This window comes from Acinetobacter defluvii (assembly GCF_001704615.3).
Taxonomy (GTDB): domain Bacteria; phylum Pseudomonadota; class Gammaproteobacteria; order Pseudomonadales; family Moraxellaceae; genus Acinetobacter; species Acinetobacter defluvii.
Genome location: NZ_CP029397.2, coordinates 2,710,560 through 2,768,230, shown reverse-complemented (window position 1 = coordinate 2,768,230; position 57,671 = coordinate 2,710,560). Strand labels below are relative to the sequence as shown.

At 39.2% G+C, this 57,671-nt stretch carries 60 protein-coding genes (2 of these 60 cut by a window edge); 50 read left to right on the top strand and 10 right to left on the bottom strand.

Going from position 1 to position 57,671, the window contains the following annotated elements; all coding sequences use genetic code 11:
• A protein-coding gene (gene infC / locus DJ533_RS15690) for a translation initiation factor IF-3 (protein ID WP_081406112.1) crosses the window boundary here: on the top strand, positions 1-388 show its 3' portion. The gene continues 164 nt to the left of window position 1, outside the view; only the last 388 of its 552 coding nucleotides appear in the window; its start codon lies off the left edge, out of view; the stop codon is at positions 386-388.
• Positions 389-488: 100 nt separating this feature from the next.
• On the opposite strand, the gene DJ533_RS15685 is transcribed toward infC, so the two are convergent.
• Positions 489-887 carry a hypothetical protein gene (locus DJ533_RS15685; RefSeq protein ID WP_065994392.1) on the bottom strand — a complete coding sequence of 133 codons (399 nt, stop codon included), beginning with the start codon at positions 885-887 and terminating at the stop codon, positions 489-491.
• A gap of 327 nt (positions 888-1,214) precedes the next feature.
• Between DJ533_RS15685 and DJ533_RS15680 the strand changes: the two genes are divergently transcribed.
• From DJ533_RS15680 to DJ533_RS15645, 8 genes are all read left to right on the top strand, one after another.
• Positions 1,215-1,832 (top strand): glutathione S-transferase N-terminal domain-containing protein, encoded by a 618-nt coding sequence (locus tag DJ533_RS15680; RefSeq protein ID WP_065994393.1) that lies wholly within the window; start codon positions 1,215-1,217, stop codon positions 1,830-1,832.
• A gap of 81 nt (positions 1,833-1,913) precedes the next feature.
• On the top strand, positions 1,914-2,198 hold the full coding sequence (locus DJ533_RS15675) for a hypothetical protein (RefSeq protein WP_065994394.1): 285 nt from the start codon (positions 1,914-1,916) through the stop codon (positions 2,196-2,198).
• A gap of 36 nt (positions 2,199-2,234) precedes the next feature.
• Complete coding sequence (locus DJ533_RS15670) at positions 2,235-2,648, top strand: hypothetical protein (RefSeq protein WP_065994395.1); 414 nt, start codon at positions 2,235-2,237, stop codon at positions 2,646-2,648.
• A gap of 9 nt (positions 2,649-2,657) precedes the next feature.
• Positions 2,658-3,083: a YqaA family protein gene (locus DJ533_RS15665; RefSeq protein ID WP_065994396.1), complete on the top strand. Its 426-nt coding sequence runs from the start codon at positions 2,658-2,660 to the stop codon at positions 3,081-3,083.
• A 249-nt stretch (positions 3,084-3,332) separates the two neighbouring features.
• A complete protein-coding gene (gene rpmI, locus DJ533_RS15660; RefSeq protein ID WP_065994397.1) occupies positions 3,333-3,527 on the top strand; it encodes a 50S ribosomal protein L35 in 195 nt (64 codons plus the stop codon).
• Positions 3,528-3,538: 11 nt separating this feature from the next.
• Positions 3,539-3,898 (top strand): 50S ribosomal protein L20, encoded by a 360-nt coding sequence (rplT, locus tag DJ533_RS15655; RefSeq protein ID WP_065994398.1) that lies wholly within the window; start codon positions 3,539-3,541, stop codon positions 3,896-3,898.
• A 735-nt stretch (positions 3,899-4,633) separates the two neighbouring features.
• Positions 4,634-5,368 (top strand): Bax inhibitor-1/YccA family protein, encoded by a 735-nt coding sequence (locus DJ533_RS15650; protein WP_065994399.1) that lies wholly within the window; start codon positions 4,634-4,636, stop codon positions 5,366-5,368.
• Positions 5,369-5,519: 151 nt separating this feature from the next.
• Positions 5,520-6,323 (top strand): enoyl-ACP reductase FabI, encoded by an 804-nt coding sequence (locus tag DJ533_RS15645; protein ID WP_065994400.1) that lies wholly within the window; start codon positions 5,520-5,522, stop codon positions 6,321-6,323.
• A 77-nt stretch (positions 6,324-6,400) separates the two neighbouring features.
• Here the strand turns inward: DJ533_RS15645 and DJ533_RS15640 are convergent, their stop codons facing one another.
• The 3 genes from DJ533_RS15640 to DJ533_RS15630 are packed head-to-tail and all read right to left on the bottom strand — an operon-like array spanning position 6,401 to position 11,153.
• Positions 6,401-7,819: an efflux transporter outer membrane subunit gene (locus DJ533_RS15640; RefSeq protein ID WP_065994401.1), complete on the bottom strand. Its 1,419-nt coding sequence runs from the start codon at positions 7,817-7,819 to the stop codon at positions 6,401-6,403.
• Between the two features lie 23 nt (positions 7,820-7,842).
• A complete protein-coding gene (locus tag DJ533_RS15635) occupies positions 7,843-9,822 on the bottom strand; it encodes a MacB family efflux pump subunit (RefSeq protein ID WP_065994402.1) in 1,980 nt (659 codons plus the stop codon).
• Positions 9,823-9,824: 2 nt separating this feature from the next.
• The gene (locus DJ533_RS15630) at positions 9,825-11,153 is read right to left on the bottom strand and encodes a MacA family efflux pump subunit (protein WP_065994403.1); all 1,329 of its coding nucleotides are present in this window, start codon (positions 11,151-11,153) and stop codon (positions 9,825-9,827) included.
• 340 nt (positions 11,154-11,493) lie between these two features.
• Here DJ533_RS15630 and DJ533_RS15625 point away from each other — a divergent pair, with 340 nt between their 5' ends.
• The 3 genes from DJ533_RS15625 (at position 11,494) to DJ533_RS15615 (ending at position 14,112) form a co-directional block, all read left to right on the top strand.
• Entirely contained in the window at positions 11,494-13,104 is a 1,611-nt protein-coding gene (locus tag DJ533_RS15625; RefSeq protein WP_065994404.1) for an Ig-like domain-containing protein, read from the top strand.
• A gap of 72 nt (positions 13,105-13,176) precedes the next feature.
• Positions 13,177-13,605 carry a hypothetical protein gene (locus DJ533_RS15620; RefSeq protein WP_065994405.1) on the top strand — a complete coding sequence of 143 codons (429 nt, stop codon included), beginning with the start codon at positions 13,177-13,179 and terminating at the stop codon, positions 13,603-13,605.
• Positions 13,606-13,620: 15 nt separating this feature from the next.
• Positions 13,621-14,112, top strand: a complete 492-nt coding sequence (locus DJ533_RS15615) for a hypothetical protein (RefSeq protein WP_089024792.1) — start codon at positions 13,621-13,623, stop codon at positions 14,110-14,112.
• 7 nt (positions 14,113-14,119) lie between these two features.
• Here DJ533_RS15615 and holA read toward each other — a convergent pair whose 3' ends face one another.
• From holA to DJ533_RS15595, 4 genes are all read right to left on the bottom strand, one after another.
• The gene (gene holA / locus DJ533_RS15610; RefSeq protein WP_065994406.1) at positions 14,120-15,115 is read right to left on the bottom strand and encodes a DNA polymerase III subunit delta; all 996 of its coding nucleotides are present in this window, start codon (positions 15,113-15,115) and stop codon (positions 14,120-14,122) included.
• 12 nt (positions 15,116-15,127) lie between these two features.
• Positions 15,128-15,658: an LPS-assembly lipoprotein LptE gene (locus tag DJ533_RS15605; protein WP_065994407.1), complete on the bottom strand. Its 531-nt coding sequence runs from the start codon at positions 15,656-15,658 to the stop codon at positions 15,128-15,130.
• A gap of 213 nt (positions 15,659-15,871) precedes the next feature.
• Positions 15,872-18,511, bottom strand: coding sequence for a leucine--tRNA ligase (gene leuS, locus DJ533_RS15600; RefSeq protein WP_065994408.1), 2,640 nt, complete (start codon positions 18,509-18,511; stop codon positions 15,872-15,874).
• 264 nt (positions 18,512-18,775) lie between these two features.
• Positions 18,776-19,129 carry a DUF4124 domain-containing protein gene (locus DJ533_RS15595; protein WP_065994409.1) on the bottom strand — a complete coding sequence of 118 codons (354 nt, stop codon included), beginning with the start codon at positions 19,127-19,129 and terminating at the stop codon, positions 18,776-18,778.
• A gap of 564 nt (positions 19,130-19,693) precedes the next feature.
• Here DJ533_RS15595 and DJ533_RS15590 point away from each other — a divergent pair.
• The 36 genes from DJ533_RS15590 to DJ533_RS15415 all read left to right on the top strand — a co-directional run bounded on the left by DJ533_RS15590 (position 19,694) and on the right by DJ533_RS15415 (position 53,809).
• Positions 19,694-21,421: an acetolactate synthase 3 large subunit gene (locus DJ533_RS15590; protein ID WP_065994410.1), complete on the top strand. Its 1,728-nt coding sequence runs from the start codon at positions 19,694-19,696 to the stop codon at positions 21,419-21,421.
• Positions 21,418-21,909, top strand: a complete 492-nt coding sequence (ilvN, locus tag DJ533_RS15585) for an acetolactate synthase small subunit (protein ID WP_065994411.1) — start codon at positions 21,418-21,420, stop codon at positions 21,907-21,909. Before DJ533_RS15590 ends, ilvN begins: the two co-directional genes overlap by 4 nt.
• A gap of 114 nt (positions 21,910-22,023) precedes the next feature.
• A complete protein-coding gene (gene ilvC / locus DJ533_RS15580; RefSeq protein ID WP_065994412.1) occupies positions 22,024-23,040 on the top strand; it encodes a ketol-acid reductoisomerase in 1,017 nt (338 codons plus the stop codon).
• Positions 23,041-23,290: 250 nt separating this feature from the next.
• On the top strand, positions 23,291-24,097 hold the full coding sequence (locus tag DJ533_RS15575; RefSeq protein WP_065994413.1) for an XAC2610-related protein: 807 nt from the start codon (positions 23,291-23,293) through the stop codon (positions 24,095-24,097).
• A gap of 341 nt (positions 24,098-24,438) precedes the next feature.
• Positions 24,439-25,728 (top strand): glycosyltransferase family 4 protein, encoded by a 1,290-nt coding sequence (locus DJ533_RS15570; protein ID WP_065994414.1) that lies wholly within the window; start codon positions 24,439-24,441, stop codon positions 25,726-25,728.
• Between the two features lie 29 nt (positions 25,729-25,757).
• Positions 25,758-26,309, top strand: a complete 552-nt coding sequence (locus tag DJ533_RS15565; protein WP_065994415.1) for a phosphatase PAP2 family protein — start codon at positions 25,758-25,760, stop codon at positions 26,307-26,309.
• A gap of 96 nt (positions 26,310-26,405) precedes the next feature.
• Positions 26,406-26,606 carry a Fe-S cluster assembly protein IscX gene (gene iscX / locus DJ533_RS15560; RefSeq protein ID WP_065994416.1) on the top strand — a complete coding sequence of 67 codons (201 nt, stop codon included), beginning with the start codon at positions 26,406-26,408 and terminating at the stop codon, positions 26,604-26,606.
• Positions 26,607-26,724: 118 nt separating this feature from the next.
• Positions 26,725-27,156, top strand: coding sequence for a nucleoside-diphosphate kinase (gene ndk / locus DJ533_RS15555; RefSeq protein WP_016166212.1), 432 nt, complete (start codon positions 26,725-26,727; stop codon positions 27,154-27,156).
• 168 nt (positions 27,157-27,324) lie between these two features.
• On the top strand, positions 27,325-28,560 hold the full coding sequence (gene rlmN / locus DJ533_RS15550) for a 23S rRNA (adenine(2503)-C(2))-methyltransferase RlmN (RefSeq protein WP_065994417.1): 1,236 nt from the start codon (positions 27,325-27,327) through the stop codon (positions 28,558-28,560).
• A gap of 44 nt (positions 28,561-28,604) precedes the next feature.
• On the top strand, positions 28,605-29,408 hold the full coding sequence (gene pilW / locus DJ533_RS15545; RefSeq protein ID WP_065994418.1) for a type IV pilus biogenesis/stability protein PilW: 804 nt from the start codon (positions 28,605-28,607) through the stop codon (positions 29,406-29,408).
• Positions 29,399-30,190 (top strand): helix-turn-helix domain-containing protein, encoded by a 792-nt coding sequence (locus DJ533_RS15540; RefSeq protein ID WP_065994419.1) that lies wholly within the window; start codon positions 29,399-29,401, stop codon positions 30,188-30,190. The genes pilW and DJ533_RS15540 overlap by 10 nt, the downstream gene beginning before the upstream one ends.
• Positions 30,191-30,213: 23 nt before the next feature.
• Entirely contained in the window at positions 30,214-31,335 is a 1,122-nt protein-coding gene (gene ispG, locus DJ533_RS15535; protein WP_065994420.1) for a flavodoxin-dependent (E)-4-hydroxy-3-methylbut-2-enyl-diphosphate synthase, read from the top strand.
• Between the two features lie 3 nt (positions 31,336-31,338).
• On the top strand, positions 31,339-32,634 hold the full coding sequence (gene hisS, locus DJ533_RS15530) for a histidine--tRNA ligase (protein ID WP_065994421.1): 1,296 nt from the start codon (positions 31,339-31,341) through the stop codon (positions 32,632-32,634).
• 28 nt (positions 32,635-32,662) lie between these two features.
• The gene (locus DJ533_RS15525) at positions 32,663-33,364 is read left to right on the top strand and encodes a YfgM family protein (RefSeq protein WP_065994422.1); all 702 of its coding nucleotides are present in this window, start codon (positions 32,663-32,665) and stop codon (positions 33,362-33,364) included.
• Positions 33,364-34,512 carry an outer membrane protein assembly factor BamB gene (bamB, locus tag DJ533_RS15520; protein ID WP_065994423.1) on the top strand — a complete coding sequence of 383 codons (1,149 nt, stop codon included), beginning with the start codon at positions 33,364-33,366 and terminating at the stop codon, positions 34,510-34,512. The genes DJ533_RS15525 and bamB overlap by 1 nt, the downstream gene beginning before the upstream one ends.
• A 188-nt stretch (positions 34,513-34,700) precedes the next feature.
• Positions 34,701-36,110, top strand: a complete 1,410-nt coding sequence (gene der, locus DJ533_RS15515) for a ribosome biogenesis GTPase Der (protein ID WP_065994424.1) — start codon at positions 34,701-34,703, stop codon at positions 36,108-36,110.
• A gap of 202 nt (positions 36,111-36,312) precedes the next feature.
• Positions 36,313-36,939: a beta-ketoacyl synthase chain length factor gene (locus DJ533_RS15510; RefSeq protein WP_065994425.1), complete on the top strand. Its 627-nt coding sequence runs from the start codon at positions 36,313-36,315 to the stop codon at positions 36,937-36,939.
• The gene (locus DJ533_RS15505) at positions 36,921-37,742 is read left to right on the top strand and encodes a lysophospholipid acyltransferase family protein (protein WP_407647706.1); all 822 of its coding nucleotides are present in this window, start codon (positions 36,921-36,923) and stop codon (positions 37,740-37,742) included. Before DJ533_RS15510 ends, DJ533_RS15505 begins: the two co-directional genes overlap by 19 nt.
• Positions 37,726-37,986 carry a phosphopantetheine-binding protein gene (locus tag DJ533_RS15500; protein ID WP_065994426.1) on the top strand — a complete coding sequence of 87 codons (261 nt, stop codon included), beginning with the start codon at positions 37,726-37,728 and terminating at the stop codon, positions 37,984-37,986. The genes DJ533_RS15505 and DJ533_RS15500 overlap by 17 nt, the downstream gene beginning before the upstream one ends.
• A gap of 9 nt (positions 37,987-37,995) precedes the next feature.
• Positions 37,996-38,244: an acyl carrier protein gene (locus DJ533_RS15495; protein ID WP_065994427.1), complete on the top strand. Its 249-nt coding sequence runs from the start codon at positions 37,996-37,998 to the stop codon at positions 38,242-38,244.
• A complete protein-coding gene (locus tag DJ533_RS15490; RefSeq protein ID WP_065994428.1) occupies positions 38,241-38,822 on the top strand; it encodes a COG4648 family protein in 582 nt (193 codons plus the stop codon). The genes DJ533_RS15495 and DJ533_RS15490 overlap by 4 nt, the downstream gene beginning before the upstream one ends.
• A gap of 6 nt (positions 38,823-38,828) precedes the next feature.
• Positions 38,829-40,553 (top strand): AMP-binding protein, encoded by a 1,725-nt coding sequence (locus DJ533_RS15485; RefSeq protein ID WP_065994429.1) that lies wholly within the window; start codon positions 38,829-38,831, stop codon positions 40,551-40,553.
• Positions 40,546-41,295: a glycosyltransferase family 2 protein gene (locus DJ533_RS15480; RefSeq protein ID WP_065994430.1), complete on the top strand. Its 750-nt coding sequence runs from the start codon at positions 40,546-40,548 to the stop codon at positions 41,293-41,295. The genes DJ533_RS15485 and DJ533_RS15480 overlap by 8 nt, the downstream gene beginning before the upstream one ends.
• Positions 41,288-42,214 (top strand): LpxL/LpxP family acyltransferase, encoded by a 927-nt coding sequence (locus DJ533_RS15475; protein ID WP_065994431.1) that lies wholly within the window; start codon positions 41,288-41,290, stop codon positions 42,212-42,214. Before DJ533_RS15480 ends, DJ533_RS15475 begins: the two co-directional genes overlap by 8 nt.
• 15 nt (positions 42,215-42,229) lie before the next feature.
• A complete protein-coding gene (locus DJ533_RS15470) occupies positions 42,230-43,780 on the top strand; it encodes an HAL/PAL/TAL family ammonia-lyase (protein WP_065994432.1) in 1,551 nt (516 codons plus the stop codon).
• Between the two features lie 3 nt (positions 43,781-43,783).
• Positions 43,784-44,203, top strand: a complete 420-nt coding sequence (locus DJ533_RS15465; protein WP_065994433.1) for an acyl-CoA thioesterase — start codon at positions 43,784-43,786, stop codon at positions 44,201-44,203.
• Between the two features lie 94 nt (positions 44,204-44,297).
• On the top strand, positions 44,298-44,891 hold the full coding sequence (locus tag DJ533_RS15460) for a LolA family protein (protein ID WP_407647749.1): 594 nt from the start codon (positions 44,298-44,300) through the stop codon (positions 44,889-44,891).
• Entirely contained in the window at positions 44,866-47,190 is a 2,325-nt protein-coding gene (locus DJ533_RS15455; RefSeq protein WP_065994434.1) for an MMPL family transporter, read from the top strand. The genes DJ533_RS15460 and DJ533_RS15455 overlap by 26 nt, the downstream gene beginning before the upstream one ends.
• 15 nt (positions 47,191-47,205) lie before the next feature.
• Entirely contained in the window at positions 47,206-48,504 is a 1,299-nt protein-coding gene (locus tag DJ533_RS15450; RefSeq protein ID WP_065994435.1) for an NAD(P)/FAD-dependent oxidoreductase, read from the top strand.
• The gene (locus tag DJ533_RS15445; RefSeq protein WP_065994436.1) at positions 48,504-49,058 is read left to right on the top strand and encodes a DUF3261 domain-containing protein; all 555 of its coding nucleotides are present in this window, start codon (positions 48,504-48,506) and stop codon (positions 49,056-49,058) included. Before DJ533_RS15450 ends, DJ533_RS15445 begins: the two co-directional genes overlap by 1 nt.
• Before the next feature lie 7 nt (positions 49,059-49,065).
• Positions 49,066-50,265, top strand: a complete 1,200-nt coding sequence (locus DJ533_RS15440; protein WP_065994437.1) for a beta-ketoacyl-[acyl-carrier-protein] synthase family protein — start codon at positions 49,066-49,068, stop codon at positions 50,263-50,265.
• Positions 50,262-50,684 carry an ApeP family dehydratase gene (locus tag DJ533_RS15435; protein WP_065994438.1) on the top strand — a complete coding sequence of 141 codons (423 nt, stop codon included), beginning with the start codon at positions 50,262-50,264 and terminating at the stop codon, positions 50,682-50,684. Before DJ533_RS15440 ends, DJ533_RS15435 begins: the two co-directional genes overlap by 4 nt.
• 33 nt (positions 50,685-50,717) lie before the next feature.
• Positions 50,718-51,443 carry a 3-ketoacyl-ACP reductase FabG2 gene (locus tag DJ533_RS15430; protein ID WP_065994439.1) on the top strand — a complete coding sequence of 242 codons (726 nt, stop codon included), beginning with the start codon at positions 50,718-50,720 and terminating at the stop codon, positions 51,441-51,443.
• Positions 51,443-52,678, top strand: a complete 1,236-nt coding sequence (locus tag DJ533_RS15425; protein WP_065994440.1) for a beta-ketoacyl-ACP synthase — start codon at positions 51,443-51,445, stop codon at positions 52,676-52,678. Before DJ533_RS15430 ends, DJ533_RS15425 begins: the two co-directional genes overlap by 1 nt.
• 4 nt (positions 52,679-52,682) lie before the next feature.
• Entirely contained in the window at positions 52,683-53,117 is a 435-nt protein-coding gene (locus DJ533_RS15420; protein WP_065994441.1) for an excinuclease, read from the top strand.
• A 38-nt stretch (positions 53,118-53,155) separates the two neighbouring features.
• On the top strand, positions 53,156-53,809 hold the full coding sequence (locus tag DJ533_RS15415; protein ID WP_171488572.1) for a 4'-phosphopantetheinyl transferase family protein: 654 nt from the start codon (positions 53,156-53,158) through the stop codon (positions 53,807-53,809).
• A gap of 126 nt (positions 53,810-53,935) precedes the next feature.
• On the opposite strand, the gene DJ533_RS15410 is transcribed toward DJ533_RS15415, so the two are convergent.
• On the bottom strand, positions 53,936-55,111 hold the full coding sequence (locus DJ533_RS15410) for a thiolase family protein (protein WP_065994443.1): 1,176 nt from the start codon (positions 55,109-55,111) through the stop codon (positions 53,936-53,938).
• Between the two features lie 129 nt (positions 55,112-55,240).
• The gene (locus tag DJ533_RS15405; protein WP_065994444.1) at positions 55,241-55,771 is read right to left on the bottom strand and encodes a GspH/FimT family pseudopilin; all 531 of its coding nucleotides are present in this window, start codon (positions 55,769-55,771) and stop codon (positions 55,241-55,243) included.
• A gap of 377 nt (positions 55,772-56,148) precedes the next feature.
• On the opposite strand from DJ533_RS15405, the gene omp38 reads away from it, so the two are divergent.
• Together omp38 and DJ533_RS15395 are read left to right on the top strand one after the other, a co-directional pair.
• The gene (gene omp38 / locus DJ533_RS15400) at positions 56,149-57,174 is read left to right on the top strand and encodes an outer membrane protein Omp38 (protein WP_065994445.1); all 1,026 of its coding nucleotides are present in this window, start codon (positions 56,149-56,151) and stop codon (positions 57,172-57,174) included.
• 104 nt (positions 57,175-57,278) lie between these two features.
• Positions 57,279-57,671, top strand: the 5' portion of a protein-coding gene (locus DJ533_RS15395; RefSeq protein WP_065994446.1) for a cysteine peptidase family C39 domain-containing protein. Its footprint extends 135 nt past the window's final position; only the first 393 of its 528 coding nucleotides appear in the window; it begins with the start codon at positions 57,279-57,281; its stop codon lies beyond the right edge, outside the window.

Genomic DNA, 57,671 nt, shown 5'->3' with positions numbered 1-57,671 from the left:
TGACCTTGTTGAGATTGTGGCAAATGCAGAACCGCCTGTTTGTAAAATCATGGACTTTAACAAACATTTATTTGACTTAAAGCAAAAGCAAAAAGATGCGAAAAAGAAACAGCATCAAGTGCAAGTTAAAGAAATTAAGTTACGCCCGGGTACAGATGTTGGTGATTACAACGTTAAGTTGCGTGCTATTTTGAAGTTCCTTGAAGAAGGTAACAAAGTCAAAATTACTCTACGTTTCCGTGGTCGTGAAATGGCACACCAACAGTTAGGTCTTGCCCAATTACAAAAAATTGAGGCAGATGTAGCTGAAAGCGGTGTTGTTGAACAAGCACCAAAAATGGAAGGTCGTCAAATGGGTATGTTACTTGGTCCTAAAAAGAAAAAGTAATTGTCTATTGATCTTGGAAAAGCACTGCTCTCAGCGGTGCTTTTTTATTTCTATGAAAATAATAAGTCCAAATTGAATTCTACCCATGAAAAATGAATATTTATTGATGAGTGATCGGCTTATTTCCAGCTTCTACAATTGGAATATTCGCCTCAGTGGGTACATAAATAATTTGTTGAATTTTACCATCACGTAAAGCCTCACCAAATGCACCAATAAATTCTTGTTTACGATATTCAGGATAGTCTTTAGCAGCTTGACCGACTAATTTAATGGCTTCAGAGCGCAGTTTTGCACTCTCCAGCTCGGCTTTTGCAACTTGTACCTGAATCATTTTTGATTGTTCTGCTTCAGCTAAAGCGGCTTGCCCATCCATTCCTTGTTTCCAAACTTTGTAGTGTGGCCATCCGAACATGAATAATAGGATGAGCACAATAAAGAACAAGCCACCAAATAGTAAAACGAATATATCTAAGTTTTTTTGTCTAATGTAGTTCATATCTGACCTTTAAAATTTGTTGAATTGGCTAGTGAATAAGAAGTTACTTTTAAGTTTTAGACATGTTTTAGTTTTAATATATGTGAAATATTTTTAGGATTAAAGAAAAGAATGCGTTACTTTTAGATGTGATATAGGGGGTGGAACTTAGGCGAAGCATCAGTTTTGCAAAATGTGAAATTTTTGATAAAAGATAGTCTTTATATTTAAGTTTTTTAATCGGGGATTGTATAAACTTGTACGATGATTTTCTTAAACTATGTTATAAAAGTAAAATATTCATGGCATAAAATTTAGAAAATACGCGAGAAAGCGGAAGGATATAACATGATCGATCTTTATTATTGGGGGACACCCAATGGTCATAAAATTACGATAGCGCTTGAAGAAATGGGTTTGGATTATCAAATTCTCCCGATCAATATTTCAGAAAATGATCAATTTCAGCCAGACTTTTTACGCATTTCGCCAAATAATAAAATTCCTGCCATTATTGACCAAGATGGACCGAATGGCGAAGCTATCTCTATCTTTGAGTCTGGTGCAATTTTACAGTATTTAGGTCGTAAAACAGGCTTGTACTATCCGTGTAATGAACAAGATCGTGTTGAAGTTGAGCAATGGTTGATGTGGCAAATGGGTGGTTTCGGTCCAATGCTTGGACAAAATCATCATTTTAGTCAATTTGCTAAAGAACAAGTCCCTTATGCAATAGAACGTTATGTAACTGAAACAAAAAGATTATATTCAGTGTTAAATAAGCAGTTAATGGGTCAAAAATTTGTTGCGGGAGAATACTCAATCGCAGATATGGCAATCTTACCTTGGATTTTGCGCCACGAGTGGCAACAAATTCAGCTTGAAGATTATCCTTATGTAAAGGAGTATGTTGAGCGAATGACAGCTCGACCTGCCGTACAGCGAGCGTTATCTATCAAAGTTTAATATGTATTTTATGATAATATGAAAGCCACTTTTAAGTGGTTTTTTTATTTTAGTTTTTGGAATGGCGTATAGGGATTAGAAATGAAACATTTCTTTTTAAATTTCACGAAAATTTTAGAAACCAATCCAAAAATTTATTGGAGTGTCATTGTTGCAATTGCAGGCTGCTTAACTTTATATTTTGCAGAAATCATTCATGTGCAGAATCTTTATCCCACGATTCAGTCAAATGATCCTCGTGTTGTTAAAGGGATAATTGATCCGATTGTGCAGCGTTATCATTGGGCACGTATTGTGGTGGTCATTGCTGCGCTTATTTTGGCAAATCTACAATATATAAAAACTAAAAAATCACTTAATCTATAAAACAAAATTTTTGGTTAGGCTAGCTGACTAACTCACATGAAAAATATATTTGTGCAGCATTTTATCTATAGTTTTTTATGTACGCTGATTACAGCAACGATTTGTGCTTATTTACAAAATGCGTTATCGATTGATCGTGTTGGTATATTGGTCTTTTTTGTGATTGGTGTAGCAGGCTTGATATTTTCACTTACTTTTGCACTATTTCAAAAATGGCTGAAACAAAGTGTGAAATCTACAGTAATTTTAGTGCTTAGCCTTTCCATTTATCTTATGGTATTCACTTATCTATTTCATGTAATTGATATTGATTGGTATGCAGTGTCGGAAGGACAAATACAACTGACTTTATTTCAAAAGTTTTTACATTCTGAATGGTCATATTGGCTTGCTTTTTTGTTTCCCTTTGCTGCTTCATGGCTATATCAAAAGACATTGAAACAAATCTAATGATTTGATATGGCATACTTTTTATTATTTATATCTGCTTTTGGCGCCGCAACTTTACTGCCGTTACAGTCTGAGGCAGTACTCGTTGGATTGCTTACACAAGAAAAATATTCAGTTTTTAGGCTGATTCTAATTGCATCTTTAGGGAATGTTTTAGGTTCATGCATTAACTGGTATTTAGGTTTGCGTATTGAACAGTTTAAAAATCGGCAATGGTTTCCTGTTTCTGAAGTAAACATGTTAAAAGCTGAAAAAACTTATCAAAAATATGGATTTTGGTCGTTATTTTTAAGTTGGATGCCGATTATTGGTGATCCCATTACCTTGATTGCGGGGTTGCTTAAGGAAAAATTTTGGCGATTTTTATTGATCGTGACTTTAGCAAAAACAGGGAGATATATCTTTATCTACCTGCTGTATATAGGGTTATTTTAATACGTTAAGGCTTTTCACAATCATGGGCATTGAGTTGGATTTAATCGAGCTGAATAGGAAGTCTGTTTTTTAGAGTGTACAGTTGCGACCTAAATTATAAAAACACATTTAAAAAAATACCTTCAGTAAAATTTAAAAGTTATTGCTTTCGTTTTATACACAGATGAATTAGAATATTGCCTCCCTTACCTGCAGGTTGTTTTTGCAATGGTGCAAAACATGCCGAACAGGTGTTCAAAAGAGGTTGTTATGCCTAAGATGAAAACTCGCCGTGGTGCAGCTAAACGCTTCAAGCCAACTGCAAACGGTTTTAAGCGTCACCAAGCGTTCAAACGTCACATTTTAACCAAAAAATCTGCTAAACGTATCCGTCAATTGCGCGGCTGTGTAATGGTTCACGTAAGTGATGTTGCTTCAGTTCGTCGTATGTGCCCATACATCTAAGGAGATTATAAATGGCTCGTGTAAAACGTGGTGTACAGGCGCATCGTCGTCATAAAAAAATTCTTGCTCGTGCTAAAGGTTACTATGGCGCGCGTTCACGTGTTTATCGTGTAGCGTTCCAAGCAGTAATCAAAGCAGGTCAATACGCTTACCGTGACCGCCGTCAAAAGAAACGTCAATTCCGCGCTTTGTGGATTGCACGTATCAATGCTGGTGCGCGTTTAAATGGTTTATCGTACAGCCGTATGATTTCTGGCTTGAAAAAAGCGCAAGTGATCATCGACCGTCGTGTACTTGCTGACATCGCGATGCATGACGCAGTTGCATTTGCTGCTTTAGCTGAAAAAGCAAAAGGCGCATTGGCTGCATAAGCATCCTTGATGTGCTAGTCTTAAAATAGGTTGATACTATTTTAACAAAACGTCCAATGAGGCTCATTGGGCGTTTTGTGTTTTTAAGACTGATATAGGTTATTGGTTATAGAATTCCCTTAAAATTTTTCAAGAGTTTTCTTAGTACATGTAAGTTCTTCGATTGATAAGATAGATACGGATGCTTTAGAGTGTATTTACTCGTTTCATACATGCATTTTGCTATAAGAGAAATTACTTTTCCTTATTCATCATCGAACAAACTATGGTGCTCTACATGAAGATGAACCTCGGTGCCAGAGGATGACATCGGTTGTGTTTCTCTTGCTAAAGCTATGCCTTTACGTCAATCCAATAACATGCTTTCATCATTACACTAAAACAGCTCAGCATCCTTGGATAGGATTGCAGTTCTATACTTGTTTATAAGTTATTTTAACTTTTGAGCGCTAAATAACTGATAATTTAAAAACAAGGTAATGATATTGTTAAGTTTTTAGAGAGGGGATTTATTAAACTGTCTAAATCTGATTGAGCAAGTGTTAGTTTTATTCAAAGTAAAACCTCGGTCAAATCCTTATTTTTTATATCCATTTTGCATTTTTGAAAATTAAGTTATACTGCAATAGGCAATAACTTTCAGTTTTGTTACAAAAAGAAGTAAGCTATACATCAATTTGAAAATTTTTCGTTTTACAATCCCTTTATATTTTAAATATTACAATGAGTTGAAATATGCAAAGTAATAACCCTATTTTAACCCGTGTGGAAACACATGCGGACTACAGTCAGCCGATGACAGTACAGGGTGCAATTCAAAAGTCAGTAATTATGACTGTAATTGCGGCTGTGCTTGGTTTAGGCGTTTTCTTATATAGTTTTGCCACAGCAAATTTTGGCATGGCATATGCTGCTGCAATGGTGGGAGCAATCGGTGGTTTGATCATTGCTTTGGTTGCAACATTTAAACCCAATACGGCACGTGTTCTTGCGATTCCGTATGCATTATTTGAGGGTGCATTTTTAGGTGGTGTATCGGTTATTTTTCAGTTGAAATTTCCTGGTGTGCCTTTACAAGCATTGTTGGCAACGTTTGTCACTACTTTTGTAATGTTTGGTCTGTACCGTTTCCAAATTATTCGTGCGACTGAGAAATTTAAGTCGATCGTCATGTCAGCAACGATTGCGATTGCCTTGGTTTTTGTGGTGCAGATCATCATGAATTTTGCATTTGGCTCAAGCATCCCGGGGCTTTTTGAAAGTTCTTGGTTAGGTATTGGCTTTGCTGCATTTGTTGCTGTGATTGCGTCACTGAACTTGATCTTAGATTTTGATTTAATTGAAAATGCTGCAGCACAACGTGCGCCTAAAGCGTTTGAGTGGTTGTGTGGTATTGCGTTATTGGCAACATTGGTATGGATGTATTATTCATTCATGCGTTTGTTTAGTATGTTACAAGGCGATGACTAAGCTTTAAAGTAAAATATAAATTCAAAAATCGCCCTTTTAAGGGCGATTTTTTTATGATTTAAGTAAAGATCTGAAAAAAGGTGGATTATGCAATTTTGTTCTGATTAAACTCTTGGCATTATGCATACAAAATTATTCAAGTGAGAATTTCATGGCACAAGGACTTTTGGCAGGTAAACGCTTCCTTATCGCAGGTATTGCAAGTAAATTATCCATCGCTTTTGGTATTGCGCAAGCTTTACATCGCGAAGGTGCAGAACTTGCATTTACTTATCCAAACGAAAAGCTGAAAAAACGTGTAGATGAGTTTGCTGAGCAGTTCGGCTCTCGCTTGGTTTTTCCTTGTGATGTGGCTGTAGATGCAGACATTGATAATGCATTTGCTGAACTGGCAAAGCATTGGGATGGTTTGGATGGAGTGGTGCATTCGATTGGTTTTGCTCCAGCGCATACATTAGATGGCGATTTCACTGATGTAACGGATCGTGAAGGTTTTAAAGTAGCGCATGACATTAGTGCTTATAGCTTTATCGCGATGGCACGTGCTGCAAAACCACTCTTGCTTGCACGCCAAGGATGTTTGTTGACATTGACCTATCAAGGTTCAGAGTCAGTTATGCCAAACTATAACGTGATGGGTATGGCAAAGGCATCTTTGGAAGCAGGGGTGCGTTATTTGGCATCAAGCTTGGGTGCTGAGGGGATTCGTGTGAATGCGATTTCAGCAGGTCCAATTCGTACTTTGGCTGCATCAGGGATTAAATCTTTCCGTAAAATGTTGGATGCTAATGAAAAAATTGCACCACTCAAACGTAATGTCACGATTGAAGATGTAGGTAATGCTGCGTTATTCCTGTGTTCTCCTTGGGCGAATGGCATCACAGGCGAGATTCTGTATGTGGATGCAGGCTTTAATACCGTAGGCATGAGCACTTCAATGATGGATGCAGAATAATTTAATCTGGCATTGATGTAAAAGAGGCACTGAATTTAGTGCCTCTTTTGTTTGAAAGAGTTAAACAAGATGAAAGATTAGTTGATCGAACTATTCGGTAATTGCTGAATCGGACTACCACCTAAAGCCTGCATCAAAGTCACATAAGCATTGTATTGATTTTGCTTGGTTTGCACCAAGGCTAAACGTGCATTGCGTGTAGTTTCTTGCACATCTAATAAATTTTTCAATGCGACAGCACCGTTGCGATAACGAACCTCAGTTAAGCGTTCCGTCTTTTCAGCAAGTTCTAAGTTGCGTTGTTGCAAAGCAACTTGTTTGTCGATCTCAATACGATTAGACAGTGCATTTTCAGTATCTGCAAATGCTTGATACAAGGTTTGACGATATTGAATAATGGCTTTTTCATAATCCAATTCGCTGATTTTTAAATCTTTTTTCATGTCGTTATATTGTAAAAACGGCAGACTCAAACTTGCACCTAAAGTCAGTGCAGGATTTTTAAGCAAATTAGTGAGCGAGGTACTGCTTGAACCTAAATTCCCCGTCAAGCTGATCGAAGGATAATAACTGGCTTTAGTTGCATCTTTGGATGCTAAGGCTTCACGTAAGCGTAATTCCGCTGCACGCAAATCAGGACGACGTGACAAAAGATGGGCAGGTAAGCCTGCTGCGATATTCGGTAAGTTTATCCGTGGTAGTTTTTTGGGTTCTTGGATATTTAACTGTTGAACGGGGATTTGTAACAACACAGCCAGTGCAGTTCGTGTTTCAACCAATTGTTGTTCGATCTGACTTAGACTGGCTTTTTGGCTTTGTACTGACTGTTCAGCTTGGGTTAAATCTAGTCCAGACACAGCACCTGCACGATATTGGGTACGAACCAATTCATATAGCTTTTGCGTGGTGGCTAAACTTTGCTGTGCTACGCTATAGCGTTCATTGAGATAGCCCAGTTGCCAGTATAAATTTGCCGTTGTACCAATCAGCGTTTGACCAGTGGCTTGTAAATCTTGCTCGGTGGCTAAAGATTCCCATTTTGCAGCTTCAGTTTGACGGGATAATTTTCCAAAAAGATCAACTTCATAACTCACACCTGCGCTCAGAGATAAACCTTTTGCACTGTCATCGCCTGAATTTAAATCAAATGAATGACCTGTTGATACCCCAGAGTTGACACGTGGACCTTGTTGATCACGGGCTAATCCTGCTCTTAAGCGAGCTGTTTGTAAATTAATTCCTGCAACGGCTAAGTCAGCATTTTTCTCAATCACTTGTGCAACCAAAGCATTCAGCTGAGTATCTCCAAACAATGTCCACCATTGGTCAGCATGCAGATCAGCTTGGATCTGCTGTTGATTCACTTTGCTATAGGCAAACTGACTTGGAATATCAACCGCAGGCGCTTGATAGGGAGTTTTCACCACAGCCGCACAGCCCACTAAAGAACTTCCGAGAATCAGGGCAGTTGCCAGTTTGCTTAAATTCATTTGCATGATATTTTCCTTATTCTCTTAAATTATTCACGGGAGAGAGCATCGACAGGGTCAAGCTGAGCTGCATTTCGAGCAGGAATAAATCCAAACACGATCCCGATTAAAGTTGAGCAAACAAAAGCGGCAATAATAGAGGTGGTTGAATACGCCATCTGGAATGTACCTTTTGCAAAATGACTGATCACTTGTCCGATACCTAGTGATAACAACACACCTAAAATTCCCCCTAAAATACACACTAAAATTGCTTCAATGAGAAATTGCTGCAAAATGTCACTTTGACGCGCACCTACCGCCATGCGTACCCCGATTTCCTGAGTACGTTCTGTCACAGAAACCAGCATGATATTCATTACCCCAATCCCACCGACCACCAAAGAAATGACTGCAATTGCAGACACCAATAAAGTCATCGTCTGTGTGGTTTGTTCAATGGTTTCACGGATACTGTCTGAGTTTTGGGTAAATACATCTTGTGCGCCATGACGTTGTTCAAGCAAGCTTAAAATGGCATTTTCAGCTGCAGCAGTGGGGTACTCATCCTTAATACGCACCACAATACTACGCACGTTAGACTGTCCTAACATACGACTCATAACAGTGGAATAAGGTAAATACACATTTAAACTGTCTGAACCCATCATGCCTTTTTGAGCATCAATGACACCAATAATACGGCTCGGTACAGTCCCCAATAAAATTACTTGCCCAACAGGATTGCTGCCATCAGCAAAGAAAGTGTTTTGAGTGTTGGAATCGATGACCACATCTTGAGCCCGCTGCGTTACGCTATGTTTATCAAAAGCTTGCCCAGATGCAAAAGTCATTCCCTTGACATCAAAAAAGTCACTACTGACACCATTGATGGTTGCGGATGCTTCGGTGTCTTTAAAGCGAACAGTGAGATTGCTATTTACCGTTGGGCTGACTGCTTCAACATAGGGTTGTTCTGCTAAGGCTTCCGCATCTGCAGGAATTAAGGTTTTGACTTGGGCAGTTTTGGAGTTATCACCAAAGCCTCGCCCTTGAAATACCGTAATGGTATTGGTGCCTAAACTGCTAATATTTTCCAAAATTTGTTTTTGTGAACCATTTCCGAGCGCAACCACAGACACCACAGACGCAATCCCGATGATGATCCCTAGCATCGTTAGAAATGTGCGCATACGATGTGCATTCATTGCCAATAAAGCCATACGAAATGCTTCACTGAAACGATCTAACGTAGAGCGCCAAGCAGAAGATTTTTTCTGCTTTTCAATGCCATCCAGTGTCCCTTCGGCAGGTGAGATAGTTTCAGCTTCAGGCGTATTCGGCGTATCTGAGATGATATTACCATCACTGATTTCGATGATACGAGTCGCATTTTTTGCCACATTCATATCATGTGTAACAAGGATAATGGTATGACCTTTGGCATTCAGTTCACGTAAAATACGCATGACCTCAATACCGCTGTTTTTATCTAATGCACCTGTCGGTTCGTCAGCAAGGATTACATCACCGCCATTCATCAATGCACGGGCAATCGACACACGTTGTTGTTGTCCACCTGACAGTTGATTGGGACGGTTTTGAACTTTCTCACCCAGTCCCAGCTCTGTTAATAATTCTTTAGAACGTTCTTGGCGAGCTGTAGGGTTCATGCCAGCATAAATGGCTGGAACTTCGACATTGCCTGCGGCATTAATATCGCCCAACAAATGATAACGTTGGAAAATAAAACCAAAATATTCACGCCGTAACTGTGCCAATGCATCAGGCTCAAGTGTACGGGTTTCTCGCCCTTTCACTTTATAGCTGCCTGAAGTGGGTTTATCTAAACATCCCAAAATGTTCATCAAAGTTGATTTACCAGAACCTGACTGCCCAACAATGGCAACCAATTCACCTGCATAAATCTTTAAGTCGATGCCTTTTAAAATCTGAACGGTGGAATCACCAGCGGGAAATTCACGGATCAGATTATTCACCTCAAGTAGAGGTTGCTGCTGCTGATTCATGCTTAAAATCTCATTCCACCGCGATTACTTCTTTTTGCAGCATCGTTACTGGTATCTGAACCATCTGCAATGACCACTTGATCGCCTTGTTTTAGACCCCGCTTAATTTCTGCGCTCACACGGTTGTTTAAGCCGACTAAAACTTGTTGACGTTTGGCACTACCATCGGCTTGTACCACACGTACGCTAGCAAGCGATGCTTTGCCTTGCTCAATCAATGCTTTTTCATCCGCAGTTAGCTCTAAACGTTGTGGACGATCTGCATTGGCTTGGTCTTTGGCATTCCTTTCGGCTGCATCTGGTTTTTTGTCTGCATTGTTGCGATTGGCACGTGGTGGACGATTAGAGGTTTGTAATGCTGATGCGGGTACAGTTAAGACATTTTTTGCCTCAGCGAGAATGATATACACCTGTGCAGTCATATCAATGCGTAATTTACCATCTTCATTCGGCACATCAAACAAAGCATTATAATAAACAGCCGTACTTGAAGAGGATGACGAGTTATTTGAGGTTTCTGTATTGATTGACTCAGGTGCAGGCTCTACTTGGCGTAAAGTGGCATAACGTTTTTTTTCACTGTCGCCGAGTGTGGTGAAATACACTTTTTGACCTTCTTCAACTTTCATTACATCGGCTTCTGAAATTTGTGATTTGATGGTCATGGTGTCAAGTTGCGCTAATTTCACAATGGTTGGCGCACTTTGATTGGCATTTACCGTTTGACCTTCTTCTGTCACGATTGCCACGACTGTACCGTTCATTGGGGCAACAATACGGGTATAACCTAAGTCTTCTTTTGCTGTTGCCAGTGTTAAACGAGATTGCTCAATTTGCGCATTCATGGCAGTAATATCTGCTTGCGCTGTTTTAAATGCAGCAAGTGCGCTTTCATATTCTGCTTTAGAGGTTGCATCTTGTGCATACATATTTTTTTGACGTTGATACTCTGCTTCAACTTTAGCTAAATTTGCTTGTTTGATTGCCAGTTGTGCTTGCTGATTTTTAATATTGGCTTCTGCGGTTTTTAAATCATTTTCCTGACGCACAGAGTCGATTTGAGCAATAAGTTGACCTTGTTTAACCTGATCACCCAGTTGCACATACATTTTTCTTACCTGACCTGAAACCTGGGCACCAACACTGACCATTTTGGTTGCTTCAAGATCCCCTGTTGCAAGCACAGAATCTTCGATATCACCTCGTGTAACTTCTGTGGTAATAAATTGGGGTTGGACTGATTTTGGTTTTAAAAAATACCAAGCAAGCGCAGCAACGGCTGCAAGGCAAAGTACGAGAAATATGGCTTTGGCAGGTTTTATTTTTGGCATAATAAGCAAAGGTCAAGTTAAATTGGGAAAGTGATCAAATTATAATAAGAAAATAAGGATAAAACGTGAATTTATAAAGATAAATAAGAATTAATTTCATTTGTACGGATTTTATTAATGTTGTGACCACAATCTAAATTTAAGGTATTACTGTGGTTGAATATGCATATTTTATGCGGTCTTCTGAGCAAAATTGGCGCTTATAACACATATTGTATTTTGAATACTTGGTAAATAAAAAATTAATTTAAACGCATGATTTTAAAATTTTTAATTGACATTAAAAAATAAATATTTAGCATTTGAGCGATAAAAAATCAATGTAAAAATAGAGGGGAATATGGGGAAGAATTTAATTAAAACGACTGGGGTATCTATATTGCTTGCCGCACTGAGTGCCTGTGGTGGTGGAGGTGCTTCAGATACGGTTCAACAAACCATGCCTACAAAAGTTGTATTAAGCCTTACAGACTTTGAAGATACTGGGCAGGATAAAACGGATTTTGTTACACAAGATCAGAGTTTTGATTTGTCAGTGAAAGCCGACTTTGCATATAGTCAAGTGATTTATCAAGTTTCTAAAGACTTAGGTAAAACATGGACAAGCACTACTGAGAAACAGCAACAGTTAGCAGATGGAACGTATCAGTTTAAAGTGACATTAAAAGATGCTGCTGGACAAAGCATGAGCAGCAATATGATTCAAGTTACAGTGGATCGTACAGCGCCAATTTTAGAAAAAGTTAATCTCATAAATGTAGATACACAGCGTGTTGGGACATCTGATCAAAGCTTAATTTCAGGTCAAACTGAAAAAGGAATGTTGATCAAAATCAAGGCTGATCAACAACAGGTGAATGGTGCACCATTAATTTCTAATAATTTAGGACAATTTCAGTTAGAAATTCCTGCACGTATTCAAGGTGAAAGCATTGAAGTTCAGGTAGAAGATTTGGCAGGGAATCTAAGTCAGCTCAAAAAACTGACTGCGCCAATTGAAAAATCAATTTATAGTGATATTGATGTATCAGAACTGAGCGGTGTATATCAACTGTCTTATCAAATTACCAAGTTGGAAAAAATTCAACAATATTTATGGATTGATCAAGACGGTGTCATGACTATTTTAAATGATAAAAATAGCAGTTTTTATACCCAGAATTTGAAAAATCCCCAAAATTGTTATGGTTTACCTGAGGTTGGGACACCGAACTGGACTTTGCAAGGTAAGCAAATTTATAAAAAACAGGCAGAATCAAAAACATATTTTATCAATGTAAATGGTGTGGAATATAAGTTTGATCAAAACTTAGATTATTTACATGATGATGGTGTTTTGGCGCGTTATATGAGCAATATGCCTGCTGATATCAATTATGGCGCAAAAAACTGGGTGTTATTTCCATTTGCGAAATCGAATTTGACGGTTGAAGCACTCCAACAAAAAGTGTGTAGCACTGATCAGAGTCGTTTAAAGAAAATGATACATCCTGCTTTAGTAGATGCGCGTCGTGTTGCAGGGATATTTAAGACGGATGATGAAAATCAAATGGCTTATACACAAATCACTGAACATGGGAAATTTAATGTATATCATTATGATCAAAACAATAAGTGCTATACGCATCCGAGTAATTTGGATGTGAACTTCTCATTGGATCAGCAGTATTTGCAACAAGATCAATCAAAATTATTTATCTATCAGCCTTATGGAACAACAGGTTTTGGGGCAACAGCATTTGTAAAAATTATGTTGAATAACTTAACTCAACAGGCTGTGAAAGCTGAAGGAAACTATGGCGAAATATTCTTGCCTGATGCGACAGGTAAATTTAAGGTCGGCATTTCATCGCCAAATATTTATAAACCTGAACATCGTGGTTTGATGTTAGGTGGACAGTTTGAGCAGCAGATGACACAGCAGCAACTTGAACAACAACAATGTAAATAATTGGGATTGATTTTAAGACGTGTTGAAACAGGATAGATTTCAACACGTTCTATTTTCTTTGGGGAAATAAAGATGAAGCTAAAAAAATGGGTTATTGCAGGCTTATTGGTACAGAGCGTGATGGCAAATGCCAGTGATCAATTGGCACTGCACACAGTCAAAAAAATCTATGATATGGGTAAAAACTTGGAAAAGGGCAATGAGCTTATAGCCTTATATGCTGATCAAAATTTAAACCGTGCGATAGAGGTCTGGAATGCTGCTGAATATTGTATCGGCTATGATGTGATGTGGCAGTCTAATGATCCACCTTATCATCGTAAAGTGACCTATACTTCTTTGGGAAATAACCAAGTGAAAGTGAGCTTGGCAAAAGTACCTTATTATGATGCTGCTTCACTCACCTATAAAATGTCGTGTGTAGGGAATACATGCAAAATTGCAGACATTGTGGATCAGTTTGGTTCACTAAAAAAGAACATTGCAAAAGAATGTCGATAAGTTTGGGAAATTAGTATGGCATTAAGACCATGTGAAGACTGTAAGAAAGATTATAGTGATCGTGCAGCGCAATGTATTCATTGTGGAGCACCTAATCCATTGATGGTGCAACCAACACAAGATGACTCAAATACATTGACGGAGTTTGTGATTGGTTGTTTGATTGTTGGGGTGCTTTTATTTTTCTATGGTAAGGATTTGATTGCTTATGCTGGGCATCTATTAAATAGTTTGAATGTCGGGGTGCTGTCAGAAAGTCAGTTGCAGGATTGCGAGAATGATCGAATCAAAACCTCAATGAAGCAAACTTTTGATGAAAGTGCTTATGCACAAACCTATCATTTAAAAGCAATTACTATTCAAACCTCTGAATCTTCAGCAAAACAGAAAGGCTCAATTTTGGCGTGTAATGCAACATTAACCACCAACAGCGCAGAAACATTTCGTTTTATTTATCAATTTAAAAAGCATGAAGGTGGTTATTTGATCGAAGCACAGCCTCGTTAACTCTGCTTTACGGGGCAAAATCAAATAAGCTTTTACCACAAAGCAGTGCAATCGCTTGCTGAATTAAATGTTCGGGATTTTCCTGAGATAGCCCTTTAATTGATGCATCAATTCTGAGCAATAATTCAGGCCATAACAAAAAAGTTTGTGGGTTTAAGCGACGTAAAGCTTGTTGGTAATTGGCAATTTTGGTTTTCCAAATACCGAGTTGTAAGGCATTTTGCGGTTGCTCATATAACTGCATGAGGAGGCGCATTTCCTTGCTGATTGTCCATAAAATTAGGCTGGGTGCTTCGCCCGCTTCAAGCAAATAATTTAAGATTTTTACAGATTGAGCAAAATTACCTGCGAGTACTGCATCGCTTAAATCAAAACTGTTATAACGTGATTGATCTTGTAAACACTCAAACAAATGTTCAATCTTGATTTGTTGTTGATCTGGAAAAGTATCTGCAACACGCATCAAACTATTTTTGGCAGCCAGTAAATTATGCTCATGATGCTGTTCAAGCCATAACCAAGCATCTTGATCCAGTTGAATGCCCAATTGATCCGCTTCAATGACTAAAATACGTTGCCGATCTTTGGGATAATTAGCACTGAGTTGCACCACAACACCATTGGCTTCCACAGTTTGAAAAAAGCTAGACTTCAAACTGTTGGCATCTTGTTTAGGCATCACGATCAGCAGTAAATTATGCTCATTGTGTTGAATATATTGTTTCAGTAATTTAAGCGTATTGGCATCTGGTTTGGTATTGCCATGTACTTCTACTGCAAGATGTTGTGAAAATAAGGATAAACTATCAAGTGCATTAAACACCTGTTTCCAATCACTTACACTGGTTAAATCATAGCGTTGCCGTTCAACTTCCTGACGACTCCAACTTTTGCGAAAAGCATCGAGTAAGTTTTGCTCCAATAACGGCTCTTGACCGTACATAATCCAAGCTCCACGAGCTTTATCTACACGTTTTAAGGCTTGGAGATAGTCAAGTTTCATAAATCTATTAAATTATTGTGCTGAAGTAGTTGGTAAATACTTTGCTTTTGGCAAACGGTTGGCTGAGATTTGGCGACTGATTTGTTGTGCAATATCATCCACAATAACTTGTCTTAAATACTTTTCTTGCTGGTCATCGGTATTGACTGTAGCAACATCATATTGATAACTGCGTGAAGCTGTTAGAGTACGAGCTTCGGTAATCGGATTACCTTGTTGATCTTCGATCTGGAAAGTCACACTTAAGCGTAATAAAACTTCGATCAACTGACCATTCAACTCATGGCGAATCGGTTTGTAATCTAAAATGCGTAAAACATAAGCATCATTGGCATTACTCAATTGAACACCTGAAGCAGCCAAGTAGACACTGAGTTTACTTTCTAGCTCTTGTGTGTTTTTAGGCATTTGTAAACTTAATTTTGTATAAACCAAAGGCGTTGCTTGGGGATTAGTGCCTTTTAGATGGAAGTCACAACCCACTAAGCCTGCACTCAGACCCAAAGTTAATACAACTGCTGCAACACGTTGAACCAAATGCATGTGGTGTCCTCTGATTTTTCCAAGCTGGAAATTAATTTTGAAATCTTAGTATGGATTGTAAAGTTAAAGCCCGTTGAATGACAACGGGCTTTGTAGGCTTTTAGTTCCTCACTCCAGAAGGAGACCTTCATCCCCTTGCGGAATATACTCCTCATCCCAGAGGGAGAAGGAGTTTCCCTCTCCTTAAAGGAGAGGACTAGGGTGAGGTATATTTTAAACCACCAAATTCACAAGCTTATTCGGCACAACGATTTCTTTCTTGGTTGGACCCGTTAAGAAAGGTTGTACTTCAGGCAATGCTTTTGCTTGTGCAAGAATGTCATCTTTCGAAGCATCGACAGACACTTCCAATTTACCACGAAGCTTACCATTCACCTGAACCACGATGGTTTGGGTGTTGCGAGTTAACGCAGATTCATCCACTGCAGGGAATAGCACTTGAGTTAAATCAATATCAAACTCAGCCAATAATTTTTGACTTAAATGCGGTGCAAATGGCGCAAGTAAAGTTAAAAGGGTAATGATAGATTCACGAGCGACCGCAATATCGTGATTATCTTTGGCTTCAAACTTATTGTTCGCATTTAGCAATTCCATCAATGCAGCAATCGCTGTATTAAATGCATGACGACGCTCGATGTCATCACCCACTTTCTGGATCGTTTCATGTGTTTTACGACGTAAGTCTTGGGCATCGGTTGAAAGTTTTGCAGTATCAATAGCAGATGCAGCATTACCTTTTTCAAGGAAACTAGCAGTTAAACGCCATACACGTTTTAAGAAACGGTTTGCACCTTCAATGCCTGCATCTGACCATTCTAAAGATTGATCAGGTGGGGCAGCAAACATCATAAACACACGTGCTGTATCTGCGCCATATTGGTCAATGATTGCTTGTGGGTCGATACCGTTATTTTTCGATTTCGACATTTTTTCTTGACCGCCGACAATGACTTCTTGACCATCTCCTTGATATTTCGCAGAGACAATACGACCTTTTTCATCACGCTCTAGGTCGATGTCAGCAGGGTTGAACCATGTTTTCTTACCAGATTCAGATTCACGATAGTAAGTATCTGCAAGTACCATCCCTTGTGTTAACAAGTTGGTAAATGGTTCGTTGTCTTGTACCACACCTTCATCACGCATCAATTTGTGGAAGAAACGTGCATAAAGTAAATGCAGGATCGCATGTTCAACACCACCGATGTATTGATTCACGGGTAACCATGATTGTGCAGCTTCAGGCTTAACTAAACCGCCTGTGAAATCAGGAGAAGCATAACGTGCATAGTACCAAGAAGATTCTACAAAAGTATCTAAAGTATCGGTTTCACGACGTGCATCGCCACCACAGCATGGACAGGTAGTTTCATAGAATTCAGGCATTTTATTCAGCGGGTTACCTGAACCATCGGGTACAACATCAGTTGGTAGAACAACAGGCAGCTGCTCTTCAGGTACTGGCACTTGACCACACTTATCACAATTGATCATTGGAATTGGACAACCCCAATAACGCTGACGAGAAACCCCCCAGTCACGTAAACGGAATTGAACTTTCGCATTTGCCAAAGTTTGTGGTTCTAATTTTGCAAGAATTGCATCATAAGCTGCTTGGAAATCTAAACCGTCAAACTCGCCTGAATTAACCAATTTACCTTCTTTAGAGCCGTACCATTCTTGCCATTTAGTTGCAGAGTAATCTGCATCATCCGCACCTTGGGCATCGATCACTTGTTGGATTGGTAAATTGTATTTATTGGCAAATTCAAAATCACGTTCATCATGCGCAGGCACAGCCATCACTGCACCAGAACCGTATGACATCAATACATAATTCGCGATCCAAACAGGCACTTCTTCACCTGTAATTGGATGTTTCACTGAAAGACCTGTCGCCATTCCTTTCTTTTCAGAAGTGGCAAGATCAGCTTCGGCAACTGAACCCATACGGCATTCTTCAATGAATGCTTTTAATTCTGCATTGCCTGCTTCTGATTGAATGGCAGCTGCTTTTAACGCCATCGGATGTTCTGCTGCAACCGCAACATACGTCACACCCATCAAGGTATCAGCACGTGTAGTATAAACTGTTAAACCATCAGCATAGACATCAGGTTGTGCGGAAGGGAAGGTGATCTCCATCCCTTGTGAACGACCAATCCAGTTACGTTGCATGGTGAGGACTTGTTGTGGCCAACCATCTTTTAATGTGTCTAAATCGTCTAATAATTCTTGTGCATAATCCGTGATGCGGAAGTAATACATTGGAATATCGCGTTTTTCAACCAATGCACCCGAACGCCAACCACGACCATTTTCAACTTGTTCATTGGCAAGTACTGTTTGGTCAACTGGATCCCAGTTTACTGTTGAAAGTTTACGGTAAATTAGACCTTTTTTATAAAGCTGAACAAATAACCATTGTTCCCAGTGATAGTACTCTGGTGTACATGTTGCAAATTCACGATCCCAATCGACTGAAAGACCTAATTTTTTTAATTGATCACGCATATAAGCGATGTTTTCAAATGTCCATTTTGCAGGTGCAACTTGGTGAGCAATCGCAGCATTTTCAGCAGGTAGACCAAAAGCATCCCAACCCATCGGTTGTAGGACAGTTTCACCTTTAAGGCGATGAAAACGACTGATTACATCCCCAATGGTATAATTACGCACATGACCCATATGCAGCTTGCCACTTGGATAAGGGAACATCGAGAGGATATAACGATGTGGACCTTCTACAGTGTCGGCAACTTTAAAGGCTTTGCGAGTTTCCCAGTCCTGTTGAACAGTAGGTTCTATCGCACTCGCTTGATATTCAGGGTCAATGTGAGGATGAGTCATAGTAAATAAACGTATTGAATAGGAATAAGGATAAAAGTGTGCCCAACAGAATAGCTTAAAACCCAGTAAAATGTCAGTTATTCGCTGAGAATTTTATGTAAATAATTGATGTTTAATATGATTAAGTGCTGTATAGGGTTGTCTAAGTCTTTGCTTGTTAAAATCTCAAAATGATAATTATGAAGGTTAAGTTACCTAAATGCTAAGTAATGAAAAGAAAAACCTTTCATTTTTGAAAGGTTTTTTATTTCTGACATTATTTTTCTACTGAGGAGCACGTTCAAGCTGACCTTTTTGTAAAGCGGCATTAGCTTCACTTTGTTGATCTGCTTTTGGTGCTTCAACTTGGGAAGGTGTTGTATTTTGAGGGGGAGTTGTAGGTGGTGTGTCTACAGGTGTTGCAGATGATGTAGACCCCGAAACATTATGTCCATAAGTTTCAACCTTAGTTTTATGTCGAGCATTTTTAGGTGGCGGATTTGCTGAATAATGGGTAGAACCATTACTGTCCACCCATTTATAAAACTCTTTGGCAAAACTTTGCGGACTCATACTGCCAGCCAACAGTAAAACGCCAAACGAAATAAGATGAGTTTTTAGTTGTTTTAGATTTTGCATATCTGAACCTTTTTAAGCTGAGCTTTGAACTTTATGATAAGTATGCAGCAGTGGTGTAGATACTTAAAATAAAGAAGCGTTATAGTGATTTTACTTGATTTTATTTTAAACAATTTTATAAAACTGTGTAGAATTTTGTTGAAAATTTATTAAGTTATAACGCTCTGAATTTTTTGTTATAAATGGATAAAAAAAAAGGAATAGTTTAAAAAAAATGCGGATGAGAAATAAACAGCAAAAAAGCGAATAGAAACCTTGACTTTGCTTGCTAAAACAACAAAAATGCTGGTTCAGTTTTATTGTTTTTATTCGATCACCCTTCGAATAAATCCATTGTAAGCAATATCGTTTTCTTTAAGCCGAGAAAATGCCCCCCTACATTTAATATGTTTATCCCAACATATTTTTGTTATGAACGCCATTTAAACAGTGGTGTGACTATAAATTTTTTATATTGCTGCAAAAACGAGTAAATATGTGTGTTATAACAGAGCGCACAAATCAATGAATGAAACATGACTTGTGTCTCCCATAAGTTGTGGAAAAAAGATTAGGGTGAATACGTTGGAACTTTTATCTGGTGGTGAAATGCTCGTTCGTGCATTGGCGGACGAAGGCGTTGAACATGTTTTTGGGTATCCAGGCGGCGCAGTACTTCATATTTATGATGCGCTATTTCAACAAGAGAAAATCAATCATTACCTCGTGCGTCATGAACAAGCAGCAGGACATATGGCTGATGCTTACTCACGTGCGACAGGTAAGACCGGTGTTGTTCTTGTCACATCGGGTCCAGGTGCGACCAATACCGTTACACCGATTGCGACTGCTTATATGGACTCCATCCCAATGGTGATTCTGTCTGGTCAGGTTGCAAGCCATTTGATCGGTGAGGATGCGTTCCAAGAAACGGACATGGTGGGTATCTCTCGTCCCATCGTGAAGCACAGTTTCCAAGTGCGTCATGCAAGCGAAATTCCTGCAATTATTAAAAAAGCATTTTATATCGCATCAAGTGGTCGTCCAGGTCCTGTTGTAGTCGATATTCCAAAAGACGCAACCAATCCTGCAGAAAAGTTTGCATACGAGTATCCTGAAAAAGTAAAAATGCGTTCGTATCAACCACCACATCGTGGTCATTCAGGTCAGATTCGTAAAGCAATTGATGAGCTGATTAATGCAAAACGTCCTGTGATTTATACAGGTGGTGGTGTCGTTCAAGGTAATGCTTCTGAGCAATTGACTGAGCTTGCACACTTGTTGGGCTACCCAGTAACCAATACTTTGATGGGCTTAGGTGCATTTCCTGGCAATGATCCTCAGTTCATCGGTATGCTCGGTATGCATGGTACGTATGAAGCTAACATGACCATGCATAATGCAGATGTGATTTTGGCAATTGGTGCACGTTTTGATGACCGTGTGACCAATAATCCTGCTAAATTCTGTCCAAATGCCAAAGTCATTCATATTGATATTGATCCAGCAACGATTTCTAAAACAATTATGGCGCACATCCCGATCGTGGGTGCAGTTGAGCCTGTGTTGCAAGAAATGTTGGTTCAATTGAAGCAAATGAATGTTTCTAAGCCAAATCCTGAAGCAATCGCAGCTTGGTGGGATCAAATCAATGAATGGCGTAAAGTTCATGGTTTGCGTTATGAAAAAGCGACTGATGGTTCAATGAAGCCGCAACAAGTGGTTGAAGCTTTAGATAAAGTAACCAATGGTGATGCCATCATTACCTCTGATGTAGGTCAACATCAAATGTTTGGTGCAATGTACTACAAGTACAAACGTCCTCGTCAATGGTTGAACTCAGGTGGTTTGGGGACGATGGGTGTGGGCTTGCCATATGCAATGGCCGCAAAACTTGCATTCCCAGATCAGCAAGTAGTGTGCATTACAGGTGAAGCATCAATTCAGATGTGTATCCAAGAGCTTTCGACCTGTAAGCAGTATGGCTTAAATGTAAAAATTCTATGCTTGAATAACCGTGCTTTAGGTATGGTAAAACAATGGCAAGACATGAATTATGAAGGTCGTCACTCAAGCTCTTATGTTGAATCATTGCCTGACTTCCCGAAATTAATGGAAGCATATGGTCATGTAGGAATCCAAATTGACCATGCAGACGAGCTAGAAGCTAAGCTTGCTGAAGCAATAGCGATTAATGATAAGTGTGTATTTATCAATGTCATGGTTGATCGTTCTGAGCATGTTTATCCAATGTTGATCGCAGGTCAGTCGATGCAAGATATGTGGTTGTCTAAAGGGGAGCGTACACAATGAGACATATTATTTCTGTACTCATGGAAAATGAAGCAGGTGCGCTTTCTCGTTTAGTTGGTTTATTTTCTCAGCGTGGATATAACATTGAGACTTTAAACGTAGCGCCAACTGAAGACCCAACTATGTCACGTTTAACGCTGACAACTTATGGTGATGATCATAAGATTGAGCAAATCACCAAACAACTCAACAAACTTGTTGAAGTGGTGAAAGTGGTGGATTTGTCAGAAGGGGCACACATTGAGCGTGAGCTTATGTTGATCAAAGTTAAAGCATTAGGTTCAGCACGTGCGGAAATTAAACGTACAGCCGATATTTTCCGTGCGCAAATCGTCGACGTAACGCCAACCACCTATACGATTCAAATCGCGGGAACAACTGAAAAAATTGATGGTTTTATTGATGCGCTTGCTGAAAACACCATTCTCGAAGTTGTTCGTTCAGGTGTGTCGGGTATCGCACGTGGCGAAAAAGTTTTAACTATTTAATTTATTCACCTATAATCCTCTTCGAATAAAGGAGAGGGCTTAATAACTGAGTGCATAACAACATAAGCATCTTATTAAGTTGAAGGAAACAAAAGCATTTTAGCGGAGACAGCAATGCAAATTTTTTATGATAAAGACACAGACTTATCTATCATCCAAGGCAAAAAAGTAGCAATCGTGGGTTATGGTTCTCAAGGTCATGCACATGCGCTTAACCTTAAAGACTCTGGCGTGGACGTTACTGTAGGTTTACGTTCAGGTTCTGCTTCTTGGAAAAAAGCTGAAAATGCTGGTCTTAAAGTTGCTGAAGTTCCGGAAGCTGTTGCTCAAGCTGATCTTGTGATGATCTTGACACCTGATGAGTTCCAAGCTCAACTTTATCGTGATGTGATTGAACCAAACATCAAACAAGGTGCGACTTTAGCATTTGCACACGGTTTCTCTGTTCTCTATAACCAAGTTGTTCCACGTGCTGACTTAGACGTAATCATGGTTGCACCGAAAGCGCCTGGTCATACAGTACGTTCAGAATTCCAACGTGGTTCAGGTGTTCCTGATTTAATCGCAATCCATCAAGATGCGTCTGGTAATGCACGTAATGTGGCTCTTTCTTACGCTTCTGGCGTAGGTGGTGGTCGTACAGGTATCATCGAAACTTCATTCCGTGAAGAAACTGAAACTGACCTTTTCGGTGAGCAAGCAGTTCTTTGTGGTGGTGCAGTTGAATTGGTTAAAATGGGCTTTGAAACTTTGGTTGAAGCGGGTTATGCACCAGAAATGGCGTATTTCGAATGTTTACATGAGTTAAAACTTATTGTTGACTTGATGTTTGAAGGCGGTATTGCAGACATGAACTATTCAGTATCGAATAATGCTGAATATGGTGAATATGTAACGGGTACTGAAGTGATCAACGAACAGTCTCGTGAAGCAATGCGCAATGCACTTAAACGTATCCAATCTGGTGAATATGCGAAAATGTTCATTCAAGAAGGTGCATTGAACTATCCATCTATGACTGCGCGTCGTCGTCAAAATGCTGCTCATGGTATTGAAGTAACGGGTAACAAACTTCGTTCAATGATGCCTTGGATTCAAGCAAACAAAATTGTTGATAAAGAGAAAAACTAATTTCTCAAATCAGTTGGTTTGAATGCAAAAGCCCACTCGTTTTGAGTGGGCTTTTTTATATTTAGCGTTATGAGGGTGAGTGGAGCATAGTTTTACTCTTGCGCAGTAAGAAAGCGATACTTTCTTAAGCTCTATTCAGGATTTAAGCAAATCAAATCATTGATAAGAAGAAAAATTAAGTTTTATTTGAAAAAATAAAAAATGTGATACATTACGCATTATTTTCGGCATATTCAGGTGTGGTGAAATCATGAAATTTAAAATAATACTCGCTCTTACAGCACTTGCTTTTTCAAGCATCAACCATGCTGAAACAGGGGCAGATTCGAAAAATCTAATACCACTTAACGATGTTCGTGTATCGATGCAGCGCATGTTACGTTCCACAGAAGGGCGTTATTTTTTAAGTCTTTATGCTGGAATTTGGAATCCACACGCCGTCATGACGGATTTGGTAGAGAATAAAAATATCGCTTTTAAAGGTTTGCAAAAAGCCAATCAATTGTCTTTAAAATCAGTAAATTCTGAGAAAGACAGTGTGTCAACGGGTGAATACCAACTGACAGGCAATCTAAACGCAAATACTGGATATTTTCAAACAGTATTAACAGAGGGTTCCAAAAATATAGGAAAAAATATTCAGTTTGAACCTGCAGTAAAAGTGAGTGATAAACCTGCATTTGTCTTTAAGTTTTATGGGGTATCAGCAGTAAATTATGGTGCTGCTCTGCAGCGTGTTGATGTCATTAATAAAAATAATAATCAAACTATTCAGACATTAACTGGTTTTTCTGCATATCCTAAAAGTGTGGGTTATATGGATATAAATTTTGATGGTTATTACGATGTGATCTTATCTGATATTTCACAAGGAAAAACTGTAGAAGAAAAGCGTTATATTTATTGGATGTATAATCCAAAAACAGGCCAATTCCAGCGTTCTCCTCAACTCGATCAAATTGTGGGTTTTCCAAATTTACATGGTGAAAAGCAGCTGATTGACTTTGGAAATGGTGTGGTTTATCAAGTAAAAAATGGTTTATTAAATCGAATTTAAGGATCGTGGATTTAAAAGCTAAATCATGTTGTCTATTTCAAGTGATTGGCTTCTGCGCTCAAGATTACTCAGAAACATTTTTTTAGATTGTTTCTAAAGTTGATGTATGTGCTGTGACACGACAAAACTGGATAAATATGTAAGGTCATTTTGCAAGATGTATCCGCTTGTTTAATTTGCTTCATTAATAAATTTGTGGGTGCATATAAGTTTTTTATGCACCTCTTGATTTTAGTTTAAGTAATGATTTTGCTGTAAGCAAAACGTCACCTCATTATCATCTAAATGTAAAAAAGATAGCCTAAACTATTCAAAAATGAAGAGAAGATTTAGGTAATCGTATGACAAAGACGTACGCAGAAGCCTTACTGTATAGACAACAAGAATTTCCAGATTATTTTAAATTTTATTTAAAGAAAAAAAACAATCAACAGCATATTTCTGAAAATTTAAATACCCTTCAAAAACTTGTTCGTCCACGGCTTAAAATTGCAATTGTGACGGAAACATGGCCACCTGAAATTAATGGGGTGGCGATGTCTTTGATGCAACTTTGTAAGGGCTTGCAAAAACAAGGACAGAAAATTTTATTGATTCGCCCAAAACAAAAACATCAGTGCCATGAATTTTCACCTAATAAAGAATGTTTAGTTACGGCACAAGCGATTCCTAAATATCCTGATATGCGTTTTGGTTGGCCACAATATTTAAAAGTTTCTCAAGCGATTTCTGATTTTGCACCAAATATTGTTCATATCGTGACAGAAGGGCCTCTAGGTTTTACGGCATTACATGCAGCAAAAGCGAAACATATTCCAGTGTCTAGTGGCTTTCACTCCCCATTTCAGGAGTTTAGTCGTTTCTTTGATTTGGCATTTTTAGTTAAACCGATTCAACATTATTTGAAATGGTTTCATAACAATACTCATCTCACCTGTGTGCCAAGCAAAGATACTGAAAAAGCATTGCGACAATTTGGTGTGACATGTCCTTTGTTGGTGGTAGGGCGTGGTGTGGATACAGAAAAATTTTCTGCACAGCATCGTTCAGAAAAATTAAGACGCACATGGGGTGTAGATGAAGATACTACGGTGCTGCTGTATGTTGGGCGATTATCCCCTGAGAAAGAAATTAATGTCTTGATTGATGCTTATGTAGCAATGAAAAGTCATCAAGAGAAAAAAGTAAAATTTGTGATCGTGGGTGATGGTCCAGAACGTAAGCGTTTAGAGAAGATGGCAGGCGCTGAGCAAGTCATTTTTACAGGTAGCTTAAGTGGTATGGCGCTTGCACAAGCTTATGCAAGTGCAGATGTATTTGTTTTTGCGAGTCAAGTCGAAACTTTCGGTAATGTTGTACTTGAGGCAATGGCAAGTGGATTACCTGTAGTTGCATATAATTATGCAAGCACACAACTTTATGTGAAACATCAACAAACAGGTTGGGTCTGTTCTTTAGGCGCAACCGATCAATTTATTCAAAATATTCTTCAACTTCCAAACAACGCAGTTTTGCATGATATGGGACAACATGCCATGCAGGATGTGCAAAATATCGGTTGGCAACATGCGGTACAACAATTTGAACAAGCACTTTATCAAGTCACGCAAGATCAGGTTTTAGTGACTTAAAACCATCTCGGATAGAGAGGAGAGCTAAAATGAATTTTAAAGAAACCAAAATAAAAATACTCGATCTAGATTTAAAAGGCTGCTTATATCTGAACAACCTGTCACATGTGCAACATATTGCTTTATTTTTTAAAGTGGTGAGTCGGCTAGGTGATGGTGCATTTTGGTATGCCATGTTGTTTGTTGTATGGCTAAACAAAGGCTTGATGTATGGTTTGAAGCTACTTTATGTGGTTTTAAGTGGTTTGATTGGGACAGGTATTTACAAAATACTAAAACACAAAACAGTACGTCCACGTCCTTATCAAGTACACCAAGTCATCGTCATGGGAGAGAGACCTTTAGATCATTTTAGTTTCCCATCAGGGCATACTTTACATGCTGTGATGACGACTGTAGTGCTGGGCTATATTCAACCTCTACTGTTGTTGATTATGATGCCATTTACAATTTTGGTTGCATTGTCGCGTATGGTACTAGGTCTGCATTATCCAAGTGATGTAATTGTCGGTGCTTTGATTGGGGCGACTGTAGCAAGTATGATCTTGGTTGCTGCACCGTTTTTAAATATTGCTTTATAAATATTTTAAAAATGATTTAGAAAATAAAATCTATTTTGGCAAAGCTTGGGAGTTTGCTAAAGTAGGCATATACATTGGATGGATAGGATGAGCTGAATGGGCTTACGTTGGACAGATACCATTGATATTGCAATCGAGCTATATGAAGCTCACCCAGATGTCGACCCACAATGGGTTAGATTTACGGACTTACATGCATGGATTTGTGCATTACCTGAGTTTAGTGATGACCCAAGCAAGTCAACCGAAGGCTTATTAGAAGCCATTCAAATGGCTTGGATTGATGAAGCCAATTAAAAAACTAACTCAATCTGTCTAAAAAATCATTTTTTTACAGTTTAAACAGCGGAAAATGGCGCATTATTCGGTATAATGCGCCAAAATTTTCGTGTCAATTTGACTTAAGGAGCCAATCATGGCTATTGAACGTACTTTATCTATCGTAAAACCAGACGCAGTTGCTAAAAACCACATCGGTGACATCTTTGCTCGTTTCGAAAAAGCTGGTCTTAAAATCGTTGCGACTAAAATGAAACACCTTTCTCAAGCTGAAGCTGAAGGTTTCTACGCTGAACATAAAGAACGTGGTTTCTTTGCTGACTTAGTTGCTTTCATGACTTCTGGTCCAGTTGTAGTATCTGTGCTTGAAGGTGAAAATGCAGTACTTGCTCACCGTGAAATCTTAGGTGCAACAAATCCTAAAGAAGCTGCTCCTGGTACAATCCGTGCAGATTTCGCTGTAAGCATCGATGAAAATGCGGCTCACGGTTCTGACTCTGTTGCTTCTGCTGACCGTGAAGTAAACTACTTCTTCGCTCAAACTGAAGTTTGCCCACGTACTCGTTAATTCTGAGTCGTTAGGGTCTAAAATAGATCGCTGAAGCATTCAGCCTTTTGTAAATTGTAAACAGACCCTGAACCAGATAAGTGTTATACTGCTTGTCTGGTTTTTTTATTTTTAATGTTCGAATATTGAACGAATCCTACCCATCGGCATGTTTTTTAGGTAATACTCATGAATTCTGAAGTTGTCGCTTCGTCATTAACGCAAGATGAACAGAAGCCTGCATCATCAAAATCTGCACAGCAAACACATGTACAGAAAGTGAATTTACTGGGCATGTCACGTCCGCAATTGGAAAAATTTTTCGAAGATATGGGGGAGAAAAAATTCCGTGCAGGACAGGTGATGAAATGGATTCACCAATTTTTTGTGACGGATTTTGCTGAGATGACCAATATTTCAGGAAAATTAAGAGAAAAGCTAGAAAAAGTCTGCGTGATTGAAGCGCCAGAAGTAGTACACCGTAATTATTCAAAAGATGGAACTCGTAAATGGGTATTTCGTGTTGGTGATGGTGAAGGCTCTTTGGTTGAAACCGTGTTGATTCCTGCTGAAGATAAAACAGGTTCACGTAAAACTCTATGCATTTCGTCACAAGTCGGCTGTGCATTGGACTGTTCATTCTGTTCTACAGGCAAACAAGGTTTTCAGCGTGACTTAACTCCTGCGGAAATTATTGGTCAGTTGTGGATGGCAAACTATTCTTATATGGAAGACGTAGCCATTGCTGAACGTGAGCGCTCAGTGACCAATGTGGTGATGATGGGTATGGGTGAACCATTACTCAATTATGATGCTGTTTTAAGCGCAATGAATATCATGCTAGACGATTTTGCATATGGCATGTCGAAACGTCGTGTAACACTGTCAACATCAGGTGTGGTGCCAAAAATTGATCAATTGGCACAAGATATTGATGTGGCATTGGCGATTTCTTTACATGCGCCAAATGATGAACTTCGTAACGAATTAGTGCCAATTAATAAAAAATATCCATTAGAACAACTGATTGCAGCGTGTCAGCGTTATATTGCCAAAGATGGCAATGAAAGCTCTCGTAAGCATGTCACCATTGAATATGTCATGTTAGAAGGGGTGAATGATCAACCTGAGCATGCACAACAAATGATTAAGTTGTTGAAAAATTTACCAAGTAAAATTAATTTAATTCCATTTAATCCATTTCCACACGCACCATATGGGCGTTCAAGTCGTAATCGCATTATTTCTTTTCAAAAAACTTTGTCTGATGCGGGATTTGTGTGTACGATTCGTCAGACACGTGGTGATGATATTGATGCAGCGTGTGGTCAATTGGTCGGACAAGTGGCTGACCGTACCCGCCGTGCAGAACAATGGAAAAAGAAAGTGGCACAGCAGAACGAGATTTTGCGTTCACAAGGTTGACCATTTTTAAAATTAAATATGGGGATCAGGCTTTGAGAAATAAAATGTACCAAAAAACAGTCGCAATTGCAGCGATCTGTTGCGCTGCGTTGTTGACACAAGCATGTCAAACGACACAAACTGGATCGGTTTTGAAAAAAGATCCTGAAAAAGCAGTGAAAGTGCGAACTCAATTGGCTGCTGAATATATTCGGACCAATGATCTTGATGCGGCAAAACGTTCACTAGATCAAGCCTTGGAAATAGACGCTGGTGACTCCACTGCAAATATGATGATGGGGGTTTTGCTGCAACAAGAAGGCAGTAAAATCAGCATGGATAAAGCAGATGGATATTTTAAACGTGCTATTTCTCGTGATCCAGACAATGCTCAAGCCCGTAATAACTATGGGACTTACTTATATTTATCGAAACGTTATAATGATGCCATTGAACAATTCAAGATTGCAGGTGCAAGTTTGGGTTATGACCAACGCTATAAAGCGTTGGAAAATCTTGGCAGAGTTTATTTGTTGACTGGGGATAGTGAAAATGCTGAAAAAACATTCAAGCAAGCCCTGCAAGTCAATCGAGATTCGGTTATCTCTTTAATCGAGTTGTCAGAACTATTATATTTAAAACAACAAAATGCTCTAGCAAGCCAGTTGTATGAGCAATTTGTTCGTTTAGTGGGTCAAAAAAATCAAGATCCAAGAGCGCTTTGGATCGGAATTCGTATCGCAAGAGCGAATGGCGATCAGATGGGATCGCAAGTATTGGTTAATCAACTACGTGCTTTATTCCCTGAAAGTCAACAATATCAACGTTATTTGCAATTACAGTACAGTACTGAGGCCGTATGGAAGTAAATCCTAATTCACAGCAACCTACTGGTTCAAACGTAGCACCTAATGGTTTAGGAAATGTTCAGCGTCCGGGCGAGTACTTACGTCAAGTGCGTGTTTCACAACATCGTGATATTAAAGTCGCTGCTACGGACTTAAATATGCCTTTAAAAACTTTGGAAGCTTTGGAAAAAGATGATTATAAATCTTTACCTGAAGCGACCTTTATCAAAGGCTATTATCGTTCCTATGCAAAATATTTAAATGTCGATGCGACGGCTATCATCCAACGTTTTGATGATATTTATCAAAATGATACTGGGTTGATGCCAAATCATGCTTTAAATAATTCACCTATTAAAATTATGGGTAAACTGCCTGGGTCAAACAGTGATCGTAATAAAAAATGGTTGAAACGGGCTTTGATTGCGCTGATTGTTTTGGCTGTGATCTGGGCAGTAGTTGCGGGTATTCAAAAATGGTCAGCAAGTAAAAATGATGATGTTGATGCTAAGCCGCAACAATCAGGTGTTGAAGTTTTGTCAATGAGCAATGCGGCGAGCACAACGACAGGTGACCAAATGGTGTTAAATTTTAGTCGACCAACGTCTGTGAATATTGTAGATAGTACAGGCAAGGTTTTGGCTACAGGTCGCCAATCTTCAACATTGACATTGACAGGTGAATCGCCATTCCAGATTCGACTTGATGATGCTTCTGCCGTGTCATTAAGCCTTAATAATGAACAGATTTCATTGTCTCCATATACTGTGAACGGAAAAGCAGAATTCCGTTTATCTCGTTAATTCAAATTAAGTCGAGCGGTACAATGATTGAAAATCCTATAAAACGCCGTCCAACCCGAAAAATCCGTGTCGGTTCGGTGTATGTTGGTGGTGATGCGCCGATTAGCATCCAAAGTATGACCAATACTGAAACCTGTGATGTCGAGGCAACGGTTGCTCAGATTCAGCGTTGTGTGGATGTGGGAGCAGACATCATGCGTGTGTCTGTGCCAAGCATGGAAGCAGCCCAAGCTTTTGGTGAAATTCGTAAACGTGTGACTGTACCTTTGGTTGCAGATATTCACTTTGATTATAAAATCGCACTTGCTGTTGCTGACTTAGGTGCGGATTGTTTACGAATTAATCCGGGAAATATTGGCTCGGAAGCGAAAATCCGTGAAGTGGTTGCGGCAGCCAAACATCATGATATTTCCATGCGAATCGGGGTGAATGCAGGTTCATTGGAAAAAGATATTCAAAAAAAATATGGCGAGCCTACAGGTCAAGCATTGCTTGAATCTGCGATGCGTCATATTGATATTTTAGATCGTTTAGATTTCCAAGAGTTTAAAGTATCGGTCAAGGCATCGAATGTATTTTTAACGATGGATGCCTATCGTTTACTCTCCGAGCAAATCGACAATCCATTGCATTTGGGGGTAACAGAAGCAGGTGTCTACCGCACAGGTTCTGTTAAATCAGCGATTGCTTTGGGTGGTTTGTTGATGGAAGGCATTGGCGATACCATGCGTATTTCTTTGGCAGCAGAGCCTGAAGAAGAAATTAAAATCGGTTTTGATATTTTAAAATCATTGAGCTTGCGTTCTAATGGCATTAATTTTATTGCTTGCCCAAGTTGTTCACGTCAAGAATTTAACGTGATCAAAGTGATGCAAACTTTAGAAGAGCGTTTAGAAGATGTGCGTACACCGATGGATGTGTCCGTGATCGGATGTAAAGTAAATGGGCCAGGCGAAGCCAAAGAAGCTGATATTGGTGTGGTCGGGGCTGCACCGCGCTCACTGGTCTATCGTAATGGTGAAAAGAGCCATTTGATTGATACTAATCAATTGGTTGATGAAATCGAAGCAATGGTTCGTCAACGTATTGTAGAGCTTGAAGAAGCGAAAGCTAAAGAGATTATCCGCACAAGTTTTTCTGAGTAAGTCATGAGTTCAATTGTCGCAATTAAAGGTTTTAATGATATTCTTCCAACGCAAACCCCTGCGTGGAGACGTTTAGAACAACATTTAGCATCATTGATGGATGCGTATGGTTATCAACAAATTCGTTTACCAATGGTGGAACAAACCAATTTGTTTAAGCGTTCTATTGGTGATGCAACGGATATTGTTGAAAAAGAGATGTACACATTTTTAGACAAAGGTAATCCACCAGAGTCTTTGACTTTGCGTCCTGAAGGGACAGCAGGTTGTGTACGTGCCATGCTTGAACACAACTTACTTCGTGGTGCAAACCCACGTGTTTGGTATGTGGGACCGATGTTCCGTTATGAAAAACCACAAAAAGGGCGTTATCGTCAGTTCCATCAGTTTGGTGTGGAAACTTTTGGAGTTGCAACACCTGACCAAGATGCAGAATTGATTTTGATGACTGCACGTTTGTGGAAACGCATGGGCGTGGCGGATAAAGTTCAATTAGAGTTGAATACTTTAGGCGAGTCAGATGAACGTGCGGAATATCGTACTGCATTGGTTGAATTTTTAAATGCACATAAAGCAGAATTGGATGAAGATTCTCAGCGTCGTTTAAGCACCAATCCACTGCGTATTTTAGATTCTAAAGATGCACGTACTCAAGAAATCTTGGAAAATGCGCCTAAGCTGCATGACTTCATGGGTGAAGATACCATGCAGCATTTTGCACAGTTGCAGCAATATTTAACTGATGCAGGTATAGAATTTGTAATCAATCAAAAACTAGTACGTGGTTTAGATTATTACAATAAAACAGTATTTGAATGGACAACTACACATTTAGGGTCACAAGGCACCGTATGTGCGGGTGGTCGTTATGATGGTTTAGTTGGACAGTTAAAAGCTAAGCCAGAACAATCTGTACCAGCAGTTGGTTTTGCGATGGGTATGGAACGTTTATTGCTGCTTCTTGAGCAAGTTGAAGACAATACCCCAGTCCGTGAATGTGAATTGTTCTTGGTGTCTGATCCAGCAACACAGGGCAAAGCTTTAGTTTTGGCTGAGCAAATTCGTGATCAACTTGAAACAGCAAATCGTTCTATTCGCTTAAAAACAGGTTCACAAGGGTCGATGAAAAGCCAAATGAAAAAGGCAGACCAGTCAGGTGCAGTGTATGCCTTGATTTATGGAGAACGTGAACAGGCAGCACAACAGGTCTTAGTCAAAGAGCTTGCAACAGCAGAACAACATGAAGTCAAAGTTGCTGACTTAGTGGCATTTTCTATAGAAAAACTTTCTTCAAAATAACTGAAAACATGATTAAAAGGGCAATCACATGAGCGCAATGACTGACGAAGAACAACTAGATAGTTTGAAGTCATTTTTTAAAAAATATGGCTCAGCGATGGTGAGCGGCGTTCTCATTGCGTTGATTGCCTTTTTTGGTTGGGAATATTGGCAAAAGAACAACTTAGCGGATGCTCAAAATCAAACTGCTAAAGTGCAGCAATTACTTGATCAAGCACAAGCGGCACAAGGTGATGCAAAAGCAACGGCTGCTTTAGCACCGGCTGCAGATAAACTGGTAAAAGAAAACCCTGATTCGATTCAAGCGATTCAAACTCAATTTGCCATGGCAAAACTAGCATATGAGCAAGCAGACTATGCCAAAGCGGAGCGTGAACTAAAAAAAGTTGAAAACTCTAAAATCGATGATAAAGGGATTTTACAAGCGGTTAAAATCCGTTTAGCAGATGCACAATTTGCACAAAAGAAATATGATGAAGCGCTAAAAACGTTATCAGCAGTCACTGAGCCAACTTTTAAAGCGACTGCAGAAGAAATGAAAGGCGACATTTATGTGGTAAAAAACGATGTTGCAAATGCGAAAAAATCGTATCAAGCTGCATGGGATGCGTTATTGGAACGTAAACAAGAGCGTCAAATTTTACAAATTAAACTCGAAAGTGTCGGCGTATTAGTAGATGATCCTGATTTTGAACGCCCAATTTTAGAAACACAAGTGGAAGAGTCTTAATGGATAGAAAATATAAAATACCTTTTGCTTTGGCAATATTATCAGCAGCACTTATGGGCTGTTCAAGCAATAAAGTCAAAGAGGAAAAAGTTAAACCAAATCCATTGCCAAAAATTGCACAGGCAACAGGACTCATACAAGTATTTTCGCAAAGTGTTTCTTCAACCGATAAAGAAGATCCATTACGTTTAAGACTTGATGCAGACAATGGCAAGATTTTCTTGCTCGATCCGAATGGAAAAGTTGAAGCATATCAGGGGAAACAACGTCTTTGGTCGAAAAAAGTCACTAAAAATGGCTTAAGTTCAGGTGTTGAGGCAGCACAAGGTTTAGTGATTGTTGGCAATACCAAAGGTCAATTGTTTGCTTTAGATCAAGCAACAGGCGAGCAAAAATGGGTTGCACAACTTTCAGGTGCGATCATTAGCCCAGCACATATCCAAACGGGTCGTGTGATTGTGGTCGCCAATGACGGTACGGTATATGCTTTTGATCAAGAAACTGGTCAACAAGCGTGGACGTATAAGCTTTCAAATGCTTCATTTAGTTTGCGTGGACAAGCTGCGCCAGTAGAGCTTGATCCAAGAACAATCGCCGTAGCGACTTCTACAGGTTATGTATATGCCATTGATAGTTTATCTGGAATGCCACGTATGCAACGTCGTGTTGCAGTGACAGATGGGCGTTCAGATATTCAACGTTTAATTGATGTTGATGGTGAACCTGTGGTGGTGGGTCAGTTTGTGGTGACCAATAGCTATCAAGGTCAAGTAACAGTACTCGACTTAGCTTCACAACGTGTCATTTGGAGTGTCGATGCAGGCAGTGCAACACGTCCAGAAGTTTATGACAATAAAGTATTTGTAGCGCAAAGCAATGGTAAAGTTGCAGCTTTAGATTTGGCTTCAGGTCAAGTGATTTGGTCAAATGATCAATTGTTAAATCGTCAACTAAGTAATGCGGTGATGTTAGGTCAATATTTGGTTGTTGGTGATTTGGATGGAGTGTTACATTTGATTGATCCAAATTCAGGTACGATTGTAGGTCGCTCAAAAACCAGCGGTGAAGTGCGTACTTTACGTGTGATTGATAATCAACTCTATGTTGCAACACGCACAGGTAAATTAACTGTTTGGCAGAACCGTTAATTTTTTTAACGCTTGTGTTAAACTAATGCCTATATTTTTAAAGACTCGGGGTGATTGAATTTCAATACCCGAGTTCTTTGTTTTAATGAATTTGATCGAAAGGTCTTGAAGCATTTGCTTCTACATTCTTCCTCGCTCTCTGATGTTCAGACCAGTCCAGCTGGCTGATCTTGAATTAAGGTTAATCTATGAAACCCGTTATTGCGCTCATTGGACGTCCGAACGTCGGAAAATCAACATTATTTAACCAGATTACCAAGAGTCGTGATGCCTTGGTCGCAGACTTTGCGGGTCTGACACGTGACCGTAAATATGGCGATGCGGTGTACCAAAATAAATCTTTCATCGTCGTCGATACTGGGGGAATCGGTGAAAGCGAAGGTGGCATCGACTCTTATATGGCAGAACAGTCGAAAACTGCCATTAATGAAGCAGACATTATTATTTTTGTGGTGGATGCTCGTGCAGGGTTGTTGGCATCGGATGAGCAAATCGCCCGTGAATTACGTACATTAGGTAAAAAAGTATTTTTAGTTGCCAATAAAGTAGATGGCGTACATGCTGAAGCTGCTTTGGTTGAATTTTTCAAACTCGGTATGGGTGAACCTTTACAAGTTGCTGCAAGCCATGGCCGTGGTGTGCAACAAATGCTTGAAGATGTGCTCGAAGATATCCCTGAAGATGAAAGTGAAGAAGAGCACGACAAAGCGACAGGTTTGCGTTTGGCGATTATTGGTCGTCCTAATGTCGGTAAATCAACCTTAGTTAACCGTTTGTTGGGCGAAGAACGTGTGGTTGCTTTTGACCAACCTGGTACAACCCGTGACTCGATTTATATTCCTTTTGAGCGTGATGGTCGTCAATACACGTTGATCGATACTGCAGGGGTGCGTCGTAAAGGTAAAGTTGATGAAATGATTGAGAAATTCTCAGTTGTGAAAACTTTGCAAGCGATGAAAGATGCGCATGTGGTTGTGATTGTAGTCGATGCACGTGAAGGAATTGTTGAACAAGATTTGCATTTGATCGGCTATGCACTTGAAGCAGGGCGTGCCATGGTGATTGCCATTAACAAATGGGACAACATGACTGAGTATGATCGTAAACAATGTAAGCTTGATGTCGAGCGTCGTTTTGATTTTATTCCTTGGGCAAAAATTCATTTAATTTCAGCATTACATGGTACAGGTGTGGGCGATTTATATCCTTCGATTCACCGTGCTTATGATTCGTCACATTTAAAAGTGTCACCTGCAAAACTTACGCAAATTTTGAATGATGCGACGGATGCACACCAACCACCAATGTTTAGTGGTAAACGTATCAAAATGCGTTATGCACATATGGGTGGACAAAATCCACCAACAATTGTGATTCACGGCAATAAAGTAGATAAAACGCCTGCGGATTATCGTCGTTATTTAGAAAATGTCTTCCGTAAAGTATATAAACTTGAAGGAACACCCGTAAGGATTGATTTTAAAACTTCAGAGAATCCATTTGAAGGTCGTAAATCACAAATAGATGAGCGGACGGCAGCACGTCGTCGTCGTTATATTCAGAAATTTAAGAAAGCTGAAAAGAAATTTAAACGTTAATTTTCATTGTCTTATAAATTTAAATAAAAACACTCAAAGCAAAATTTGGGTGTTTTTGTTATTTGATTAAATAAATTTCTAAAAATACAAAAAACAAATTGATTTCTTATGAATATTTTTATTATGCAGTGATATAATCAGCACGCAATTTTAGGGGTTGCGACAAAAATAGAATAGCGATGTGGTAGGTAGATGACTCAATATGATTCAATTGAATATCTCGCAACTTAAATATAGTTGTGCAGGAGAGAGTTTTCCTGCGCTTACACATATTCCTGCCATGCAGCGTCGACGTTTATCTTCTATTGCGAAGTTGGCTTTAAATAGTGCAATTGAGTGCTTAAGTCAAGGTCAGGTCGATTATATTGTTTGGGCATCGCAATATGGCGACGAACATAAAACCTATAAAATTTTAGAAGATGTATTACAAGATATAACCCCTTCACCAACGCAATTTTCAACTTCTGTACATAATGCTATTGCAGGCTTGTATTCAATCTTGTGTCAGGATGCAACACCTTCAACAAGTTTATGTGCAAGTTGGTCGGAAGCTGTGCTTGAGGCTTATGCGTATTTAAAAACTGTATGCCCACAAGGGCGTGCAATGGTGGTGTATTACGATGAAGCTTTGCCTGAGGTGTATAGCGAATATCAAGATTTTCAAGGTTTTGCATTGGCTGCGCTGATTGATTTAACAAGTTCAAACTTGTATTTGAATGAGCGCGGTTTGTTACACACTGAGCCTAAGTATTTAGAGGCAAAACATTTTTATAATTTTTGGACACAGCCCTCACAGCAAAATTATGGTGCATGGTCAAGATACTCATGATGAAACAGATTCGAAAAAAAATAAACCATGTATGGCGTGTAGGTGCAACAGGTTTTAGTTTTGCAAGTTTTGGTTTAGGGGGCGTTGCGATTGGTGGCATCATTGCGCCTTTAGTTAATTTAAGCAGTACAGATCCAAAAACTAGACAAGATCGTGCACAACAAGTCATCCGTTATAGTTTCAAAGGTTTTACTGAAATGATGGTCAAATTGGGCATCATGACCTATGAGATTGAAGGCTTAGAAAAACTACAGCAAAGTCGACAAGAACTGGTAATTGCCAATCATCCAACTTTGGTAGATGTTGTGGTTTTGATCAGTCTTATGGAAAAAGCCAACTGTGTAGTCAAACAAGCCCTTTGGTCAAATCCTTTTACCAAGGGACCTGTGCGTTCAGCAGGATATATTTTAAATGCGGGTTCAGAGCAATTCATTCATGATTGTGTGGCACGATTACAAGAAGATCATGCAGCATCGTTACTGATTTTCCCTGAAGGCACACGTACAGCCAAAGGTGAGATTTTAAATGAATTTCAGCGGGGTGCTGCCAATATTGCGTTACGTGCCCACGTGCCGATTCGTCCGGTTCTCATTCGATGTACGCCTTCAACATTAACTAAAAATGAAAAATGGTATCATGTGCCATCTGAACCTTTTCATATCCAGATTAAGGTTTTGGATGCGATCCAGATTGATGACGTTCTCGCAGAACCTCAGGTTTCTCCAAAGCAAGTTCGTCAATTGAATCAAAAGCTTCAACAATTTTTTACACTAGAGTTATCCAACAATGAGCAATCTTGCTGATGAATTAAAACAAATGATTATTGATGTACTTGCACTCGAGGACATCAGCATAGATGATATCGACACTGAAGCCCCTTTATTTGGGGATGGCTTAGGTTTAGATTCAATTGATGCATTAGAATTAGGGTTGGCGTTGAAAAAGCGTTACAACATCCATTTGAATGCTGAGTCTGCAGATACCAAGCAGCACTTTAAATCGATTCAAAGTTTAGTTGCTTTGGTTGAAAACCAACAAAAAGCATAAGAGGTTAAGATGTTAACGCAAGATCAAATTTTAGAAAAACTGCGTGAGTGGATGGAAGAGTTATTTGAAATTGAACCTGATGATATTCAGCTTGATTCAAATTTATATTCTGATCTCGATGTAGACAGTATCGATGCTATTGATTTAGTCGTGAAAATTAAAGAGTTAACAGGTAAACAAGTGCAGCCTGAAGATTTTAAAAATGTCCGTACTGTGCAAGATGTGGTCACAGTCATTCAAAATATGTCGGCTGAATGAAATCGGTTATAAAAGGGATCGTCATTATTTTAATGATTTTGTATCCCTTTTTGATTGGTTGGGGATTATCGCAAGGGCACTTTGTTTGGGTCAGTGCGATTTTAATTGTACTGGGTGTGATGCGATTATTGAGCAAAGGTAACTCCCTATTATTACCTCTGACTTGGTTTGCCATTTTGTGTGGTGGTTTAAGTTTACTCTTAAAAGACCATGCTTGGTTGAAGATGTATCCTGTTTTTATGAGTGTGGGTGCTGGCATTATTTTCGCAACAACATTGATCAAACCGCCGTCAATGATTGAACGTTTTGCACGCTTAGTCGAACCTGACTTGCCTGAATCTGGGGTGATCTGGACGAGAAAAGTTACCATTATCTGGTGTGTTTTTTTTGTTATAAATGCAGTAATTGCTTTATATACGGTGATCTTTGCACCCATGAAAGTTTGGGTGATTTATAATGGTTTTATTTCCTATATTTTGATGGGAATTTTATTTTTAGGCGAATTTATTTTACGTAAACGCCAGCAACGTTTAAATCAGCAAGTTTTGGCTGAGTTAGATGATCAAAATAACGAGTGATATCAAATGTTGTGTCATTTCCAAACGCATATTCAATCTTCAAAAATATTTTGTATTCAAGAAGATCTACGCCAAATCAGTTTTGCAGATTTTTGGCAAGATGTTTATCAGCAAGCCAATCTCATGCAAGGTTTGGATGCTAAGCAATATGCACTTTGGGAAAATAACAGTTATGAATTCTTAGTTTTATTCTTCGCAGCTTTACTTGGCAACAAGCAGCTTGTACTCGTCCCCAATCGTGTCAAAGATTTAGAGCTTGAGTTGGCAGAACAGGGGATTTATTTTTTAACGCGTCAGCAAATTTCTGAACATTCACATGATTGCGTAAATAACATTACTCCCCCGCAGCTTCAGTTTGATGATCATTTTTTGCAAACAGGACACGTCTATTTTTATACCTCAGGTTCGACCGGGCAACCTAAAAAAATTCCAAGAACATTGCGTCAATTGTTGAATGAAGTACAGGGTTTGGATCAAAGCTTTGATTTAGATAAAGCTTGTATTGCCATTGCGACAGTCAGTCACCAACATATTTATGGTTTATTGTTTAAATTATTGTTGCCTTTGGCGAGTGGACGCAGTTTTTATTCTCCTCAACTCGCATTTCCTGAAGATGTGGTGGCAGCCCAGCAGAGATTAAGCGTATTGAAGCAATACAATTATGTCATTTCTAGTCCAGCTTTACTCAAACGTTGGACAAAGGATGTCGTATTGCAAGAGTGTCAATATGTTTATTCTTCAGGTGGGAAGCTTGAGTCAGGTGTGCGTCCTTACTTAAACCGTCCGATTGTTGAAGTATTGGGGAGCTCTGAAACGGGGGGGATTGCCCATCGTCAACAGGATGATGCTTTGTGGACACCTTTTGCCAATGTTCAAATTCAAGTAACTGAACAAGAAGAATTAGGTGTGAAAACCAATCATGCGTTTACTGAGGATTGGATTTTTACAGGGGATCGCGCCAAAAGCGTAGATGCAACGAACAGTAAATCTGTATTTCAGTTGTTAGGACGTTTAGATCGTATCGTTAAGTTAGAAGAAAAGCGTTTGAGTCTGGATGCGATTGAGCAAAAAATATTAAGTTTGCATGATGTTGTGGAATGTCATGCTTTATTGCTTGAAAAAGAACATCGGCAAATCCTAGCTTGTGTTACGGTGCTGACAGAGTCTGCACAACAAGTTTTAGTACAAGGCGGTAAAGCCTGTTTTGTAGCACAACTCAAACAACAACTTATTGATAAATTAGAAAGTATCGCAATACCACGGCAGTGGCGTTTTTTATCCCAATTGCCACGAAATAGCCAGTCAAAGTTAAATAAACAAATGATGCAAGCTTTGTTTCAACCGCAATTTTCTCCTGTGGTTTTACAACATCAACAAAATACCGACAATGCTAAATTTCAGCTTGAATTTTCTCCTGAGCTGGAATGTTTTAAAGGACATTTCCCTGATTATTCGATCTATCCTGGAGTGGGGCAAATTAGTTTTATTCAGCAGTTTGCGAAACAAATTTGGTCAGATTTGGCATGGTGCAATGGTTATGAACAACTTAAATTTCAAGATTTGATTAAACCATTTGCAATCGTTGAGCTAACTTTAGTTCGTAAACAGCACAAAGTTCATTTTGAAATGCGCTCGGCTGAACAGTTGTTGGCTTCGGGGCGTTTGCTGTTTGCATTGCAAAATGTACAAAATGCTTTAGAGGTAAAAGCAACAGGAGCTGAGCATGTCTAAATATGGCTTTGTCATTCCTGTTTATAATCATCCGCATTATATTCAGGCTTTGCTAGAACATTTAAATCAATTTGCCCTGCCTATTATTGTGGTGAATGATGGAAGTGATGAAGCCTGTAGCCAATTATTACGCACATTAGCGACTGCATTTAAACATGTTGTGTTGCTGGAACATGCGTTAAATCAAGGCAAAGGTCAGGCAGTGATGACAGGTTTAAACAAAGCATTTGAGCTTGGTTTGAGTCATGCTTTACAAATAGATGCAGATGGGCAGCATGATTGGGCGGATATCGCAAAGTTTTTAGACATCTCTCAACAACATCCGCAAGCTATGGTGATTGGTCAGCCGATTTTTGATGACTCTGTCCCGAAAAGACGCTTATATGGACGTTATGCCACGCATATTTGGGTGTGGATCAACAGTTTATCTTTTGAAATTAAAGACAGTATGTGTGGCTTTCGAGTTTATCCACTGGCACAAACGATTCATATTTTAAATACTGCAAAATTTCAACCCCGTATGGGTTTTGATAGTGAGATTTTAGTACGTTTAAAATGGGAAAATGTCCCTTTCATCAATGTGCCGACCAAAGTGATTTATCCTGAACAAGGTATTTCACATTTTCATGTGTGGCGTGACAATTTAGGGATGAGCAAGGCGCATTCACGTTTATTGGCAGGCATGTTATTACGTTTGCCTAAATTATTAAAAAATAAATTCACAGGTTCAACGGATGTCTGAATCTGCTCGTCCACAATGGAATCAACTCAAAGAAAAGGGCGGCATGCTGCCACTGACTTTAATGTTGTGGTTCTATCGCATTGGTGGGCGAGTATTGTGTCGTATCGTATTGTATTTTGTGATCATGTGGTATTGGCTATTTTCGAATCTAGCCAAACAAGCTTCTTTAGAATATCTCAATAAATTACATCAGTTTGCAGGTGAACGCTCACCATTTTCACAAGCACCAACATTTGCGCAGACATATACGCATTTGATGCAATTTGGTGAATGTATTTTAGATAAAATTGAAGGGTGGTTAGGTTCGATTCCTGAGCAAAAGCTAAATTTGTATGGGCATGCGCATTTTCGTGCACATTATCAAAAAGGTGCGATCATTATGGTATCGCATTTTGGCAATGTAGAATTATTGCGCGCGATTAAATCCGAACATCCGCAAAAAATTAATGTGTTGGTTTATCAAAAGCATGCTACTAAATTCAATCAATTTTTAAAGACAATTAATGATAAAGCAGACATTCATTTGATCTCAGTCGATGAGTTAGGGATTGAAACTGCGATGTTACTACAAGATAAACTAGATCAAGGTGAATGGGTGATCTTAGCGGCAGATCGTGTGCCTGTGCAGTCACAACGTGTACAGAAAGTGAGTTTTTTAGGTGAGGATGCACAGTGGCCACAAGGTGCATGGATTTTGGCGAGTTTACTCAAAGTTCCTTTATTGGCAGTGTTTTGTTATCGGCAACAAGATCAGTTTGATGTACATATTCATATGTTGGCTGACAAAGTCGATTTACCGAGAGCAAATCGCTTGGCGACCATGCAAGTGATTACCCGTCAATATGTTGCTTTACTAGAACAGCATTGCATACGCGCACCTTATCAATGGTTTAATTTTTATCATTTTTGGAATAAGTAGTTGGAAAATAACAAGATGCAAGTTTTAGTGATTGGGGAGCAAGCCTTAACAATCGAACAAATTGTGGCTGTAGCGCAAAATCGTTGCCGTGTGACACTGCCTGAAACAGCAGAATGGCGAAATTTGATTCAACGTGGTGCAGATTTTCTTGATCAATTGTTAGATGAAGAAGGTGTGATCTATGGTGTGACCACGGGTTATGGTGATTCCTGTCTTGTGGAGATCCCAACACATCAAGTCCATGAGTTACCACTACATTTATCACGTTTTCATGGCTGTGGTTTAGGGCAAAACTTAGATTTGGTTACAGCACGTGCAGTGGTCGTGACGCGTTTATGCTCTTTGGCACGGGGGTATTCAGGTGTGTCATTGGCATTGTTAGAACGTTTAGTATGGATACTGAATGAAAATATTATCCCTGTGATTCCATCTGAAGGTTCAGTCGGCGCAAGTGGTGATTTAACGCCATTGTCTTATATTGCAGGGGCATTGGTCGGTGAGCGTGATGTCTATTTACAATCACAAGAGAAGATTGTTCCCATTGCACAAGTCTATGCTGACTATCAACTTCAAGCTTTAGTTTTACGTCCAAAAGAAGGTTTGGCTTTGATGAATGGCACGGCAGTAATGACCGCAATTGCTTGCCTAAACTATAAAAAAGCTGAGCAAATTTCTTTAACGAGTAGCTTGGTAACTGCACTGAACGTTTTGGCTTTAGAAGGTAATCCAAGCCATTTTGATGAAGTATTATTTGCGCAAAAACCACATCAAGGCCAACAACAGATTGCAGCACAATTACGAAGTTGGCTAAACAGCGAAGTACAAACAGAACATCAAAGTCCACGTTTGCAAGACCGTTATTCATTACGTTGTGCACCGCATATTATTGGTGTTTTTGAGGATTCTAAACTGTGGTTACGTCAGTTTATTGAAAATGAATTGAACTCAAGCAATGATAATCCATTGATTGATCCAGTGAATTTGCGTGTTTTACATGGTGGACATTTTTATGGTGGACATATTGCACAAGCCATGGACAGTTTAAAAATTATGATTGCCAATATTGCGGACTTGATGGACCGACAACTTGCACAATTGGTCGATCATAAGATGAATCATGGTTTACCACGCAATTTAACAGGTTCAAGTCTTGAGCGTTTACCACTCAATCATGGTTTTAAAGCAGTACAAATCGCGGTGTCTGCATGGACAGCAGAAGCCTTAAAACAAACACTCGCAGCTTCAATTTTTTCACGTTCTACCGAATGTCATAATCAAGACAAAGTCAGTATGGGCACCATTGCAGCACGAGATGCCAGTCGCGTGATTTTATTGACGGAACAAGTGATGGCAGCACTTTGTTGTGCTGCAGTACAAGCGATTCGACTCAAAGGCTTATCTGAAGAATTAGGCGACGTGTTAACGCAGTTCCAACATTGGGTGCTTGAAAGCTTCACTTTTGTAGAGGAAGATCGCCCTTTACAACAGGATTTACAACGTTTGGTCGATCGTTTTGAACAGTTTGATTTTTTAAATGCCGATGATCAACAGTTGAAATGGAGCTAAGTTATGCATGCTGATGTGATTATTGAAATTCCATTTCATGATGTGGATACCATGAACATTGTTTGGCATGGACATTACATTAAATATTTTGAGATCGCGCGCTGTAAATTACTGGATGAGTTTCAGTACAACTATGTGCAAATGAAAGCATCAGGTTATGCGTGGCCAGTGATTGAAAGTTATGTACGTTATGTACAAGGTATTGAGTTTCAACAGAAAATACGGGTACGTGCCATTTTAAAAGAATGGGAAAATCGTTTGAAAATCGAGTATCAAATTTTCGATGCTGATTCAGGTAAACGTTTAACCAAAGGCTTTACTTCACAAGTTGCAGTGAATATTGACACGCGAGAAATGTGTTTCCAATCACCTTCTGTTTTGTTTGAGCGTTTAAATGCCTGGTCGGCTTTTCAGCCTGCTTAGCTTGAGTGGAGAGAAATTTTTTATGCAAAATATCAGAATTCAATCTCAAGCATTTTCTATGCGGAAGTTTTTGCTGAGCTGTGCGTGTGCTGCGATGGCTTGTATGACTTTTTCAACAGCCAGTTTTGCACAAAATACGCAAGTCAGTCAGATTTTTACGCAATTGTCTGCCACCCCGATAGTACGTGCACATTTTCAACAACAAAAGAGCCTTGCGTCTTTAAATAAAACCTTTGTTTCCAATGGAACAGTTTTATTTTCTAAACAAAATGGGGTTTTGTGGCAAATTCAAAATCCAGTACAAGCCAGTTTAATTGTGACACCGAAAAAATTAGTACAAAAAACTCAACGTACTTTTAGTCAAATTGAAATTGATAAATCCCCTTATGGTTCTGTGGCGACCCTATTTTTACAGCTCATGTCAGGCAATGAAGCAGCATTGGTAAAAAACTTTAATGTGGTTTCAGCAAATTATTCACCGACACAGTGGAATGTGACGCTTACGCCAAAGAGCAGTTTGTTTAAAAAATTATTTGTACGTGTCGATGCGCAAGGGCAGCGTTTTGTGGATCGTATCGTCATTACTGAAAAAGCCAATAATGCAACCCGTATTCAATTTAGTCAGCATACGACTCAACCTGTTCAAATGATGGCGAGTGAAGATGCTCTTTTCAAGTTGGCAAAATAAATTTACTGCGCTTTGGGTTGCTGTATTATTGATCGTGGCAAGCTATCTGACTTATGCATGGTTGCAGCGTGACATTCATATACAAACCAATATCTTTGCTTTGTTGCCAGAAGAAAAACAAGATCATGCCGCTGAGCAAACACAGAAATATGTTAGTGAACAACTGAATAATAAAGTTTTTTTGGTGGTTGATGCACCGAATGGTCAAGTGATGCAACAAGCAACGGATTTGCTTAAGCAACGTGTGGCTAAGACGAATTTATGGCAACCACTCAAACCACAGTTAGATACAGAAAAATTTGCACAAACCTTATATCAGCATCATGCAGGTTTGCTCAGTGCTGATGATATTGCTTTGTTAAAACAACATGATTATGCCAGTTTAACTGAGCAAGCATTATTGCAAATCATGAGTCCAGGTATGCCGATCAGTGCTGATTTATTACAAAAAGATCCTTTGTTGTTGTTTCCCCGTTTTGCCATGAATTTGTCCAGTCAGAAAACGGATCAAACGATTGAGATGGAGCACGGCTTTGCAACCATTCATGATGAAAAAGGTAATTCTCGCTTTTTTAGTTTAGAGCTGACACAAAGTCCTTATAATATTGATTATCAAGAAAATACGACAGATTGGATGCAACAACTGGACGCTGATTTAACTAAAATCGGGGCGAAAACGCATTGGACTGGCACACTTTTATTTTCAAGCTTTGGCACACAATCGGCTGAAAAAGAAATTTCTACGATTGGCTTAGGCTCAAGTTTGGGTGTGTTGTTATTGGTTTGGTTTGGTTTTCGGTCTTTGCGTCCCATGTTGACTGAGTTTATTGCAGTCAGTAGTGGGTGTTTGTTGGCATTTGCTATCACGCATGGGGTATTTGGTGAAATTCATCTGATGACTTTGGTTTTTGGCGCAAGTTTGGTCGGGGTATGTGTTGATTTTTCTTTTTATTTTATGGCATTGCAGTCGCAACATCCAAAAGTGAATGGTTTTAAAGTTTTAAAACCAGTATTACCCAGTTTATTCATGGGGTTGATGACGACTTTGGTCGCCTATGTATTTTTAACGTTTACACCTTTTCCAGGTTTTAAACAAATTGCGGTATTTTCTATTGTTGGGCTGAGTGCAGCATGGATCACAAGTATTTTATTGTTGCCACGCTTGAAAGCTTTAAATGCACAACCTGCGATTGATACTTTACACTTTATTGGTCGTACACGAGATTATGTACTCAGCCATGATCGCTTACGCTTTTGCATGATCGCTATGATTGCGGTGGTGTCGATCAGTAGTTTGTATTTTCTAAAAGCCAATGATGACATTCGTAATTTACAAAGCATGGATCAAAAGCTGAAACAAGAAGATCATTATGTACGTGAGCGTTTTGGGCAACAGCAAAGTAGTGATTATTTTGTGATTCGTGCCAAGGATACAGCTGAACTCGAGCAACTTGAACAAGATTTATTGGTCAAATTAAATCAGTTACAGCAACAAGGGCAGTTGCAAAGTGTACAAGCCATTGGGCAATCTGTCCCATCCTTGGCAACACAACGTGCCAATATTCAACTGTTACAACAGATTCCTAAAGCTGACCTAGAGAGCTATGCCACAGCCATGCAGTTGAATGTAAATGATATTCTGAATTGGCAGCAGCAGCTTTCCCAGCAACCATTATTAACAATGTCTACTTTTGCGCAACATCCCTTGGCATTTTTACAGGTCAATAATCACGAACGCCTGGTGATGGTGCAAGGTGTGCAGCAGACACAACCATTGGCACAGTTACAAACAGCACAGATTCACTTTTTACAACCTGTTAGTAGCTTATCTGCATTATTTCATGATCATCGTATTCAAGCACAGTATTTACTGTTTTATGCTTTGGTGGCATTGCTGATCGGATTGGCTGTGATTTATGGTATCAAATCTATTGTGGCGTTGATTTTACCTGTCAGTTTGGCTTTGCTCAGTACGTTTGCTGTACAAGCGTGGCTCGGTGTAGAAATTAACTTGTTTAGTGTTATGGGGACATTTTTGATTATTGGGATTGGGGTAGACTATGCGATTTTTTATCGGCATGGGCATGATCATCCACAAGTCGTGGGGATGGCATTATTTTTATGTATGATGTCGACGTTACTCGGCTTTGGTTTATTGTCTTTTAGTCATACCTATGCCATTCATTGTTTTGGTTTAACTGTTTTATTTGGTGTTATATTTTCATTTATTTATGCCACGATTTTTACGAAAGCAGATAATAAACATCGTATTATTTTACAGAATCAGCAAGATAGCTGAGATTGGGGGAGAATGATGAATTCAATTCAACATACAGATGTATTAATTATAGGGGCAGGACCTTCAGGCAGTTCAGCAGCCGCATTATTAAGAAAAAAAGGCTATGCGGTTACCATCATTGAGAAACAATATTTTCCACGTTTTTCGATTGGGGAATCTTTACTTCCACAGTCGATGGTATTTTTAGAGGAAGCTGGTCTATTAGATACCATTAAAAATCATGTTGAAGAACGTGCTTTTCAGTTTAAAAATGGTGCAGCTTTTTTAAAAGGGCAGCAACGTAGTTTTTATGACTTTACTGAAAAGTTTAGTGAAGGACCTGGCACAACATGGCAAGTACGTCGTGCGGATTTTGATCATTTATTGGCACAGCAAGCGGAGCAGTTTGGTACAGAAATTCGTTTTGGGCACGAAGTTGTGGCGGTGGATGTAGCATCTAAACATCCTATTTTGACAGTTAAAAATGAACAGGCTGAAACGTATCAAATTCAAGCTCAATTCTTATTAGATGCCAGTGGTTTTGGGCGCATTTTGCCCAAATTTTTAGACCTTGAAAGTCCATCAGATTTTCCTGTGCGTCGTGCAATTTTTACCCATATTGAAGATGGGATTTTGGATGATCCTGATTTTGATCGTGAAAAGATTTTAATTACGGTACATGAAAAAGATCCACGTGCATGGTATTGGTTGATTCCTTTTGCTGATGGTCGTGCATCCTTTGGTATAGTGGGAGAGCAAGACTTCTTTGATGCTTATCAATTTAATGATACTAGTCCTGAAACTTTGCAAGCGACATTTGCACGTATCCTAGCTGATGATCCAGCTTTGTCGCATGTGCTACGCAACAAAAAGTTTGATACCCCAGTAAGGACTTTGGTCGGGTACTCTGCTGATGTTAAACATTTAGCTGCACAAAACTATGCATTACTCGGTAATGCAGGTGAGTTTTTAGATCCTGTATTTTCTTCGGGTGTAACCATTGCCTTAAAATCTTCAAGTTTAGCTGTACCTTTAGTGGAGCGTACCCTCCAAGGGGGACAGGTAGATTGGATGCAAGAATATGAAAAGCCATTACGTAAAGGGATTCAAGTGTTTCGTGCTTATGTAGAAGCGTGGTATGACGGTGAGTTTCAGGACGTGGTATTTTCAAAAAATCAGAATGATAAAATTCGTCGTATGATTGCCTCTTTGCTCGCGGGTTATGCATGGGATGATAAAAATCCAATTCATAAAAATGCCAAACAGCGTTTAATTACGTTGGCGGAGTACTGTCGAGAAGGGCAGTCACCCGTGGCTATGGTTGGGATGGAATAATGCCGAATACATGGAAGAAGTGTGCTTTAACTTTGTTAATGATCATACCATTAAGTGCTTGTCAGCAGTTTTTGCCTAAAGCCCAAGGTTTAGCCACTACGCAATGGACTGCGCAGCATTATCAACGTCAAGATCAAGTTGAAGTACAGTGGAAAGAACATAGTTTTAGCTTTTTACTATATCAACAACAGACAGGTCAAGACTTGGACTTTTTGGCTTTGAGCTTAACGGGGCAGCAGTTGTTCAAATTACATTTCGATGGTCAAAAAGTCACTGTTGAACAACGTATCGATGCAATGCGGTTGTTACCTTTTGAATTTGTCGTCCGTGATGTTTTATTTGCAACTTATCCACGTTTTATTGAACATCCTCCTAAAAATGTTCAAGTAAATAAACTTGATACCAACAATGGCTTGGTTCAGGAAATTGAAATTAATCAACAAAAAGTATTAAATATTCGCCATACAACTGCACAGATTGAGGTGGAGAATGTGCAAGTGCCTTATCAAATGGTGTTTAGCGAAGTAGCCAATACTTTAGAAAATAATGAGTAAAATCCGGATGCCTGAACAGATAGATGCTAAATATCCTGCTGTGGGAATTCAACTTAGTGTTGGCTTGTCTGCTTTAGGGGCGGGGGCGCTACAGATGCAACAAGCATTGACCCAAACGGATAATACATTGAGTTTAAGACCAGACTTTATTTTGGATAAAAAAGTGTGGGTGGGTGCATGTCCAGTGGCTTTAATTGAATCTGTGCCAGAAGATTTAAAGTCGATTGAAACCCGAAACTTACGTTTTGCTTTAACTGCTTTACAAGGTATCGAGGCTGAGCTACGTTCATATACCGCCCAATTTGATCCTAAACGTTTAGCGATCATTATTGGAACTTCAACGTCAGGAATTGCAGACAATGAAGCTGAGTTGCAACGTCATTTTCAAGGTAATCAAAGTGCTCAAGTAGTGCAAAAAAAACAAGAGATGGACAGTTTAGCCAAAGCTTTACAACAGTATTTGGCTTGGGACGGTGTTGCATATACCATTTCGACAGCATGTTCCTCAAGTGCCAAAGCCTTAGCTGCAGGACAACGTCTGATCAATGCAGGACTTGCCGATGCGGTTTTGGTGGGCGGTGTGGATACCTTGTGTAAACTCACCTTAAATGGTTTTAATAGCTTAGAAAGTTTATCGAATAGTATTTGTCAGCCGTGTGGGCAACACCGAGATGGTATTAATATTGGTGAGGCAGCTGCTTTATTTCTGTTGAGTAAAGAAACAGCACCTGTGATGTTGATGTCAGCAGGTGAGTCGATGGATGCATGGCATATTTCAGCGCCGCATCCTGAGGGGCTTGGCGCAGCCAAAGCCATGCAAGCAGCATTAGAAATGGCAAATCTTCAAGCACAAGAGATTGGCTATTTAAATTTGCATGGCACAGCCACAGCACAAAATGATGCAATGGAAATTAAAGCGGTGCAGCACGTATTTCAAGATTATTTGGTGCCACTCAGCAGTACCAAACATAAAACGGGACATTGCTTAGGTGCAGCAGGGGCAATCGAAGCGATGATTTGTACACAGGTATTAAAAGATCAAACATGGTTGCCGTTGCATCAACATACTATTTTCGATGTTGAGATGGATGAGCAAAACTTTGTAGAAAATGCAAAATTACCTCATAAAATCAGCTATGTCATGTCAAACTCTTTTGCTTTTGGGGGGAGTAATATTAGCTTAATCTTTGGAACACAATTAGCATGAATATATTACCCAGTGTAAATGCAATAGATTTTATTCCCCATCAAAAACCGATGGTGTTTATTGATGATCTGGTTGAGATCGGGGAAAATTATGCTGTGGCACAGTTAAGCATTCGCCCTGAACTCATGTTTTGTGAAGCACAAGGTTTGCCAACATGGTCAAGTATTGAGTTAATGGCACAAACCATCAGTGCTTATGCGGGTTCACAAGGTCAAGCGTTAGGGCAAGCACCCAAAATAGGATTTCTTTTAGGCACACGAAAATTACATTTACCTGTGTCATTTTTTGAAATGGACAAGATCGTGACAGTCCGAGCAGAACGCCAATATTTGCATGAAGGATTGGGACAATTTGCCTGTGAGATTTATTATCAAGGTTATACAATCAGCGCTATATTGAGTGTATATGAACCTGAATAACAACAGTAAAATTTAAAAGATTAGGATATGTGTGTGACAAGACGAATTTTAGTAACGGGGTCAAGCCGAGGTATTGGAAAAGCCATTGCATTACAACTCGCACAAGCAGGCTTTGATGTCACCGTGCATGCACGTTCCCGAAAAGCTGAAGCAGAGCAAGTAGTTGCTGAAATTCAAGCAATGGGGCGTAATAGTCATGCCTTGTTATTTGATGTGACTGAGCGCACTCAAGTTCAACAATTATTAGAACAAGACATTGCTGAACATGGTGCATTTTATGGCGTAGTACTCAATGCTGGTTTAACCCATGATGCAGCTTTTCCTGCATTGAGCGACAATGATTGGGACGAGGTAATTTCGACTTCTCTTGACGGTTTTTATAATGTCTTAAAACCAGTCATCATGCCGATGATTCGTTTGAAAAAAGGTGGGCGTGTTGTGACCATGTCTTCTGTTTCAGGCGTAATGGGTAATCGTGGGCAAGTGAATTATAGTGCAGCTAAAGCTGGATTGATGGGTGCAACGAAAGCATTGGCATTAGAATTGGCAAAACGTAAAATTACCGTGAATTGTGTAGCCCCTGGTCTGATTGAAACAGAAATGGTCAGTGAAGAAGTTCAAGCGCATGCTTTGAAAATGATCCCCATGCAACGTATGGGACAAGTAGATGAAGTTGCCAAAGTCGTAAAATTCTTATGTAGTGATGATGCTAGTTATATCACACGCCAAGTCATTTCAGTGAATGGGGGCTTGATCTGATGAAACGTGTTGTTGTCACTGGTATGGCGGGGATTACCTCATTGGGTGAAACCGCTGATGCGATTTTTGTACAATTTGATGCAGCAAAAAGTGGTATTCGTTATATGCCAGACTGGGAGGTTTTTGCGGACTTACGCTGTAAAATAGCGGGTCCAGTCGAGCATTTTGACATACCTAAGCACTTTAATCGTAAAGTCACTCGTGGTATGGGGCGTGTCGCTTTAATGTCTGTAATCAGTGCTGAGAAAGCATTGATTGATGCTGACTTATTAAATGATCCAATTCTGCAAAATGGCGAAACGGGTGTGGCATTTGGTTCTTCTGCTGGAAGTGTGGAAGCGGTTGCTGAGTTTGGTTCTATGTTAAATGAAAACAACATGAACAAAATGAATGCAACGACTTATATTCGAATGATGTCACATACCAGTGCAGTCAATATGACGGTATATTTCGGTTTAAAGGGACTGACTTTACCGACTTCAAGTGCTTGTACTTCTGGTTCAATGGCGATTGGTCAAGCTTATGAAGCCATCAAATATGGCAAACAAACCGTTATGCTTGCAGGTGGAGCAGAAGAACTCAGTGCAGCAGGTTGTGCTGTTTTTGATGTTTTGCTGGCAACCAGTAGTATGAATGAGCATCCTGAAAAATCACCACGTCCATTTGATCAAAATCGAGATGGTTTAGTGATAGGAGAAGGAGCTGGTTGTCTAATTTTAGAAGAATATGAACATGCTAAAGCACGGGGTGCTAAAATTTATGCTGAAATTATCGGTTATGGAAGCAATACCGATGGTCAGCATGTAACACGACCCGATTCAGAAATGATGGGGCGTTGTATGCAGTTGGCGCTCAAAGATGCACAAATTTCTGCTGAACAGGTGGATTATGTCAGTGCTCACGGTACTTCTACGGATCAAGGTGATATTGCTGAAACACAAGCTACTGCACGTATTTTAGGACGTAAACCGATCAGTTCATTGAAAAGTTATTTTGGACATACATTGGGTGCGTGTGGTGCAATTGAAGCGTGGCTTAGTCTAGAAATGATGCAAAGACAACGATTTATTCCTACATTAAATTTAGAAAATATTGATTCACTTTGTGGAGATTTAGATTATATTGTGGGGCAAGCTCGAACAATAAATGCCGAAATATTGATGAGTAATAATTTCGCTTTTGGAGGTATTAATACTTCCATTATTTTCAAAAAAATAGATCACAAACAAGGGTAATCATATGTCTATTAAAAATATTTGTATCGCTTTCACTTTGGGGCTAAGCGGGATGGCTTCTGTACAAGCTGCAGATTCTATGCATCAATTTAATTTTAAAGAAGCTGTTGACCGCGCTGTTGCCGATGGCGTTTTGGATGGTTCTGTAAAGTTTTATTTAGCAGGGACAAAATCAGGTGGTCAGATTTTACAAAAAGGTTTGGTCACCAATAAAAAGACCAATGGTTTTGGAAAGTCTGCAGAAAATGCTTGTGATCATGTATTACGCTCAGCATTGATTCAATTTCAAAATACTGCAAAATCTCGTGGAGCGAATGCAGTGACCAATATTACCAGCTTCTATAAATCAAATGAAACACGTAGCACCACAACCTATGATTGTGCCAAAGGTACAGCAGTGGCTGGTGTTACACTAAAAGGTGATATTGCAAAACTCTAAGTTAAATTCTATTTAGAAGTGCAAAAATGATTGAGCCAATGAAAAATACAAAGATCCATATCCATGTTCAAGCATTGGCTCAGTTTATTCATTTAACACAAGCAAACTTTGAAAAATTACCAGACTTTAATTATTATAAAAAAAATCAAATTTATCAGCAGCGTAATCAGTACCTCTCTGCATTTTTACAGCATAATATTTTAGACCAAGATATTCTTAAAACCGAATTTGGTAAACCTTATCTTAACCATTTTGAAAATATAGCCTTTAACCATTCACATAGCCAAAATCATTATGCTTTGGCAATTTCAAAGCACATGCAAGATATTGGTGTAGATATTGAAGATTTAGAGCGCAAAGTTCGTTTTGAGGCTTTGGCAAAACATGCTTTTCATCCACAAGAATACCAAACTTGGCAAGATTTGGACTGTGATCCTGAATACTGGTTCAAGGTCTGGACAAGTAAAGAAGCTGTGTTAAAAGCATCAGGTTTGGGCATTCGTTTGAATTTGAATGAATTAAATACCCATGCGCATCCGTTTGAAAATGGCGGAATTTGTGCTCATTCGTTGATTGGCGTATTTGCTTATCAGAGTTATCGTTTGCCACATTGTATGCTCACGATTGCATGGCGTTCAGAATATTCATGTAAAGGCTTTGCATTTCCACAGATTGAAATTATCTCACATTAGTTTTCTGACTTTTCAAAACTGAGTAATAAAAAAGTTCATCTGAAGAGCTAATGCTAGCCAATTTTTATACGGACTAGCATCAAGCAACCTTAATAGATTTTCGCATTCAGTTTTATAAACTGAAAATTATAAAATTTCGACTGCAACAGCCGTTGCTTCGCCACCACCGATGCACAGAGCAGCAATACCTTTTTTACCACCTGTACGCTTAAGAGCATGTATTAACGTTAAAATAATACGTGAACCTGTAGAGCCAACAGGATGACCCAATGCACAAGCTCCCCCATTAATATTGACTTTTTCAGCGTCTAGCTTGAACTCATCAATTGGACACATGGTCACCATTGCAAATGCCTCATTGATTTCCCATAAATCAACATCTTGAACATCCCAGCCTGCTTTATTCAAGACTTTTTGAATAGCACCCACAGGAGCAATAGTGAATTCAGAAGGATGTTGCGAGTTTGAAGCATAAGCGACAATTTTTGCTAAAGGTTTTAAGCCTTTTGCAGACGCATATTCAGCAGACGTTAACACTAACGCAGATGCACCATCAGAAATTGAACTTGCATTGGCAGCCGTAATCGTGCCATCTTTAGCGAAAGCTGGACGTAAGCTTGGAATTTTTTCAATATTGGCATTAAAAGGTTGTTCATCTTTATCAATAATCACATCGCCTTTGCGACCTGAAACAGTGACAGGGACAATTTCATCTACAAAAAAACCTTCATTAATCGCATTTTGCGCACGTTTTAATGAGCGAATTGCAAACTCATCCATTTGTTCACGGGTATAGCCTTTGGTATTTGCCATGTCTTGTGCAAATGATCCCATGAGACGACCTGTTTCAGCATCCTCTAAACCATCAAAGAACATATGATCTTTGATTTCGCCATGCCCCATGCGGAAGCCGCCACGTGCTTTTGGCAGTAAATAAGGTGCATTGCTCATAGACTCCATACCACCTGCAACAATCACATTGGCAGAACCTGCTTTAATTGCATCAGCAGCTTGCATCACTGCTTTCATTCCAGAACCGCAAAGCTTATTAATAGTCACGGCACCTGTTGTATCAGGAAGCCCTGCTTGACGCATTGCTTGGCGTGCAGGACCTTGCTTTAAACCAGCCGGTAGAACACAGCCCATAATTACTTCTTCAACATCGGTAGGTTGTAAACCAGCACGCGCCACAGCTTCCTTGATTACAGTTGCACCAAGCTCAGGTGCAGTTACACTTGCCAAGCTGCCTTGGAATCCACCCATTGCAGTACGGGCACCATTGACAATTACGATGTCTATCATTGTTCTAATCTCCACATTATTTTATGTTAAATAAACCGCGTCTTATGCAGTATATGAAAAAAGATATAAGAATAAAGTGACTTATTGATAGAATTGTGGACTCTAGAGATCAATTTCATCCTTCAATTTTTAGCATGTTGCTGTCGATTCTTGTCTTAGATGTGCCATCTGTCCCATTTTAAAGCGTAAATGCAGGCTTGAATCATCTAAACTACAATAATAAAAGCTACCTGATGATCCCCTAGGTAAACCAGTATCAGCTCGAAAAGCTAATAATTTTTGATGAGTAATACTGCCAGCCCATTTTAAAGAGCCATACTTAAACTGCGTTTTTGTTTCTTGTAATATGGGCTCATTACTATCACGTTGTTTATTATTATTTTTGTCTATGAAAATAAGAATACTCCTATTCCATTGATCATCTTGACAAGATTGAAGATCAGAGGTTGAGCAAATAATAATCGTACTATGATGTAAAATAGCACTATTTTTTGCAAATTTTATATGCTGATCAAGTAAAGGGAAAATATTTTTTCGTTCTCGCTCTTGCAGTATATGAAGATAATATGGAGTTGATATACTGGCAAGAATGCCGATAACACAAACACAAATGACAAGTTCAACCAAGGTTAAACCGTATTGTTTACAATATAAATACATGTTTAATTCAACTTTAAAATTTTTATGTTGATGAATTTAAATACTTTTCTATTTATTTACACAGTAACAGACAAGTTTGTAAAATATGTATTACTATCGTATTGTTTTGCTGTTAAAATAAAGATATTGCAAAGAGTAAGGTATTCACAAAGATAATCGAGTAAAAATTTACCGAATTACAACGGAAATTGTAAGTAATTTTGTCAATAATAAGCTTGATTAAAGTTATCAAGCACTTGGAAAAAATCTCAAGTGTTTGTATGATTCAACGTGAGTAGCTTAAAAATAATACTGGGGTATATATAAAGCTTATCTCAGGAAGCCAAAGAAATTTTAGGCTGAGTTTGAACAACAATTGTTATCTCTGGAGGATATCCATGAAATTGAGTCGTATCGCACTTGCTATGCTTGTTGCTGTACCATTAGCTGCTGCTAACGCTGGTGTAACTGTAACCCCATTATTGGTTGGTTATACGTGGCAAGATAGCGAGCACAATAATGACAAGCTAACTACCCATGCAGAATTACAAGATGATTTATTCGTTGGCGCTGCTCTTGGTGTTGAATTAACACCTTGGTTAGGTTTTGAAGCTGAATATAATCAAGTTAAAGGTGATTTAGAGGGTACTGGCAAAGCTGGTGCTGAATATAAACAACGTACGGTTGCTGGTAACTTCTATGCCACTTCTGACTTAATCACTAAAAACTATGACAGCAAAATCAAACCTTATGTATTATTAGGTGCTGGTCAAACTAAGACTGATTTTGATGGTATTTATGCGGATAAAGAAGATACTATCGGTAATGCAGGTGCAGGTATATTCTGGCGTTTAAATGATGCTTTATCTCTACGTACTGAAGCGCGTGGTACTTATGACTTCGATGAAAAGTACTGGAGATATACAGCACTTGCTGGTCTTAACGTAGTTCTTGGTGGTCACTTGAAACCTGCTGCACCTGTAGTAGAAGTTGCTCCAGTTGAGCCAGTTGCTCCTACTCCTGTAGCGCCAGCGCCACAAGAGATTACTGAGCCACTTAACATGGAACTTCGTGTATTCTTTGATACAAACAAATCAAATATCAAAGCACAATACAAACCAGAAATCGCTAAGGTTGCTGAGAAGTTAAATGAGTTCCCGAATGCGACTGCTCGTATTGAAGGTCACACAGATAACACCGGTCCACGTCAATTAAACGAACGTTTATCTTTAGCGCGTGCTAACTCTGTTAAATCTGCTCTTGTAAGCGAATTCAACATTGATGCATCTCGTTTGTCTACTCAAGGTTTCGCTTGGGATCAACCGATTGCTGACAACAAAACTAAAGAAGGTCGTGCTATGAACCGTCGCGTATTCGCTGCGATCACTGGTAGCCGTACTGTTCTTGCTCAACCAGCTCAATAATATTGAGTCACTGAGTGATAAAAACGACTCTTCGGAGTCGTTTTTTTATGTAAGTTATTTAAGGATAATAAACTTCTGGGTTGAAAGGTAAGTGAAGGTTAGCTATGAGTATGCCTGATGAAATTTTAAATTTACCATTAAACTGTGGGGTATTTGCTTTATGGTGTGTAATTCGCCAATATGGTTTGGATATTTCACCTGCTCAATTGATTGAATTATCTAAACATGATGCTGAAGAAGGTACCTTTACGATTGGTCTAGCTGTCGCATTGTATAAGTTAGGCTTTGATCTTACTTTTTATACAGATATTGATTTGAATCAGCATCTTAAAGAGCAAGATGCGTATTTTGAAACAGGGCAGTTAGCAATTCCTATTTTACCTGCTTTAAGTTATCCAGCAATTCAGCATGAAATAGAAAATAATCAAGCATTGGTCATAGTTTTCTATGATGATTTGGAAGGCGTGGGAAATCATTCGTTGGTGTATAGTATTGAA

What these genes read in the sequence shown, in the direction of transcription:
- DJ533_RS15685 (WP_065994392.1), bottom strand. Translation starts at nt 887, where the DNA reads ATGAACTACATTAGACAAAAAAACTTAGATATATTCGTTTTACTATTT.
- DJ533_RS15680 (WP_065994393.1), top strand. Translation starts at nt 1,215, where the DNA reads ATGATCGATCTTTATTATTGGGGGACACCCAATGGTCATAAAATTACG.
- DJ533_RS15675 (WP_065994394.1), top strand. Translation starts at nt 1,914, where the DNA reads ATGAAACATTTCTTTTTAAATTTCACGAAAATTTTAGAAACCAATCCA.
- DJ533_RS15670 (WP_065994395.1), top strand. Translation starts at nt 2,235, where the DNA reads ATGAAAAATATATTTGTGCAGCATTTTATCTATAGTTTTTTATGTACG.
- DJ533_RS15665 (WP_065994396.1), top strand. Translation starts at nt 2,658, where the DNA reads ATGGCATACTTTTTATTATTTATATCTGCTTTTGGCGCCGCAACTTTA.
- rpmI (WP_065994397.1), top strand. Translation starts at nt 3,333, where the DNA reads ATGCCTAAGATGAAAACTCGCCGTGGTGCAGCTAAACGCTTCAAGCCA.
- rplT (WP_065994398.1), top strand. Translation starts at nt 3,539, where the DNA reads ATGGCTCGTGTAAAACGTGGTGTACAGGCGCATCGTCGTCATAAAAAA.
- DJ533_RS15650 (WP_065994399.1), top strand. Translation starts at nt 4,634, where the DNA reads ATGCAAAGTAATAACCCTATTTTAACCCGTGTGGAAACACATGCGGAC.
- DJ533_RS15645 (WP_065994400.1), top strand. Translation starts at nt 5,520, where the DNA reads ATGGCACAAGGACTTTTGGCAGGTAAACGCTTCCTTATCGCAGGTATT.
- DJ533_RS15640 (WP_065994401.1), bottom strand. Translation starts at nt 7,819, where the DNA reads ATGCAAATGAATTTAAGCAAACTGGCAACTGCCCTGATTCTCGGAAGT.
- DJ533_RS15635 (WP_065994402.1), bottom strand. Translation starts at nt 9,822, where the DNA reads ATGAATCAGCAGCAGCAACCTCTACTTGAGGTGAATAATCTGATCCGT.
- DJ533_RS15630 (WP_065994403.1), bottom strand. Translation starts at nt 11,153, where the DNA reads ATGCCAAAAATAAAACCTGCCAAAGCCATATTTCTCGTACTTTGCCTT.
- DJ533_RS15625 (WP_065994404.1), top strand. Translation starts at nt 11,494, where the DNA reads ATGGGGAAGAATTTAATTAAAACGACTGGGGTATCTATATTGCTTGCC.
- DJ533_RS15620 (WP_065994405.1), top strand. Translation starts at nt 13,177, where the DNA reads ATGAAGCTAAAAAAATGGGTTATTGCAGGCTTATTGGTACAGAGCGTG.
- DJ533_RS15615 (WP_089024792.1), top strand. Translation starts at nt 13,621, where the DNA reads ATGGCATTAAGACCATGTGAAGACTGTAAGAAAGATTATAGTGATCGT.
- holA (WP_065994406.1), bottom strand. Translation starts at nt 15,115, where the DNA reads ATGAAACTTGACTATCTCCAAGCCTTAAAACGTGTAGATAAAGCTCGT.
- DJ533_RS15605 (WP_065994407.1), bottom strand. Translation starts at nt 15,658, where the DNA reads ATGCATTTGGTTCAACGTGTTGCAGCAGTTGTATTAACTTTGGGTCTG.
- leuS (WP_065994408.1), bottom strand. Translation starts at nt 18,511, where the DNA reads ATGACTCATCCTCACATTGACCCTGAATATCAAGCGAGTGCGATAGAA.
- DJ533_RS15595 (WP_065994409.1), bottom strand. Translation starts at nt 19,129, where the DNA reads ATGCAAAATCTAAAACAACTAAAAACTCATCTTATTTCGTTTGGCGTT.
- ilvN (WP_065994411.1), top strand. Translation starts at nt 21,418, where the DNA reads ATGAGACATATTATTTCTGTACTCATGGAAAATGAAGCAGGTGCGCTT.
- ilvC (WP_065994412.1), top strand. Translation starts at nt 22,024, where the DNA reads ATGCAAATTTTTTATGATAAAGACACAGACTTATCTATCATCCAAGGC.
- DJ533_RS15575 (WP_065994413.1), top strand. Translation starts at nt 23,291, where the DNA reads ATGAAATTTAAAATAATACTCGCTCTTACAGCACTTGCTTTTTCAAGC.
- DJ533_RS15570 (WP_065994414.1), top strand. Translation starts at nt 24,439, where the DNA reads ATGACAAAGACGTACGCAGAAGCCTTACTGTATAGACAACAAGAATTT.
- DJ533_RS15565 (WP_065994415.1), top strand. Translation starts at nt 25,758, where the DNA reads ATGAATTTTAAAGAAACCAAAATAAAAATACTCGATCTAGATTTAAAA.
- iscX (WP_065994416.1), top strand. Translation starts at nt 26,406, where the DNA reads ATGGGCTTACGTTGGACAGATACCATTGATATTGCAATCGAGCTATAT.
- ndk (WP_016166212.1), top strand. Translation starts at nt 26,725, where the DNA reads ATGGCTATTGAACGTACTTTATCTATCGTAAAACCAGACGCAGTTGCT.
- rlmN (WP_065994417.1), top strand. Translation starts at nt 27,325, where the DNA reads ATGAATTCTGAAGTTGTCGCTTCGTCATTAACGCAAGATGAACAGAAG.
- pilW (WP_065994418.1), top strand. Translation starts at nt 28,605, where the DNA reads ATGTACCAAAAAACAGTCGCAATTGCAGCGATCTGTTGCGCTGCGTTG.
- DJ533_RS15540 (WP_065994419.1), top strand. Translation starts at nt 29,399, where the DNA reads ATGGAAGTAAATCCTAATTCACAGCAACCTACTGGTTCAAACGTAGCA.
- ispG (WP_065994420.1), top strand. Translation starts at nt 30,214, where the DNA reads ATGATTGAAAATCCTATAAAACGCCGTCCAACCCGAAAAATCCGTGTC.
- hisS (WP_065994421.1), top strand. Translation starts at nt 31,339, where the DNA reads ATGAGTTCAATTGTCGCAATTAAAGGTTTTAATGATATTCTTCCAACG.
- DJ533_RS15525 (WP_065994422.1), top strand. Translation starts at nt 32,663, where the DNA reads ATGAGCGCAATGACTGACGAAGAACAACTAGATAGTTTGAAGTCATTT.
- bamB (WP_065994423.1), top strand. Translation starts at nt 33,364, where the DNA reads ATGGATAGAAAATATAAAATACCTTTTGCTTTGGCAATATTATCAGCA.
- der (WP_065994424.1), top strand. Translation starts at nt 34,701, where the DNA reads ATGAAACCCGTTATTGCGCTCATTGGACGTCCGAACGTCGGAAAATCA.
- DJ533_RS15510 (WP_065994425.1), top strand. Translation starts at nt 36,313, where the DNA reads ATGATTCAATTGAATATCTCGCAACTTAAATATAGTTGTGCAGGAGAG.
- DJ533_RS15505 (WP_407647706.1), top strand. Translation starts at nt 36,921, where the DNA reads ATGGTCAAGATACTCATGATGAAACAGATTCGAAAAAAAATAAACCAT.
- DJ533_RS15500 (WP_065994426.1), top strand. Translation starts at nt 37,726, where the DNA reads ATGAGCAATCTTGCTGATGAATTAAAACAAATGATTATTGATGTACTT.
- DJ533_RS15495 (WP_065994427.1), top strand. Translation starts at nt 37,996, where the DNA reads ATGTTAACGCAAGATCAAATTTTAGAAAAACTGCGTGAGTGGATGGAA.
- DJ533_RS15490 (WP_065994428.1), top strand. Translation starts at nt 38,241, where the DNA reads ATGAAATCGGTTATAAAAGGGATCGTCATTATTTTAATGATTTTGTAT.
- DJ533_RS15485 (WP_065994429.1), top strand. Translation starts at nt 38,829, where the DNA reads ATGTTGTGTCATTTCCAAACGCATATTCAATCTTCAAAAATATTTTGT.
- DJ533_RS15480 (WP_065994430.1), top strand. Translation starts at nt 40,546, where the DNA reads ATGTCTAAATATGGCTTTGTCATTCCTGTTTATAATCATCCGCATTAT.
- DJ533_RS15475 (WP_065994431.1), top strand. Translation starts at nt 41,288, where the DNA reads ATGTCTGAATCTGCTCGTCCACAATGGAATCAACTCAAAGAAAAGGGC.
- DJ533_RS15470 (WP_065994432.1), top strand. Translation starts at nt 42,230, where the DNA reads ATGCAAGTTTTAGTGATTGGGGAGCAAGCCTTAACAATCGAACAAATT.
- DJ533_RS15465 (WP_065994433.1), top strand. Translation starts at nt 43,784, where the DNA reads ATGCATGCTGATGTGATTATTGAAATTCCATTTCATGATGTGGATACC.
- DJ533_RS15460 (WP_407647749.1), top strand. Translation starts at nt 44,298, where the DNA reads ATGGCTTGTATGACTTTTTCAACAGCCAGTTTTGCACAAAATACGCAA.
- DJ533_RS15455 (WP_065994434.1), top strand. Translation starts at nt 44,866, where the DNA reads ATGCTCTTTTCAAGTTGGCAAAATAAATTTACTGCGCTTTGGGTTGCT.
- DJ533_RS15450 (WP_065994435.1), top strand. Translation starts at nt 47,206, where the DNA reads ATGAATTCAATTCAACATACAGATGTATTAATTATAGGGGCAGGACCT.
- DJ533_RS15445 (WP_065994436.1), top strand. Translation starts at nt 48,504, where the DNA reads ATGCCGAATACATGGAAGAAGTGTGCTTTAACTTTGTTAATGATCATA.
- DJ533_RS15440 (WP_065994437.1), top strand. Translation starts at nt 49,066, where the DNA reads ATGCCTGAACAGATAGATGCTAAATATCCTGCTGTGGGAATTCAACTT.
- DJ533_RS15435 (WP_065994438.1), top strand. Translation starts at nt 50,262, where the DNA reads ATGAATATATTACCCAGTGTAAATGCAATAGATTTTATTCCCCATCAA.
- DJ533_RS15425 (WP_065994440.1), top strand. Translation starts at nt 51,443, where the DNA reads ATGAAACGTGTTGTTGTCACTGGTATGGCGGGGATTACCTCATTGGGT.
- DJ533_RS15420 (WP_065994441.1), top strand. Translation starts at nt 52,683, where the DNA reads ATGTCTATTAAAAATATTTGTATCGCTTTCACTTTGGGGCTAAGCGGG.
- DJ533_RS15415 (WP_171488572.1), top strand. Translation starts at nt 53,156, where the DNA reads ATGAAAAATACAAAGATCCATATCCATGTTCAAGCATTGGCTCAGTTT.
- DJ533_RS15410 (WP_065994443.1), bottom strand. Translation starts at nt 55,111, where the DNA reads ATGATAGACATCGTAATTGTCAATGGTGCCCGTACTGCAATGGGTGGA.
- DJ533_RS15405 (WP_065994444.1), bottom strand. Translation starts at nt 55,771, where the DNA reads ATGTATTTATATTGTAAACAATACGGTTTAACCTTGGTTGAACTTGTC.
- omp38 (WP_065994445.1), top strand. Translation starts at nt 56,149, where the DNA reads ATGAAATTGAGTCGTATCGCACTTGCTATGCTTGTTGCTGTACCATTA.